At 63.7% G+C, this 57,671-nt stretch carries 47 protein-coding genes (1 of these 47 running past the window's edge); 19 read left to right on the top strand and 28 right to left on the bottom strand.

The annotated features are described in order from the left end of the window. The 5 genes from D0T11_RS07660 to D0T11_RS23340 form a co-directional block, all read left to right on the top strand. A protein-coding gene (locus D0T11_RS07660; protein ID WP_119655195.1) for an FKBP-type peptidyl-prolyl cis-trans isomerase crosses the window boundary here: on the top strand, nt 1-328 show its 3' portion. The gene continues 182 nt to the left of window position 1, outside the view; the window shows 328 of its 510 coding nt (coding positions 183-510); its start codon lies off the left edge, out of view; it ends in the stop codon at nt 326-328. Between the two features lie 21 nt (nt 329-349). Then, nucleotides 350-841 carry an FKBP-type peptidyl-prolyl cis-trans isomerase gene (locus D0T11_RS07655; protein ID WP_119655194.1) on the top strand — a complete coding sequence of 164 codons (492 nt, stop codon included), beginning with the start codon at nt 350-352 and terminating at the stop codon, nt 839-841. Between the two features lie 39 nt (nt 842-880). Further along, entirely contained in the window at nt 881-1,426 is a 546-nt protein-coding gene (locus D0T11_RS07650; protein WP_182888300.1) for an FKBP-type peptidyl-prolyl cis-trans isomerase, read from the top strand. A gap of 8 nt (nt 1,427-1,434) precedes the next feature. Further along, a complete protein-coding gene (locus tag D0T11_RS07645) occupies nt 1,435-1,923 on the top strand; it encodes an FKBP-type peptidyl-prolyl cis-trans isomerase (protein WP_119655192.1) in 489 nt (162 codons plus the stop codon). Between the two features lie 96 nt (nt 1,924-2,019). After that, nucleotides 2,020-2,988, top strand: coding sequence for an FKBP-type peptidyl-prolyl cis-trans isomerase (locus tag D0T11_RS23340; protein WP_119655191.1), 969 nt, complete (start codon nt 2,020-2,022; stop codon nt 2,986-2,988). A 171-nt stretch (nt 2,989-3,159) separates the two neighbouring features. Here D0T11_RS23340 and recO read toward each other — a convergent pair whose 3' ends face one another. From recO to D0T11_RS07620, 4 genes are all read right to left on the bottom strand, one after another. Further along, entirely contained in the window at nt 3,160-3,876 is a 717-nt protein-coding gene (gene recO, locus D0T11_RS07635; RefSeq protein WP_119655190.1) for a DNA repair protein RecO, read from the bottom strand. A gap of 191 nt (nt 3,877-4,067) precedes the next feature. Beyond that, entirely contained in the window at nt 4,068-6,428 is a 2,361-nt protein-coding gene (porZ, locus tag D0T11_RS07630) for a type IX secretion system anionic LPS delivery protein PorZ (protein WP_119655189.1), read from the bottom strand. Nucleotides 6,429-6,612: 184 nt separating this feature from the next. Continuing rightward, nucleotides 6,613-7,215 (bottom strand): thymidine kinase, encoded by a 603-nt coding sequence (locus D0T11_RS07625; protein WP_119655188.1) that lies wholly within the window; start codon nt 7,213-7,215, stop codon nt 6,613-6,615. Nucleotides 7,216-7,458: 243 nt separating this feature from the next. Then, on the bottom strand, nt 7,459-7,782 hold the full coding sequence (locus tag D0T11_RS07620; RefSeq protein ID WP_119655187.1) for a 2Fe-2S iron-sulfur cluster-binding protein: 324 nt from the start codon (nt 7,780-7,782) through the stop codon (nt 7,459-7,461). 34 nt (nt 7,783-7,816) lie between these two features. Here D0T11_RS07620 and D0T11_RS07615 point away from each other — a divergent pair, with 34 nt between their 5' ends. Together D0T11_RS07615 and D0T11_RS07610 are read left to right on the top strand one after the other, a co-directional pair. Further along, entirely contained in the window at nt 7,817-8,971 is a 1,155-nt protein-coding gene (locus D0T11_RS07615) for a hypothetical protein (RefSeq protein ID WP_119655186.1), read from the top strand. A gap of 157 nt (nt 8,972-9,128) precedes the next feature. Then, nucleotides 9,129-10,193: a hypothetical protein gene (locus D0T11_RS07610; protein ID WP_147374565.1), complete on the top strand. Its 1,065-nt coding sequence runs from the start codon at nt 9,129-9,131 to the stop codon at nt 10,191-10,193. On the opposite strand, the gene D0T11_RS07605 is transcribed toward D0T11_RS07610, so the two are convergent. Then, nucleotides 10,177-12,300: a heavy metal translocating P-type ATPase gene (locus D0T11_RS07605; protein WP_119655184.1), complete on the bottom strand. Its 2,124-nt coding sequence runs from the start codon at nt 12,298-12,300 to the stop codon at nt 10,177-10,179. The two genes, D0T11_RS07610 and D0T11_RS07605, sit on opposite strands and share 17 nt — an antisense overlap. Before the next feature lie 433 nt (nt 12,301-12,733). On the opposite strand from D0T11_RS07605, the gene D0T11_RS07600 reads away from it, so the two are divergent. Then, complete coding sequence (locus tag D0T11_RS07600; RefSeq protein ID WP_147374564.1) at nt 12,734-13,396, top strand: helix-turn-helix domain-containing protein; 663 nt, start codon at nt 12,734-12,736, stop codon at nt 13,394-13,396. A gap of 138 nt (nt 13,397-13,534) precedes the next feature. Here D0T11_RS07600 and D0T11_RS07595 read toward each other — a convergent pair whose 3' ends face one another. The 7 genes from D0T11_RS07595 to purH all read right to left on the bottom strand — a co-directional run bounded on the left by D0T11_RS07595 (nt 13,535) and on the right by purH (nt 23,009). Next, nucleotides 13,535-14,899, bottom strand: a complete 1,365-nt coding sequence (locus D0T11_RS07595) for a hypothetical protein (RefSeq protein ID WP_119655182.1) — start codon at nt 14,897-14,899, stop codon at nt 13,535-13,537. A 232-nt stretch (nt 14,900-15,131) separates the two neighbouring features. Then, nucleotides 15,132-16,430 (bottom strand): rod shape-determining protein RodA, encoded by a 1,299-nt coding sequence (rodA, locus tag D0T11_RS07590; RefSeq protein WP_245990667.1) that lies wholly within the window; start codon nt 16,428-16,430, stop codon nt 15,132-15,134. A 161-nt stretch (nt 16,431-16,591) separates the two neighbouring features. Continuing rightward, nucleotides 16,592-18,436, bottom strand: a complete 1,845-nt coding sequence (gene mrdA / locus D0T11_RS07585; RefSeq protein ID WP_119655180.1) for a penicillin-binding protein 2 — start codon at nt 18,434-18,436, stop codon at nt 16,592-16,594. Nucleotides 18,437-18,708: 272 nt separating this feature from the next. After that, nucleotides 18,709-19,245 (bottom strand): hypothetical protein, encoded by a 537-nt coding sequence (locus tag D0T11_RS07580; RefSeq protein ID WP_245990666.1) that lies wholly within the window; start codon nt 19,243-19,245, stop codon nt 18,709-18,711. Then, on the bottom strand, nt 19,242-20,165 hold the full coding sequence (gene mreC, locus D0T11_RS07575) for a rod shape-determining protein MreC (RefSeq protein ID WP_119655179.1): 924 nt from the start codon (nt 20,163-20,165) through the stop codon (nt 19,242-19,244). Before mreC ends, D0T11_RS07580 begins: the two co-directional genes overlap by 4 nt. 116 nt (nt 20,166-20,281) lie before the next feature. Beyond that, complete coding sequence (locus D0T11_RS07570; protein WP_088465445.1) at nt 20,282-21,307, bottom strand: rod shape-determining protein; 1,026 nt, start codon at nt 21,305-21,307, stop codon at nt 20,282-20,284. 160 nt (nt 21,308-21,467) lie between these two features. After that, entirely contained in the window at nt 21,468-23,009 is a 1,542-nt protein-coding gene (purH, locus tag D0T11_RS07565; protein ID WP_119655178.1) for a bifunctional phosphoribosylaminoimidazolecarboxamide formyltransferase/IMP cyclohydrolase, read from the bottom strand. A gap of 190 nt (nt 23,010-23,199) precedes the next feature. On the opposite strand from purH, the gene D0T11_RS07560 reads away from it, so the two are divergent. From D0T11_RS07560 to D0T11_RS07545, 4 genes are all read left to right on the top strand, one after another. Further along, the gene (locus D0T11_RS07560; protein WP_119655177.1) at nt 23,200-24,510 is read left to right on the top strand and encodes a hypothetical protein; all 1,311 of its coding nucleotides are present in this window, start codon (nt 23,200-23,202) and stop codon (nt 24,508-24,510) included. 105 nt (nt 24,511-24,615) lie between these two features. After that, nucleotides 24,616-25,761, top strand: a complete 1,146-nt coding sequence (locus D0T11_RS07555; protein ID WP_119655176.1) for an acyl-CoA dehydrogenase family protein — start codon at nt 24,616-24,618, stop codon at nt 25,759-25,761. Next, complete coding sequence (locus tag D0T11_RS07550) at nt 25,754-26,569, top strand: PIG-L deacetylase family protein (protein ID WP_119655175.1); 816 nt, start codon at nt 25,754-25,756, stop codon at nt 26,567-26,569. The genes D0T11_RS07555 and D0T11_RS07550 overlap by 8 nt, the downstream gene beginning before the upstream one ends. 34 nt (nt 26,570-26,603) lie before the next feature. Beyond that, nucleotides 26,604-27,206, top strand: coding sequence for a class I SAM-dependent DNA methyltransferase (locus tag D0T11_RS07545; protein WP_119655174.1), 603 nt, complete (start codon nt 26,604-26,606; stop codon nt 27,204-27,206). A gap of 21 nt (nt 27,207-27,227) precedes the next feature. Here D0T11_RS07545 and D0T11_RS07540 read toward each other — a convergent pair whose 3' ends face one another. From D0T11_RS07540 to D0T11_RS07530, 3 genes are all read right to left on the bottom strand, one after another. Further along, the gene (locus D0T11_RS07540) at nt 27,228-28,391 is read right to left on the bottom strand and encodes a glycosyltransferase (protein WP_119655173.1); all 1,164 of its coding nucleotides are present in this window, start codon (nt 28,389-28,391) and stop codon (nt 27,228-27,230) included. A 148-nt stretch (nt 28,392-28,539) separates the two neighbouring features. After that, nucleotides 28,540-29,820 (bottom strand): BamA/TamA family outer membrane protein, encoded by a 1,281-nt coding sequence (locus tag D0T11_RS07535; protein ID WP_119655172.1) that lies wholly within the window; start codon nt 29,818-29,820, stop codon nt 28,540-28,542. 137 nt (nt 29,821-29,957) lie between these two features. Continuing rightward, nucleotides 29,958-30,866 (bottom strand): geranylgeranylglycerol-phosphate geranylgeranyltransferase, encoded by a 909-nt coding sequence (locus D0T11_RS07530; protein WP_119655171.1) that lies wholly within the window; start codon nt 30,864-30,866, stop codon nt 29,958-29,960. Between the two features lie 190 nt (nt 30,867-31,056). Between D0T11_RS07530 and D0T11_RS07525 the strand changes: the two genes are divergently transcribed. Continuing rightward, the gene (locus D0T11_RS07525) at nt 31,057-32,115 is read left to right on the top strand and encodes an IS4 family transposase (RefSeq protein WP_182888299.1); all 1,059 of its coding nucleotides are present in this window, start codon (nt 31,057-31,059) and stop codon (nt 32,113-32,115) included. Between the two features lie 91 nt (nt 32,116-32,206). Here D0T11_RS07525 and D0T11_RS07520 read toward each other — a convergent pair whose 3' ends face one another. The 5 genes from D0T11_RS07520 to D0T11_RS07500 form a co-directional block, all read right to left on the bottom strand. Further along, on the bottom strand, nt 32,207-32,401 hold the full coding sequence (locus D0T11_RS07520) for a cold-shock protein (protein ID WP_119655169.1): 195 nt from the start codon (nt 32,399-32,401) through the stop codon (nt 32,207-32,209). 137 nt (nt 32,402-32,538) lie between these two features. Beyond that, nucleotides 32,539-33,042, bottom strand: a complete 504-nt coding sequence (locus D0T11_RS07515) for a KdsC family phosphatase (protein ID WP_119655168.1) — start codon at nt 33,040-33,042, stop codon at nt 32,539-32,541. An 83-nt stretch (nt 33,043-33,125) separates the two neighbouring features. Continuing rightward, the gene (gene iscX, locus D0T11_RS07510; protein ID WP_119655167.1) at nt 33,126-33,362 is read right to left on the bottom strand and encodes a Fe-S cluster assembly protein IscX; all 237 of its coding nucleotides are present in this window, start codon (nt 33,360-33,362) and stop codon (nt 33,126-33,128) included. A 133-nt stretch (nt 33,363-33,495) separates the two neighbouring features. Continuing rightward, complete coding sequence (locus D0T11_RS07505) at nt 33,496-33,825, bottom strand: 2Fe-2S iron-sulfur cluster-binding protein (protein ID WP_119655166.1); 330 nt, start codon at nt 33,823-33,825, stop codon at nt 33,496-33,498. A 72-nt stretch (nt 33,826-33,897) separates the two neighbouring features. Then, nucleotides 33,898-34,746 (bottom strand): Rossmann-like and DUF2520 domain-containing protein, encoded by an 849-nt coding sequence (locus D0T11_RS07500; protein ID WP_119655165.1) that lies wholly within the window; start codon nt 34,744-34,746, stop codon nt 33,898-33,900. Nucleotides 34,747-34,904: 158 nt separating this feature from the next. Between D0T11_RS07500 and D0T11_RS07495 the strand changes: the two genes are divergently transcribed. Then, nucleotides 34,905-37,700 carry a T9SS type A sorting domain-containing protein gene (locus D0T11_RS07495; protein ID WP_119655164.1) on the top strand — a complete coding sequence of 932 codons (2,796 nt, stop codon included), beginning with the start codon at nt 34,905-34,907 and terminating at the stop codon, nt 37,698-37,700. A 364-nt stretch (nt 37,701-38,064) separates the two neighbouring features. Here the strand turns inward: D0T11_RS07495 and ccsA are convergent, their stop codons facing one another. The 8 genes from ccsA to D0T11_RS07455 form a co-directional block, all read right to left on the bottom strand. Continuing rightward, nucleotides 38,065-40,665, bottom strand: coding sequence for a cytochrome c biogenesis protein CcsA (gene ccsA / locus D0T11_RS07490; RefSeq protein ID WP_119655163.1), 2,601 nt, complete (start codon nt 40,663-40,665; stop codon nt 38,065-38,067). Between the two features lie 118 nt (nt 40,666-40,783). Continuing rightward, nucleotides 40,784-41,674, bottom strand: coding sequence for a hypothetical protein (locus D0T11_RS07485; RefSeq protein ID WP_119655162.1), 891 nt, complete (start codon nt 41,672-41,674; stop codon nt 40,784-40,786). Nucleotides 41,675-41,795: 121 nt separating this feature from the next. Beyond that, a complete protein-coding gene (locus tag D0T11_RS07480; protein WP_119655161.1) occupies nt 41,796-42,221 on the bottom strand; it encodes a cytochrome c maturation protein CcmE domain-containing protein in 426 nt (141 codons plus the stop codon). Between the two features lie 198 nt (nt 42,222-42,419). Continuing rightward, complete coding sequence (locus D0T11_RS07475) at nt 42,420-42,674, bottom strand: CcmD family protein (RefSeq protein WP_220473708.1); 255 nt, start codon at nt 42,672-42,674, stop codon at nt 42,420-42,422. Continuing rightward, nucleotides 42,655-43,326, bottom strand: coding sequence for a cytochrome c biogenesis protein (locus D0T11_RS07470; protein ID WP_119655160.1), 672 nt, complete (start codon nt 43,324-43,326; stop codon nt 42,655-42,657). Before D0T11_RS07470 ends, D0T11_RS07475 begins: the two co-directional genes overlap by 20 nt. A 101-nt stretch (nt 43,327-43,427) precedes the next feature. Then, nucleotides 43,428-44,069 (bottom strand): heme exporter protein CcmB, encoded by a 642-nt coding sequence (locus tag D0T11_RS07465; RefSeq protein WP_119655268.1) that lies wholly within the window; start codon nt 44,067-44,069, stop codon nt 43,428-43,430. Nucleotides 44,070-44,256: 187 nt separating this feature from the next. After that, nucleotides 44,257-47,586 carry a TolB-like translocation protein gene (locus D0T11_RS07460; RefSeq protein WP_147374563.1) on the bottom strand — a complete coding sequence of 1,110 codons (3,330 nt, stop codon included), beginning with the start codon at nt 47,584-47,586 and terminating at the stop codon, nt 44,257-44,259. Nucleotides 47,587-47,611: 25 nt separating this feature from the next. Next, nucleotides 47,612-48,721 carry an NAD(P)/FAD-dependent oxidoreductase gene (locus D0T11_RS07455; protein WP_182888298.1) on the bottom strand — a complete coding sequence of 370 codons (1,110 nt, stop codon included), beginning with the start codon at nt 48,719-48,721 and terminating at the stop codon, nt 47,612-47,614. Between the two features lie 272 nt (nt 48,722-48,993). Here D0T11_RS07455 and D0T11_RS07450 point away from each other — a divergent pair, with 272 nt between their 5' ends. The 5 genes from D0T11_RS07450 (at nt 48,994) to D0T11_RS07430 (ending at nt 57,061) form a co-directional block, all read left to right on the top strand. Next, entirely contained in the window at nt 48,994-49,629 is a 636-nt protein-coding gene (locus D0T11_RS07450) for an MBL fold metallo-hydrolase (protein WP_119655157.1), read from the top strand. 62 nt (nt 49,630-49,691) lie between these two features. Next, the gene (locus tag D0T11_RS07445; RefSeq protein WP_119655156.1) at nt 49,692-50,396 is read left to right on the top strand and encodes a CDP-alcohol phosphatidyltransferase family protein; all 705 of its coding nucleotides are present in this window, start codon (nt 49,692-49,694) and stop codon (nt 50,394-50,396) included. Nucleotides 50,397-50,573: 177 nt separating this feature from the next. After that, nucleotides 50,574-54,518 carry a type IX secretion system sortase PorU gene (gene porU / locus D0T11_RS07440; RefSeq protein WP_119655155.1) on the top strand — a complete coding sequence of 1,315 codons (3,945 nt, stop codon included), beginning with the start codon at nt 50,574-50,576 and terminating at the stop codon, nt 54,516-54,518. A 53-nt stretch (nt 54,519-54,571) separates the two neighbouring features. Further along, nucleotides 54,572-55,765, top strand: a complete 1,194-nt coding sequence (porV, locus tag D0T11_RS07435) for a type IX secretion system outer membrane channel protein PorV (protein WP_119655154.1) — start codon at nt 54,572-54,574, stop codon at nt 55,763-55,765. Between the two features lie 18 nt (nt 55,766-55,783). Further along, the gene (locus D0T11_RS07430) at nt 55,784-57,061 is read left to right on the top strand and encodes a M16 family metallopeptidase (protein ID WP_119655153.1); all 1,278 of its coding nucleotides are present in this window, start codon (nt 55,784-55,786) and stop codon (nt 57,059-57,061) included. Nucleotides 57,062-57,671 lie beyond the last annotated feature (610 nt).

Below are 57,671 nucleotides of genomic sequence, written 5' to 3'. Positions count from 1 at the left end.
GCCCTCGGGCCTGTACGTGGCCATCACTCAGGTCGGCACCGGCGACGTAGCCAAAGCCGGCCAGACGGTATCGGCCAAGTACACCGGCCTTACCCTGGACGGCAAGGTGTTCGACTCGACCGCCAACCGCGGCAACGCTCCCCTGGACTTCATCCTGGGCCGGGGGCAGGTTATTACGGGCTGGGACCAGGGGTTTGCCCTGCTCAACAAGGGCAGCAAAGCCATCCTGCTCATTCCCTCCGAGCTGGCTTACGGCGCGAAGGGCGTCGGGCCGATTGCCCCTCACTCGGTGCTCCGCTTCGATGTGGAGGTAACCGACATCAAGTAATACCCCTTTTGCTTTTTTGCGATGAAACACTCTCTGCCCCTGGTTTTTCTTTTTCTGCTGGCCCTGCTGAGCTCCTGCAAGAAGGATGAAGAGAAAGATACTTCCCCCGCCCAGGCCGCCCAGGCCGCCCAGGATGAAGCCACCATTGCGGCCTACATCCGGGATAACAGCCTCACGGGCTTTCAGCGCCGGGAGTCGGGCCTGTACGTAGCCATTACCCGGCCCGGCACCGGCGCGAATGCCCTGGATGGGCAGATCGTGAAAGTTTTGTATACCGGCACTACGCTGGACGGAAAGGTGTTCGACAGTAACCTCACTACCCTGGGCTTTCCCTTCCAGTTGGGCAATGGCAGCGTTATTGCGGGCTGGGATGAGGCGTTCAAGCTGTTCAACAAAGGCAGCAAGGGCACACTGCTCATACCCTCGGGCCTGGCCTATGGCGCGTCCGGCAGGGGCGCCATCCCTCCTAACGCCGTGCTCCGCTTCGAGGTGGAGGTAGTGGATATTAAGTAATTTTACGGGCGTCGCTGCTGGCGGCCTCCTTTCCCGATGATGAAAAGATTCTCCCTGATCCTCTCCCTGCTGGCCCTGGGCCTGGGGGCCACGCCGACCCTGACCAGCTGCAACAAAGAGTCCTCCTTCGTTAAGCAGCAGCGCGAATTTGACGAAGCCCAGAAGCAGCGCGACGAAACCGCCATTCAGGCTTACCTCACCCGCCACGCCATCACGAACGCGCAGCGCCTGGAATCGGGCATTTACCTGGTGCCCGTTACGGATGGCGCGACGACCAACCCGCTCATCGTAGCCGGCCAGACGGTGAAGGTGAACTACGTGGGCAGGTTTATCAGTGAGGCGCTGGATGGGCAGGTATTTGATGCCTCCAGCAACAACCGCACGGCCTGCGGCTGCCTCAGCTTCGTGAACGGGCCAAACTCCGGCCTGATTACCGGCTGGAGCACTGCCACGCTGCAAATGCGCAAAGGCGACCGGAAACTGATCCTCATCCCCTCGTCCCTGGCCTACCAGGGGCAATCATCAGGCGCCATTCCAGCCTACACGCCGCTGTTGTTCGATATGGAAATTCTGGACGTTCAATAGCCCTGGTGATGCGGTACGTGGTAACGGGTGGTCTGTTTTTGGTGCTGAGCAGCCTGCCGCTGGCGGGCTGGGCACAGCGCACGCTCACCACGGCCGTACCACCACCGGCCGACAGCCTGCTGCAACGAGCCACCACCACGCCTTCGGGGTTGCGCTACACGATCCGGCAGGTGGGCACCGGCCCCCGGGCCCAGCCCGGCAGCCGGGTAGTAGTCCACTACACCGGCTTTCTGGCTGCCGACGGCCACCTGTTCGACACCTCAGTGCAGCAGGGTGGCCCGCTGAAAGTGCGGGCTGGTCGCCAGAGCGTGATTGCCGGGTTCGATGAGGCGCTGCTGTTACTGCCCGAGGGCAGCCGGGCCAGGGTCTGGATTCCGGCCGACCTGGCCTACGGGGCCAAGGGCCGCCCCGACCCGGATGACGAGACGGAGAAGAAGTACCTGATTCCGCCCAACGCCGACCTTATTTTCGAGCTGGAGATTCTGAAAGTGAAATAACCACGGCCCACCGGCACCTGTCCGGGCGGGCCGTTTTGCTGGACCGGCCCCAGCCCCGAAAGTGCCGTATCTTGGGCCGCTCACTCACGTTGCCTTATGTCTGTTGTTGCCCGCCTGCGTTTTATAGTCCCGGCCTTGGTCGGCATTATCGGTTTGTGCTCGTTTCAGGGTGAGCCGGTTCCCTTCAACCGCCTGCGCTCCGGGCTGGAGTACCGGATTTACCGCCCCCAGAACGGCCGCTACGTGCTGCAACCGGCGCTGCCCCCCACCGGCGACGCCTCGTATGCCGGGCGCGTGGGCCAGATCCTGACCCTGCACCTGCAATTCCGCACCGCCCAGGATTCGGTGCTCATGCACTCGCGCCGCCAGAACGGCAACCAGCCCGTGCGCGTCCCGCTCGACAGTATCCGGCGGGCGCAGCGGGGGGCGGTGGAGGAAGCGCTGGCCCTGCTCCAGCCCGGCGACTCCGGCGTGTTCCGCCTGAACTTGGACACGGTGTTCCGCAAGTCGTTTCAGCAGCCCGTGCCCGGCTTCATCCGCAAAGCCGGCCCTACCCTCACGGTGCTGGCCAAGGCCGAAAAAGTGCAGACGCCCGACCAGGTGCAGCAGGAACTGGCGCAGCAGGCGGCCCAGGCCCAGGCGGCGGCGGCTCAGAAAGTAGCCGAACTGGCCCGCCAGGACGAGGCCCGCATTCTGGCCTACGCCAAGCAGAACAAGCTCAAAGTGCTCAAAACGCCCCTGGGCGTGTACTACGCCGTAACCAAAACCGGCACCGGAGCCAAGCCACAAGCCGGCCAGACGGTAGCCGTGCGCTACAGCGGTAAGCTGCTTGAAGGCAAGGAGTTCGATTCCTCGGCCCGGCACGGCAACCAGCCCATCGAGTTTCCGCTCGGCCAGCGCCAGGTTATTGCCGGCTGGGATGAGGGCATTGCCCAACTCACGAAAGGCAGCAAGGCTATCCTGCTCATTCCCTCCGCCCTAGCCTACGGCCCCCGCGCCCCCGGCCCCGACATCCCCGCCAACAGCATCCTGCGCTTCGACGTGGAGCTGGTGGAGGTGAAGTGAGTAGGTTATTGGTGGGTGGTGGGTATTTTTTGAAAAAGGAACGTCATCCTGACGAAGGAAGGATCCTTTCAGGTTGAAAAAGCCAGCCCAACGGCTCGTTCAATCGTGAAAGGATCCTTCCTTCGTCAGGATGACGTTCCTTTTCCAACAACCACCCACCAACAACCCATCTTACAGCTCGGCCAGCACTTCCGATAGCACCGCCAGGGAGCGGATGTCGCCGAGGCGCTCCACGTGCAGCTGGTAGTAACGGATGAGGATGCCGAGCAATTCGCGGCGGATGCGGCCGTTGGGCACGATGGCCGTGGCGGGGGTGCGCATCAGGTTGTCGAAGTAATCCTCGAACTCCTGAAACCGCAGGGCGGTAGGTGCGGCGGCGGCCCCGGGCACATCGGTAGCGAAAGCCACCTGGGAGGTAATTTCAGCGCCGGTTTCGGGGCCGAAGCCCAGGTAGTGGCTGAGCTGGAGCAGGAAAATCAGGGCAAAATTCTCGAAGCCCTCCGCCTGTTGGTCGAAGGCCCGCAGGGAATCGTGCAGAAACGAGAACAGCGGCTCGTTCTCCTCCTCTTCCAGCAGCACCCGGCTGAGTATCTCCGACAGAAACAGGCCGATGCTGCTCTTGCGCACGTCGTAGGGCAGGGTGCGGAAGGGCTCGGAGCACCGGAACTCCGAGAGGCGCGTGAGGCCCCCGTTGCGGGAAGTGTAGGCCACCAGATCCAGCAGCGTGAGGGGCTGAAACAGGGCAATACGACCCGGCGGCTTGGCCTTGCGCACCCCGTTCACCAGGTAGCTCTGCAACCCCAGCCGCTCGGTATAAACGCGCGTGATGATGCTGGTTTCACGGTACCGGATGTGGCTGAGCACGATGCCCCGGGTTTTGATGAGCATGGGTTGGCTGGTTAGAAAGTTGAGACGTTTTTACGTTGGAAAGTGAACAGCTGGCCGCTTCGCAGAAAAACCAACGGGCTTTCTCTCGTCGCCTACGGCTTGCACATGATACGTGCTGCTTGACAACCGCCAGCCGGGGTACGGTTGGCAGCAGGTGAGCCAACGTCCCGACCTCCAGACGGCCCAACTCGCTAGTTCCCCAGGACGGCTACTTTGCTCACGCAGCCGTTTTTGCCGTCGGCATCCGACGACAGCACCAGGTACACGCCCGAGCTCACCCGGCGGCCATTGTAATCGGTCAGGTTCCAGGTGACGGTGCCGCCGTTGGACCGGGTCTGGAAGACGAGCTTGCCAGTGACATCCGTGATTTTGACCGGCGCATTGTTGGCCAGGCCCGAAATGCCCACCGGACCGGCAAAATTGGGCCGCACGGGGTTCGGGAATACTTTGGCGCAGCTGGCCTTGCCCTCCGTCACGGACGCGTCGCCCCGGTAGCTGACCACGCCCGCGTCCGTCACCACGAAGACCTCGCCGGTTTTGTCGTTCACCTCCACGTCCACGATGCGGTTGGAGGGCAGCGGGCTGTTGGCGGTGGTGAAGTGCAGCAACTCCTCCGAGGCATCGTCGCTGAAAAGCCACAGGCCCCGGTCGGTGCCGAACCACTTGCGGTTGCCCCCATCCACGGCAATGGCGCTGATTTTTTCGTTGAACAGCGTCGGGAAGCCCGTGCCCACGCCCCGGCGCACGTAGGGCAGCCGGAACGAGAGGCCCTGATTGGAATCGAAGGCGCTGCCCGGGTCACTAAAAAAGGCCGGCCCCTTGATGGTGGCCACCCAGATGTCGCCCAACCGGTCCTTTACTACGTCGTAGATTTCGTTGATGTCGGAAGCGAAGCTTTCGGCCCCGGCCGCCTGCGTGTAATAGCGGGCGACGCGGGTTTCGGGCTGGTAGGCCACCATGCCCAGCCCGCTGCCCCCGGCCCGGGCCCGGGACACCCACACGCCGCCCACCCCATCGAGCACGATCCGGTCGAGGTTTTCGCTGCCCGCGAAGTAATCAATGATGCGCCAGCTGTTGGCGGCGGGGTCGAACACGAACAGGCCCGACTGCCCGGCCACCTGGTGGCGGTTCACCACCCACACGTGGCCCTCGGCGTCGGTGGTTACGTCGGTCACGCGGGTGAAGTCGGGGGCGGCAATGGCGCTGCGCAGCGGGTTGGGCAGGTTGCTGGTGGGGTTGAACAGGCGGAACTCGCCCAGGCCCTTCCACTCCAGCAGGCCGTTGCCGTAGCTGCCCACGTACAGGGTGCCATCGGGCGTGCGGGCACCCCGGGTCAGGTCCTGGGGGTTGGGGTACTGGCTGCGGTTGGGCTGGGTGGCCGGCGTGAAGTTGGTCCACTGCCCTTGCTTGTACTCGAAGAAGCCCCGCAGGAAGCCCCGCTGCACGTAGCGGTCGGTGAAACCGCCCGTGAACACGTTCACCGTATTGGTGCGGGCATCGGCCAGCACGCTGAAGGCCTGGGCCGAGGCGGGCGCGTTGCTCAGAAACTGCTCCGCCGCCTGGCCATTGGCAGTGGTGCGCAGCAAGCCGTTGGTGTAGTCGGCCAGGTAGTAGCGGCCGTCGCGGGCGCGCAGGGCCGCCTGCGGGTTCACCAGCAGGGCCGGGTTCAGCGTCAGTCCGGCAACGCCCGTCGTTACGTTGAACACCGTAGTCTGGCGGTTGTCGGTGATGAGCAGCCCGGCCCGGGAAGGCGTGAGCTGCCGGAACTCCACGCCGGCCGGCGCGTTGCCGGCGAAGGCCCGCCAGCCCGTGCCCGCCACGTAGGCGTACAGCCGGTCGCCGTTGATGCCGGCCACCACGCGCCCGTCCTGCACGGCCAGGGTGCGGTAGGGGTTGCCGGGGCGGGCGGGCAGGTCGGTGGTCCAGTTGCGGTAGTCGAGGGGGTTGCCGTTGAGGGCGGCGCGCATCAGCCCATTGGAGGTAGCCGCGAACAGGATACCGTTGGCCACGGCCGTGGCAAATACCTGCACTACCGTGCCGCCCGGGCCAATGTTGGTGTAGGAATCCCGGATTTCGAGCCGGTCCAGATCGACCACCACAATGCCGAAGCTGGCCGCCAGGTAGGCCCGCCGCCCACTGATCTGGACCTGGTTGATGGTTTTGGCACCGTTGATTTCCTTGCGGGCAATGTCGGCGAGGTTGACGATTTTACCGTCCTGGCGGCGCAGCAGATCCAGGTTGGTGCTCTGGTACACCACCAGCAGCTGCTGGCCCACCGAGTCGTAGGCCAGGCCGCTCACGCCCACGTCGCTCAGGCCGTCGCGGCGGGAAAGCAGGCGGGTGGTGTTGAGCGTTTTGTCGAAGTAGAAGAAAGCGTCCTCGGCCGCCACGTACACCCGGTCATCGGCCTCGGCCAGGGCCTTGGCCTGGTTGGTGGGCAGGTGCAACTGCCAGTCGCCGTAACCGGCCGCAGATTGGGCCTGGGCCCCGATGGTCAGCAGCAGCAAGGCCAGCAAAGCGGCCCCGTAACGCAGGCGGAGGAGTGAAATCATCGAGTGAAACGAACGGCGCGGTAGATAGACTGGCAAGATAACGCCTCCGCCCGGGCTTTGGKGCGGGGGGGGGGGTGAAGGGGTAAACTGTCATGCCGACGAAGGAGGAATCCGGGGAAATTGTTGAACGAAACCGTTCGATGTCATTCCCCCAGATTCCTCCTTCGTCGGAATGACAGTTCAGCTATCCTTTCACCGCCTTGCCTTTCATGCCTTCCTGGAAGCAGACGCGGCAGCGGGCTTCGTAGGCATCGGTTTCGCCGAGCAGGATTTTATCGGCCGAGGCCGTCATGCGGAAGGAGTAGGAGGCCAGCTCGCCGCAGCACACGCAGATGGCGTGCACTTTGGTCACGAATTCGGCCACGGCCATCAGGGCCGGCATGGGGCCGAAGGGCTGGCCCAGGAAGTCCATGTCGAGGCCGGCCACGATGACGCGGGAGCCCCGGTTGGCCAGCTGCACGCACACTTCGACCAGGGATTCGTCGAAGAACTGGGCTTCATCAATACCCACCACGTTGCAGCCGGTGGCCAGCAGCAGGATTTCCTGGGCCACCGGCACGGGCGTGGAGCGGATGCTGTTGCGGTTGTGCGACACCACATCTTCCACGTGGTAGCGGGTATCGAGGGCGGGCTTGAAGATTTCGACCCGCTGTCGGGCAATTTTGGCCCGGTTGAGGCGGCGAATCAACTCCTCGGTTTTGCCCGAAAACATGGAGCCGCACACAACTTCAATCCAGCCCCGGCGCAGCGCACCCGGACCCGTACCAACGCGGGGTTCAATAAACACAATCGGCGAATGAGTGAATGAGTGAATGAGTGGCTCAGGGGAGAGTCAGCCGGTCATCAGCGTAGCCGAAATTACGGTTTTACTCCGGCTTGCCCGAACCAAATTCCGGCTCGTCGCCCTACCACCCACAATGTCAGACGGATATGCGTCGCGCAAAATATGCCGCTCCTGCCCTGGCCGGAACCCGTTTTTACGGCTGGGGCCATTACCAGGGCCTGCTCATTCACTCATTCACCGAGTCACTCATTCCCCGTACTGCACGTGCGGGAGCTGGGTGGCCCGGGGCACGCGGGCGGTTACCTGGCCGGCGGGCAGGCGGGTTTGGCAGGTCAGACGCTCCTCGGGGCGGAGGCGGCCGGCGGCGCGGTAGCGCAACTCGGCTTCGGTGGGCGGCGTTAGCAGGGCCAGCCCGGCGCGCACCCGCACCCGGCACGTCACGCACCGGCCCCGGGCTCCGCAGGCGTGCTGCCAGTCGTGGCCCGCCGCCTGGATGGCGGCCAGCAACGTGGCCCCGGCCGGCACCGCAATGGCCGCGCCGCCCATATTTTCGATAATGAGAGTGGGCATCTTTCCCTAAATTGCCCCTTGAACCAGGCTTTCAATGAAGACCAAATATAGCCACGCCCAGCGTGAACAATACGGCCGCCTGCTGGCGGCACTGCTCTGCGACCAGTATTTCGGGGCCCGCCCCACCACTACCCTCGACGGGCCGGCGGTACTGCGCTTCACCCCCATCCGGCAGGTGAACCTGTTCGTGGTGCAGCAGCTGCTGAGCAAGTGGACCGCCGAAATGGCCCAGCTGCGCAGCACGTACTTCGATTTCGAGGATGCCGACGTCCGGCAAGCCCTCACTCAGTTCATGAACGTGCTGTCGCGGCGCATCAGGCTCAGCCGGCCCGCCTACGAGCCCCTGCTGGCCCAGGCCATTACCGATACGCTGGCCGGCGCCCTCGACCCCGCCGACACGCTGGCCGGCAAGCTGCTGGGCGAGGCCGGCCCCCGCACGCCCGAACAGCTCGGCGAGGCCCTGCGCTACCTCGACACCAACAAAGCGGTGTTCGAGAGCTTCCTGGCCACGCTGCCCGCCGGCCAGGAGCAAACCCGCGACTATCTGGTGAGCCGCTTCCGGATGCACCAGGAAAGCGCCAGGCAGACGCTGGAGCCGGTGGCCCCGCTGGTAGCCCAGTTCAACGAGCTGCTGCCGCTCACGGAGCAGGAGCTGCACGACGGTGCCCCCGCCGAGCCGGAAAAACCCAAAACGGAGCCGATACCCCCGGCTCCGGCTCCTACTGCTCCGGCTCCGGTAGCCGCGCCGGCTCCTCCGGTCCCGGCTCCCGTGCCGGTTGCGGCTCCAGCCCCGAAGCCGGCCCCGATAGCCGCACCGCAGCCGGTAGCCGAATCGGAACCGGCCGGAGCAGTGCCGCTCTACGCCAAGCTGAAGGCCGAACACGCCGCTCCTTCGCTGAGCGAAACCCTGCGCCAGGACCGCGGCGCAACGCTGGCCGAAAAGTCGCCCAAGGTAGAAACGCTGCGGGAAGCTATTTCCATCAACCAGCGGTTCAGCTTCATCAACGAGCTGTTCGGGGGCGAAAACATGCAGTACCACGCCGCCATTCAGCACCTCGACACCCTGCCCGATGCCGAAACGGCCCGGCAGTACGTGAGCGAAAACCTGGCCGCCCAGTACCAGTGGGTGCGCAAGGAGGAGCACATCAACAAGCTGCTCCGCCTGATTGACCGCAAATTCAACGGCTGATTCTCAGCCGGGCGGCAGGGGTACTTAACCGAAGAAGTACAAACAGCACGTCATTCCTCGGCTCCGCTCGGAATGACGTGCTGTTTGCCTGACGTGCTGTTTGCCTGACGTTTTCTCTGCCTGACGTTCTGTTTTCTCAGCATCCCCGCTACCGCCCATGCTCCCTGCTGCCCCTTCTTTGCGCTGGCCCCGGTGGCTGCTGGTGTACCTGCTGGCGCTGGGGCTGGTGGCCGGCCCGGCGTACCCGATGTACCTGCACTATGATTTTACGCACTCCCGCGACACGCTCAGCTACCTGAGTCTGGCCCGGGGCGAGTTTGGGGGCGTGAACGTGACGCGCCGCTACCGGGTGCTGGTGCCGGCCGCCGCCGCCGCCGTGGCCTGGCCCCTGGAGAAAGTGTACGCCCGCATCTGGCCCCAGCGCGCCACCAGCGAGTGGCCGCTCCGGCTGGGATTCTACGTCGTGAACTGCCTGCTGCTGGCCGGCGTGGGCCTGGTGCTGTTCCGCACCTGCCTGCTCTACGGCGCTTCTCCGGCGGCGGCGGCCCTGGCCGTGGCCGCCGTGCTCACCAGCCGCTGGACGGTGTACACGGCCGGCCTGCCCCTCGTCGACAGCCTCTACCTGCTGGTGGTGGCGCTGGCGTTCTACGGGGCGCGCAGCGGCTCGGCGGCGGCCGTGGGGGCGGTGCTGCTGCTGGGGTTTCCGGCCAAAGAGTCGGCGCTGCTGCTGGTACCCTGGCTGCTGTGGTACGGCCGCCACGCGTTGCGCTGGCCCTGGCAGCTGGCCGGGCTGGCAGTGGGCGGCGCGGCCACCCTGGCCCTGCGCCACTGGATTGACGTGCAGGCCGGCGCCACCGCCATTGAGAGCGTCAGCAATGCCCTGGGCCACTTCGAGAACCTAACCTACTCCCTGCGGCGGCTATTTTCAGTGAAAGGAATCGGGGAACTGTTCAGCATTTTCGGCTTCTTCAGCCTGCTGATTTTGGCGGGACTGCGTACCTCCGCCGCCCGCCGCAACTGGCTGCCGGCCCTGGGCGGGGCCGGCGGCTGGCTGGTCGTCATCGTGGGCGCGCACATGCTGCTGTCCGGAGATTTGGGCCGCATGGGCTACCTGGCCGCCCCGGTTTTCGCCGTGGCCTTCTCCCTGATTCTGACCCGGGACCCGCTCTTTGGCTGGCTGCGGCCCGACGCATCGGGCCGCACTGCTATTCCGACAAGCTGAAGTTCATGCGCTGGATGCGCACGGCGTTGATAATGGCCAGCAGGGCCACGCCCACATCGGCGAAAACGGCCTCCCACATGGTGGCCAGGCCGCCCGCACCCAGGGCCAGCACCACGGCTTTCACCAGGAAGGCCAGCCAGATGTTCTGCCAGACAACCGTGTGGGTGGCGCGGGCAATGCGGCGGGCGGTGGCAATCTTGCTCGGGTGGTCGGTCTGGATAACTACGTCGGCGGTTTCGATGGTGGCATCGGAACCCAGGCCGCCCATGGCAATGCCCACGTTGGCCAGGGCCACCACGGGCGCGTCGTTCACGCCGTCGCCCACGAAGGCCAGGATGCGGCCCTCAGCCAGGTACTGCTGCACGTAGCGGGCCTTGTCTTCGGGCAGCAGACCGCCGTGGGCCTCGTCGATGGTCAGCTCCCGGGCCACGCGCTGCACAATCACGTCTTTGTCGCCGGAGAGCATCACCAGCTTGCTGATGCCCTCGGCCCGCAGCGCCCGCACGGCCAGGGCGGCATCGGGCTTGATTTCGTCGGCCACGGTGAGGTAGCCGGCGTAGCGGCCATTCACGGCCACCACCACGATGGTATCGGTCTGCGCGTCCACCACGGCCGGATACTCTACCCCGAAGCGGCGCAGCAGCCTGGCGTTGCCAGCCAGCACCACCTGGCCGCCCACCGTGCCGCGCAGGCCGTGGCCGGCAATTTCCTCCACGTCGGCTACGGCTAAAGCCGATTCCGCCGGACCGGCGTACTCCACCACGGCCCGGGCAATGGGGTGGGTGGATTTGGCTTCCAGGGCGGCGGCCAGGGCCACAAACTTCGCGGCCTCGAAGCCGGCGGCGGGCTGCACCTGCTGCACCGCGAACACGCCCTTGGTGAGCGTGCCGGTTTTGTCCATCACCACGGTATCGAGCTCCCGCATCACGTCCAGAAAGTTGGAACCCTTGAAGAGGATGCCTTCCCGCGAGGCCGCCCCGATGCCGCCGAAATAGCCCAGCGGAATGCTGATAACCAGGGCGCAGGGGCAGGAAATGACCAGGAACACCAGCGCCCGGTACAGCCAGTCGCGCAGCACGTAATCAGCCACGAAGAAGAAGGGCAGCAGGGTGAGCAGCACCGCCAGCGCCACCACGATGGGCGTGTAGATGCGGGCAAATTTGGTGATGAACTGCTGGGTTTTGGCCTTGCGGCCCACCGCGTCCTGCACCATCGCCAGAATCTTGCTCAGCTTGGTATCCCGGTAGCCGGCCGTCACGGTAATCTGGCTCAGCGTGTCCTGGTTGATCATGCCGGCCAGCACCAGCTCGCCCCGCTGCTTGGTCTGGGGCACCGATTCGCCGGTGAGGGCGGCCGTGTTGAAGCTGGCCCGCTCCGATTGCAGGGTGCCGTCGAGGGCCACTTTCTCGCCCGGGCGCACTTCAATCACGTCGCCTACCGCTACCTGTTTGGGGTCGAGCACGAGGCGCTGCCCATCGCGGAGCACGGCTACTTCGGTGGCCTGAATTTCGAGCAAAGCCCGGATGCTGCGCTTGGCCCGGTTCACGGCCGCGTCCTGGAACAGCTCGCCCACCGTGTAAAACAGGATAACGGCCACGCCCTCGGCATACTCGCCAATGGCAAACGCCCCGATGGTGGCCAGGCTCATGAGCAGAAACTCGTTGAAAATGTTGCCGCCCGGAATGCTGAGCACGGCCGAGCGAATCACCTTCCAGCCCACCAGCAGGTAGGCCACCGCGTACCAGATCAGCCGCACGGAGCCCGTGAAAAAGCCCGCCCCGAAGTAATCCAGCGCGATACCACCCAGCAGCAGCGCCAGACTGATGCCTGGCACCAGGTAGGGCCGGTCGCCGGCCGGACCGTGGTTGTGCCCGTCGTGGTCGTGGCCGCTGTGGTCAATCTGCCGGGGCGGGCCGTGGTCGTGGCCCACGTGCAGGCCGGCCTGGTCAGTGGGGGCGTGGTCGTGGCCGGGCACATCGTGGCCCTGGGGGGATGCGGCGGCGGCGGGCGTAAGCTGCTCGCGGGTGAGAGCCCCCACATTTTCGGGGTTTACCTGCTTGGCCGTATGGAGTTGTTCGTTGAGCTTATCGGAGGATGGGTCGGGCATAGCAACAGCGCGTTCGGGGGAAGGATAGACGACGGATAACCGGAAGAACGTAAAACGGGCGGCCAATAGTTATGCCTGCCTTATTGCCGCGCTCCTGCTCCCGGCTGGTTTTCCCGGCGTTGTCGGCCCCCGCTTCGCGGCGCAGCCTGCACTGGGGACCACGCTACCGGCCGTTTCGGGGGGCGTTAGCCCGGGGCTCCGTTGCGCCCCTTGCCCGGCCGCAGTGCGGCCCGCCGCCCCCGCAGCACTGCCGCCGGATTGTTGCGCTGCTCCACCAGCAGCAGCCCGGAGTAGTTGCGGCGGCTTGCCGGGTGCCAGGAGCCAGTTCTCTGGCGTGTGGAGAATTATCAGGTTTTCAGAAAATACTCCACAAATTTTTCGCAGATTGTGTGGAGTATTTTCTGAAAACCTGATAATTCTCCACATTCCGGCTATGGCGCGTCGTTCAGCTGTTTCCAATTCCTTGCTGGCCCGGGTGCGGGCCTGGTACGGCCTGCGCCTGCACGAGCTGGCCCAGTACCTGGGCGTGAGCCAGAGCCTGGTGCAGGCCATCGAAACGAACCAGCGGCCGCTCACGCTGGCCGTGCGCGTGGCCTTGTTGCCGCTGCTGCTCCAGTTGCCCCCGCCGGATGTGCCCAGCAGCCCGGCCCCCMACGCCGCGCTGCCGCCCGGCACGCCCCCCCCCGACGCGGCCGACCTCGACTTTCGCCGCCGCGAGTGCCTGCACCGCGCCGCCCGGCTACTGGCCGAGGCCGATGCGCTGGTGGCCCGCGCCCACGTAGCGGCCCGCTGGGCCGCCGCCCGGCCGGCCCTGCTCCCGCCCGACCCCGACGCCCCGGATACCAACCCGGCCAACCCGGCTAACCCAGTGGCCGCCCAGGCCCTGACTTATGCGCTGGCCCAGGCCGCCGACCCCTTCGACCCGGCCCGGGCCATCGACCACGCCCGCTGGCTCCGGGGCTGGCTTACGCGCCGCGCCGCGCCCCTGCCCCCCGCCGACGCCACGCGCTGCCACCGCCTCCGGGCCCAGGCCGCCGGCCTGCTGGCCGAAGCCGCCGCCCTGGCCGCCGTGCTGCCCCCCCCAACGCCAAGTTGAGGATCAGGCACGTTGATGGGGCATTGTTCGAGCGCGTGGTAGGGGGCCGGATGGGCGGTGGCGGCCACAAGCTCCCGATTTATCCCATCTGCGGGCGGCGAAGATGAACGCCGGCTTATTGCCGGTTTACGCCCTGCCTCAAGCAGCTGCCCGACGGGCGGCCAGGCCCGCGCCGGCGGCGGCCAGCAGCAGGGGCAGCACCGGCACCACGAAGCGGGCCGCCCCCAGCGGGCCGGTCAGCAGGGCCAGGTAGGCGACCAGGCCCAGCAGCACCAGGCGCCCCGGCCACGGGTAGGCGGGGCTCCGGGCGAAGCGCACCACCAGTGCCAGCCGGACCAGATTGGCCAGCAGCCCCAGGCCCATCACCGCCAGCAGAAGCAGGGGCAGCTGCCCCAGATAACTCAGCACGGCGACGGGGCTGCGCTGGTTGAACAGGTGCAGCAAGCCCGGCCCGTTGGTCTGGCCCCGGCCTAGGAAGTGGACCAGATCGAACCGGCCGGGGTCGAGCAGGAAGGTGGCCATGCCCCGCAGGTGCTGGGCGGCGTAGGCGAAGGGGTGGCGCAGCAGGGCCTGCCCGCCGGCCTGCTGCACGTAGCGCTGCTGGGCCCGGAAGGTGGGCAGCGAGTCGGCGGTGGCCAGGGTGCGGCGCACGAACTGCTCGGCGGCTTCCGGGCCTTCGGCGGCCTGCAACACCCCGCGGGCGTTGTAGCGCAGCAGGTTGATTTCGGCAATGCTGGAGAAGTGAAAGTAGCCGGTGCGGGCTTCGTTGCGCTGCATCCAGAGGCCCACTACCACCAGCGGCACGGCCCCCAGCACGGCCAGCGACACCCGCCGCTGCCGCCACGCCAGCCAGAGGCCCAGCCCCAGCAGCACGGCCGCGAACGGGAAGAACACCGGCTTGTTGAGCAGTGCCCCAGTGGTAGCCAACGCGGCTACCAGCAGCGGCCCCAGCGGCCGGCGGCCGGGCGTGAACAGCGCCTCCAGACTCAGCCAAAGCGCCACCACGGCCGTTTGCAGCAGCATTTCGCTCATCAGCACGTTGGCGTAGATGAACTGCCCCGGCCCGGCCGCCGCCAGGGCCAGCACCGCCGCCCACTGCCGGGCACTCAGCCCCCGGGCACGGCGGGCCAGCCAGCGCAAGGCCAGCCCCAGGTTCAGCAGGCTCAGCAGGTTTTGCAGCAGCAGCGTGGCCCCCGGGAAGCCCGGGCCGGCCCCGCCCGTGAGCAGCAGAAACACCGGGTAGAGCGGGGGCCGGATGGTGTACTCCTGCGCAAGCAGGGGCTTTTCGGTGAGGGGCAGGGCGTAGAGCACGCCGGCCTCACGCAGGTTGCGGGCCGCCTGCACGTAGCGCTCAGAATCCGGAAACCGGGGCTGGCGGTGGTAAAGCTGCCAGCCCAGGGCCAGCAGGTGCAGCAGCACCAGCCCCGCCCACACCCAGCCCGGCACCCGCGCGGGAGCCGGAGCGGGTAGCGGCAGAACGGAGGACGGGCTTTTCGCAATCATTCCGCAAAGGTAAGCGGAGGGAAGAAGGCGGTGAGGTGGTGAGGTGGTGAGGTGGTGAGGTGGTGAGGTGGTGAGGTGGTGAGGTGGTGAGGTGGTGAGAAAAAGAACGTCATTCTGAGCGCAGCGAAGGATCTTATCACGTTAGGCCGGTAATCGTATCAACGACTCGTTTCAACGTGATAAGATCCTTCGCTCTGCTCAGGATGACGTTCTTTTTCTCACCACCTCCCCGCTAATGCCGCTCCAAATCCTGCTTGCGGGCAGCGTCGATGGCGAGCAGGATGAAGAGCAGGGTGGTGAACGACCAGAGCGAGGAGCCGCCGTAGCTGAAGAAGGGCAGCGGGATACCCACCACCGGGGCCAGCCCGATGGTCATGCCGATGTTGACGCAGAAGTGGAAGAAGATGATGCTGGCCACGCAGTAGCCATAGGTGCGCCCGAACACCGATTTCTGGCGCTCCGCCACGTACACGACCCGCATGAGCAGGGCCATGAACAGGATGATGGTCACCATCGTGCCGGCCCAGCCCCACTCCTCCCCCACGGTGCAGAAGATGAAGTCGGTGCTCTGGGCGGGCACGAAATCGAACTTGGTTTGGGTGCCTTGCAGGAAGCCCTTGCCGGCCAGGCCGCCCGAGCCGATGGCAATTTTCGACTGCGTGACGTTCCAGCCCACGCCCAAAGGGTCGGCGGAGGGGTTGAGGAGAATTTCGATGCGCTTGCGCTGGTGGTCCTGCAACACGCTGTTGAAGAAGAAATCCACCCCGAACACCATCCCAATCACCACCGCCCACACGCCCACCGACACGGGCAGGTGGTGGCGCAACGCCCGGCGGTTGGCGACCAGCACGATGACCAGGATAATGGTGAAGGCCAGCACCAGCCAGAGCTTGGGCACCAGCAAAGCCAGCAGCAGAATAACGCCGCCGGCGGCCAGAATCAGCAGAATCAGGGGCGACATGCCCTCGCGGAAGTAGGCCAGCAGAAACGCGCCGAACACCAGCGCCTGCCCCGTTTCGTTGGCCGCGATGATGAGCAGCGGGGGCAGCAGCGTGAGGCCGGCCAGCACCAGCTGGTCGCGGAAATTCTGCTGGCGCATATTGATGGTGGCCAGGTAGCGCGAAACGGCCAGGGCCGTAATAAACTTGGCAAATTCGGCCGGTTGCAGGCGCACCGGCCCCAGCTCCAGCCAGGAGCGTGAGCCCCCAATGGGCCGGGCAATAAAGGGCGTCACGATGAGCAGCACAATCATCACCCCGTAGAGTCCGAAGGCAAACGTGTCGTAGGCCTTGGGGTCGATGACGAGCAGCACCAGCACCAGCAGCAAAGCCGTTCCGATCCAGATAATCTGCTTGAACCAGTCGTAGCCCATCAGCTGGGCAAAGCCCAGGCTGCCGAGCGGGTTCTCGGGCGCGTCGGGCGAGTAGCTGGCCGCGTACACGTTGAGCCAGCCCACGCCCACCATCAGCAGGTAGAGCAGGACCGTTACCCAGTCGATGCTGCGGTTGTAGCGGGCGGGAGAAGAGTTCACTTCGTGAAGTATGAAGTATGAAGTATGAAGTATGAATTGGGCCGTGCCGCCAGCATCAGCCCAGTCATAGTTCATACCTCATAGTTGACAAGAGTAAAGGGTTTTTAGAACGAATTCATACTTCATACTTCATACTTCATACTTCATACTTCATACTTCATTTAATGTCTTCGGCGGACGATAAAGCGGTCGGCGGAGCCGGGGAGCCACTCTTCCCAGCGGTGGCGCCAGGGGGCCACCTGGCCGCGCAGGTACTTTTCCATGACCAGGGCGGCCAGCGGGGCCGCCGAGTTGCCCCCAAAACCGCCGTTTTCGATAAACACGACGATGGCAATTTTGGGGTCCTGGGCCGGGGCGAAGGCGGCGAACGTGGCGTGGTCCTCGCCGTGGGGGTTTTGCACGGTGCCGGTTTTGCCGGCTACCGAAATGCCCATGTCGAGCAGGCTGGCGTTGGAGCCGGTGCCCCCGTTGCCGTCCACCACGCTCTGCATCCCCGGAATAATCTGCTCGAAATGAATGGGGTCGACGCCCACCGTGTGCCTGACGTTGTACTCCGGCAGCGGCCCGCTCTGGCCCACGCTGCGCACGAAATGGGGCGTGTAGTACCAGCCCCGGTTGGCGATGGTGGCCATTACGTTGGCCATTTGCAGGCCCGTAATCCCGATTTCACCCTGGCCGATGCTGAGCGAGTACACCGTGCGGAAGGTCCAGCGGTGGTGGCCGTTGCGCTTGTCGTAGAACTCGGGCGACGGAATCAGGCCTTTCTTTTCCTGGCCCATATCTACGCCCAACTTTTCGCCCAGCCCGAACTGCATCACCTTGCGCCGCCACTCACCCAGGCCCAGGCGGGCATCCTCGAAGCGGTTGCTGGAGCGCCCCCGCAGCACGGTGGCGCGCATCACCTGGTAGAAATAGGGGTTGCAGCTCTGCTTGATGGCAATGCCCACGTTGGTCGGGGTCTCGTGGCGGTGGGTGCAGCGCACCAGCTTCCAGTTGCAGGCAAACCCGGTCTGGGGCGTCACTACGCCCGCTTGCAGGGCCACCAGCTCGTTTACCAGCTTAAAGGTGGAGCCGGGGGGGTAGGTAGCCATGAGGGGGCGGTTGAACAGGGGCTGCTCGGGGTTGTTGAGCAGCTCCATGTAGCGGTTGCCCATGCCCTTGCCCGAGAGCATCTCGGGGTCGAACATGGGGGCCGACACGAAGACCAGGATTTCGCCCGTTTTGGGGTCCAGGGCCACCACCGAGCCCCGCTTGCCGGCCATCAGCTTTTCGGTGTAGGCCTGCAAGTCGGAGTCGAGGCTCAGGTGCAGGTCCTGGCCGGCTACCGAGAGCGTATCGAATTCGCCGCCCCGGAACGCGCCCTTCTCGATGCCGCGCACGTTCACCATGCGGTACTGCACCCCACGCCGGCCCATGAGCTGCTTTTCGTAGTAGGATTCGAGGCCCGTAATGCCCAGAAACTCGCCGGGCTGGTACTTGCTGTACTGGGGCCGCTCCAGCAGCTTGGGCGTGATGGAGCCCACGTAGCCCAGGGCGTGGGCCATGCTGTGGGTATTGTAGGAGCGGGCCATGCGGGCCTTCACGCTGAAGCCGGGAAAGTCGATCAGGTTGTCCTGGATGGCGGCCAGCTCGGGCGTACTCAGGTTCTGGACCAGCGGCGAGGCTTTCACGCGGCTAAACTTGCGGGCCGCCTGGAGGCTGGCGCGCACTTCGTCCAGGGGCAGCTGGAGCAGCTCGCTGAAGCGCAGCGTATCGAGCTGCTTCACTTCCCGGGGCACCACCATCAGGTCGTACACGGGCGTGTTCTGCACCAGAATCTGGCCCTTGCGGTCGTAAATCAGGCCCCGGTAGGGGGGCTGCACCAGGCGCTGGAGCGTGTTGCGGTCGGCGGCCAGCTTGTAGCTGCCATCGAGCACCTGGATGTAGAAGAGGCGCGTCGCAAAAACCAACGCGACGGCCAGGAAAACTGCCTGGACTACGTACTTGCGGCCTTCGAGGTATTGCAAAGCAAAAGTTCTGAAAAGAAATGACTTCCGCCCCGGCGGGCGGGCGAAAGACAAAGATAACCCCGACCATGGCGAAAAGGTGCGGGAGAGGTGAGATGGTGAATGAGTGAGGTGGTGAGGTGGTGAAGTGGGGCCGCTGTCATCCTGAGCGGAGCGAAGGACCTTATCACGTCTGAACAGCCGTACGAACGACTCGTTCAGACGTGATAAGGTCCTTCGCTCCGCTCAGGATGACAGCGGCTCCCATTTCACCACTTCACCACCTCACTCCTCTACCTTTTCCGCCGCTTGGTGGGGAAGAACACCAGCTGAATGATGAGCAGGGTGAGGCCGGTATAGAGGGTGCTGAGCAGGATTTTGGCCAGCATCAGGCCCGGGGCGCGGAACGAGCCCAGCTCCAGCACGAAAAAGGCCAGGTGGTGAATGGCCGTGAGCAGCGTCAGATATACCATCATCCACTGCCAGCCCATCTGGTGGATGTTCACCGAGTCCTGGGCGTCGTAGCCGTCGCGGGGCGTGAGCAGGCGCAGCACCCAGGGCCGCAGGTACATCACGAGCACGGCGGCGGCCGCGTGCACCCCGCCGGTATCAAACACCATATCCAGGGAAATGCCCACCCCGAAGCCCAGCAGCAGCTGCACCACGATGGGCGTGCCAATGGGCAGAAACAGCAGAAAGCCCAGGTACACGAAGCACCAGGCCAGATCGAAGAGCACGAAATCGGAGCCGCTGATCAGCAGCACATACAGGGCCAGGTAGAACAGGCCCCGCAGCCCCTGCCACAGGATTTCAAAAATGCCGCCCCTCATGGCCGTTTGGTTTCGGTTTTGATGCCCGCCCGCACTTGCAGCGTGTCGCGCTCGGCCTGGGGCCGGCTCGTGACGAGGTACACGTAGGTGAGGCGCGAGAAATTCACGGCCAGCCGCACGCGCACCGTCCAGAAGTTCTTGTCCGGCTCCTTCACAAACGAATCGACGGTGCCCACCAGCACGCCCTCCGGGAAAACGGCGTTGTAGCCCGACGTGACCACCGTATCGCCCTTCACCAGCCGGTTCTGGCGCGGAATATTGTCGAGCAGCACGTGGCGGGGGTCGTCGCCGAGCCAGCGCACCGTGCCGATGGTGCCGTCGCGCTGGAGGCGGGCCGAGGTGCGCGCCTGCGAATGCAGCACGGAGGTGATGGTGGCGTAGTGCTCGGAAAACACCTTCACCCGGCCCACAATGCCCTCGGCCGACACGACGCCCATCCCGTCGCGCACGCCCTCGGCCCGGCCCACGTTCAGGGTCAGGTAGTTGTCCACGGGGCGGTTGGTGCTGCTCACCACCCGGGCCGGAATCAGGGGGTAGTCGGGGTCGTGGGCGGCCAGCGTGCGCAGGCCCAGCAACAGCGAGTCGGGCCGGCCCAGCACCGCCAGCCGGGCCTGGGTCACACTATCCTGGCGCACGGGCAGCGAGTCGGCGGTCCGGTCGCTCAGGTCGGGTTTGTAGAACTGCTGGCGGAGGCGGGCATTTTCCTGCATCAGCTCCTGGTTGATGTCGACGAGCCGGAAATAATCCTGCACCTGGTTGCGCCAGCCCAGCACCTGGCCCACGTAGGTGTTGGCCGAGTTGAAGAAAGCGGCCCGCTGGTAGGTACTGTTGCGCACCAGCAGGTACAGGCTCAGCACTTCCAGCACCGCAAATACCAGGATACCCCGGAAGCGAAACAGAAAGGCGAACAGGTTATTCATTTGTCAATTAAAAATTAAAAGTTAAAAGTTAAAAATTGCAACTGGCGTAAAGCCACAACTCCAGGGAGTTGCCTAGCCGAACAGCCAATTTTTAACTTTTAACTTTTAATTTTTAATTACGTCAGCAATACGCCGCGGAAGCCCTGAATATTTTTGATGGCCTTGCCGGTGCCCCGCACGACGGCGCGGAGTGGGTCTTCGGCAATGTGGATGGGCAGCTTGGTTTTGGCGGCTAGGCGCTTGTCGAGGCCGCGCAGCAGGGCGCCGCCGCCGGTCAGGTGGATGCCGTTTTCGTAGATGTCGGCCGAGAGCTCGGGGGGGCTGATTTCCAGCGCCTTGAGCACGGCTTCCTCAATTTTGGCCACCGATTTATCGAGGGCAATGGCAATTTCCGACGACGTGACCTTAATCACCTTCGGGATGCCGGTCATCAGGTCGCGGCCGCGCACTTCGAAATCGGGGGGCGTTACTTCCAGCTCCGTCAGGGCGGCGCCCACTTCAATCTTGATGCGCTCGGCACTCCGCTCGCCAATCAGCAGGTTGTGCTGGCGGCGCATGTAGTCGAGAATGTCCTGGTTGAACACGTCGCCGGCCGTTTTGATGCTCTGGTCGCAGACGATGCCCGAGAGGGCAATCACGGCAATTTCGGTGGTGCCGCCCCCGATGTCGATAATCATCGAGCCGATGGGCTGCTCTACGTCGATGCCGATGCCGATGGCGGCGGCCATGGGCTCCTGAATCATCCAGACTTCCTTGGCCCCGGCGTGCTCGGCGGAGTCGCGCACGGCCCGTTTTTCCACCTCCGTGATGCCCGACGGAATGCAGATGACCATGCGGTGGGAAGGCTGAAACAGGCGGTTGCGGGTGTCAATCATCTTGATCAGCCCCTTAATCATTTCCTCGGCGGCGTGGAAGTCGGCAATTACGCCGTCCTTCAGGGGCCGGATGGTTTTAATGTTGTCGTGGGTCTTTTCGTGCATTTGCTGCGCCTGCCGACCCACGGCAATTACTTTATTCGTGGTGCGGTCTTTCGCAATGATGCTCGGCTCATCCACCACGATAACATCGTTGTGGATGATGAGCGTGTTGGCCGTGCCCAGGTCAATGGCAATGTCGCTGGTGAAGAAATTAAAGAAACCCATCGAGTAACGGCAAGTAAATGAGAACGGGCGGCTTGCGTCCGTCAAAAGAGGGGACAAAAGTACGCAAGCTGAAACTAATGTGGAGACATTATAAAAATGCGGGGGGAAGCCACAACCCCGTACGGCTCCGGCTTCCCCCCGCATTGGCTTCCCATTGGCCCTAGTGCTTGAAATGGCGCACGCCGGTCAGCACCATCGCCAGGCCGAGGCGGTTGCAGGCGTCGATGCTGTCCTGGTCCTTGATGGAGCCGCCGGGCTGCACCACTGCCCGGATGCCCGCTGCGCCGGCAATTTCCACGCAGTCGGGGAAGGGGAAGAAGGCGTCGGAGGCCAGCACGGCCCCGTTCAGGTCGAAGCCGAAGGAGGCGGCCTTCTCAATGGCCTGGCGCAGGGCATCTACCCGGGAGGTCTGGCCCACGCCCGAGGCCAGCAGCTGGCCCGCGCGGGCCAGCACAATGGTGTTGCTTTTGGTGTGCTTGCAGATTTTGAGGGCAAACTCCAGGGCCGCCACCTCATCGGCCGTCGGCCCCGATTCGGTCACGGTTCGGAACTCCGCCGCGCCTTCCATGGCGCGGTCGAAATCCTGCTCGATGGTGCCGTTGAGCAGCGTTTTCACTTGCCTGGCGGGGAAGGCCACGGGTTTCTGGCGGAGCAGAATGCGGTTTTTCCTGGCTTGCAGGATGGACAGCGCGTCCGCCTCGAATCCGGGCGCAATCAGCACCTCGAAAAACAGCTGGCTCAGCTCCTGAGCCGTAGCCGCGTCCACGGGCCGGTTCACGATAATTACGCCCCCGAAGGCCGAAACCGGGTCGCAGCTCAGGGCGCTGAGGTAGGCCTGGTGCAGGGTATCGGCCTGGGCCACGCCGCAGGCGTTGGTATGCTTGAGAATAGCGCAGGCGGCCGGCCCGGCGGCGTCGAACTCCTGCATAAGCAGCACGGCCGCGTCCACGTCGACGAGGTTGTTGTAGCTGAGCTGCTTGCCGTGGAGCTGGTCGAAGAGGGCCGTCAGGTCGCCGTGGAAGGTACCGGTCTGGTGGGGGTTTTCGCCGTAGCGCAGGGGGGTTTGGCTGGTGCTTGCTGGTTGTTGGTTGTTGGCCTGGTCTTCATCTGAATTTTCAACTCCGAAATAGCCCGCTATGGCCGTGTCGTAGTGCGCGGTGGCCGCGAAGGCGGCGGCGGCGTAGTGGCGGCGGTCTGCCAGGTCGGTGGCGCAGTTCTTTTGGGTGAGCAGCTCGGTTACGGCCGCGTACTGGTCGCGGCTGCTGACCACGAGCACGTCGCGGAAGTTCTTGGCGGCGGCCCGCAGCAGGGAAATTCCGCCGATGTCGATTTTCTCAATCACGTCGGCTTCGGCCGCGCCGGCGGCTACCGTTTCCTCGAACGGGTACAGGTCTACCACCACCAGGTCGATGGGCGGAATCCCGTGCTGGGCGGCTTCGGCCAGGTCGCCGGCCTCGTGGCGGCGGTGCAGGATGCCGCCGAATACCGTTGGGTGCAGCGTTTTCACGCGCCCCCCGAACACAGCCGGAAAGCCCGTCAGCGTTTCCACGGCCGTTACGGCCGCGCCCTGCTCCTCAATGAACTGCTGGGTGCCGCCGGTGGAATACAGCGTAACGCCGTGCTGCTGGAGCAAGGCCACCAGGGGCGCGAGCCGGTCCTTGTGATACACGGAAACGAGGGCGGAGCGAATGGGCTGCGACATAGCGGAAGGGGTTGGAGGAGGTTGTGAACTGCTGCGCGAAGGTAGGCACCACCCCGCGGGCGGGGGTTACGGAATTGTTAACAGCGGCCGAAAAGTCCGGCCGGCTCAGTTGCGGGGGGGGGGCGGGMGGCGCTACATTTGGCACGCTCCTTTTCTGCTATACCCCCCTCGGCTTGCTATACTTTTCATTATGCACCAACTATTCCGTCCTCGTAACCGCGCTGCGCTGCTGGCCGGGTCCATTCTGCTACTTGTTTTCCTGCTGACCCTTTCCGCGGCCCAGGCCCAGACTACCCGGCTGCCCGGAGGCCGCGGCTACGTGCTTCTGACCAGTGGCGACACGTTGCGTGGTCAGCTGGTATTGCCGGCCCTTGGCGGTCCTCAGGCGGTCGTCGTGACGGCGGACAACGGTGCGGCCCGGACGTACCCGGTCCGGGATATCCGGGCGGCCGGACTGGCCGACGGAAGTACCTACGTACTGCGGCGGGTGGTTATACCCACCGCCGCGCAAGCCCCGGAAGCGGCCGGCGCCCCAAAAATGATGCTGGTCCAGCACCTGGCCAGCGGGGCCGCCAACCTGTACGCATTGCGTGACCAGCCCGCTGCCACCGGCCCCCAACCCGCTGCCTCCGCTACGCAGTTTTTCCTGGAATTTGGGGAGCAGGCAACCCTTCTGCCGCTCCAGGAGGGCAATTTCCGGGCAGTGTTGCAGTCCGTTTTCGCCGACTGCTCTGCCGGCCCGGCCATTCGCACCGCCCGGTACACGGCCCCGGACCTGGCCCGGACCATCACCCGGATCAATGGCTGCTACCTGGCCATACCGGCCCGCAATCTTGTGCCGGCCAAGCTGCCGGCCCTCGCCCTTTCGTTCAGCCTGACGGGAGGCGTATCGCACGGCAAGGTCTACTACCCGGAGCAATCGTCCCTGTTTCGCAACGAGTTGCAGGCGGTGGTCGTCCCGACAGGGCGCTTGCTGCTGCATTTACAGCCCCGAACCTCCCGCTCGGTACTGGAAGTGGGCGCGCAGTACGTACGCCGCGAGGCCCGGGGCAGCCTGGCATACACGGTTCCCTCGTCCTACACCAACAGCGGCCAGCCATTCACCCTCAACCGGCAGCCCGATGCGACCATGGTGCAGCTGGTACTCGGGTACCGGTACAGTAGCCGCAGTCGGCTGGCCCCCTACCTCAGTGCCCGGGCCTTGCCAGGCAAAGTATTCCAGACCACCATCCGCTACGATGCCGTGCAGCCGGAGGCCGATCCGGCGGACCCGTTCCGCCAGCGGATAGTCGTCACGTCGCTGGCCAATCCGCCGGCGGCCAGCTCCAATACCTTCGTTATGGCAGGAGCCGTGGCAGTGGGCGTGGAGCCCCGCTTCTCAACGGGCCGCTTACGGGCCGTGCTGGAAGTAAGCTACGAGTCCGGTCGCAGCCAGGAGTTCAACCGCTTTGGCTACCTGGCTTACCAGGGCGTGGTGGTGCTGGGCGGCCTGCGGTTTTAGCAGCGCTGGTCTTTTCCGGAGCAAACCAACGGTTTTTTAGTCGCCCCGGCAACGGCCACACCCTGGTGGCGCACGTATAGGAGGGCCGTCGTTTGCTGCTCCCGTATGTCTGCTGATCTGCTACTCACCTTTCCCGTTGCTACCGGAGCCGCTGCTACGGCGGCGGCCCTGGCCCCCCGCCTGCTGGCCCAGGCCCCGCACTCCGACCACGAGGGGGCATTTCCCGAAACCGAGTTCCGCTGGCTGCGCGAAGCCGGCCTGCTGACCGCCCCGCTGGCCCCGGACCAGGGTGGCAGCGGCCTCACCGAGCCGGCCCACACCAACGAGCTGCTGAGCACCCTGCGCCACATCGGGCGCGGCAACCTGGCCGTGGGCCGGGTGTACGAGGGCCACGTGAATGCCTGGCAGCTGCTGCGCCGGTTTGGCCGGCCGGCGCAGGTGGCTGGCTGGGCCGCCGATGCCCGGGCGGGTCACCTGTTCGGCGTCTGGAACACGGAAGGCCCCGACGGCGTGAAGCTGGAACCGCTGCCTGGGGGCCGCTACCGCCTGCGCGGCAGCAAAACGTTTGGCTCGGGCGCGGGTCACCTCACCCGGCCGCTGCTCACGGCCGCCCTGCCCGACGGGGGCTGGCAAATGCTGGTACTGCCCGCCGACACCCGGGTTCCGCAGTACGACAGCTCCTTCTGGCGGCCGTTGGGGATGCGGGCTTCGGCCAGCTTCCGGGTCGATTTGGAAGGGCTGGAAATCGGGCCGGACGACCTGGTGGGCCAGCCCGGCGACTACTACCGCCAGCCCTGGTTCAGCGGGGGTGCCATCCGGTTCGCGGCCGTGCAGCTGGGCGGGGCCGAGGCCGTGTTCGACGAAACCCGCCGGTTTTTGCGCGACCTGCACCGCACCGACGACCCCTACCAGCGCCAGCGCCTGGGCCAGATGAGCGTGCTGGTAGCCAGCGGCCAACACTGGCTCCGGGCCGCCGCCGACGTGGCGGCCCACCCGGCCACGACGGCCGAAACTGCCGTGGCCCACGCCAACCTGATGCGCTCGGCCATTGAGGACTTGTGCCTGCGCCTGCTGCCGCTGGCCGAGCGGTGCGTGGGTGCCCGGGGCCTGCTGCGGCCCGAGCCCTTCGAGCGCCTCCACCGCGACCTGACTCACTACCTGCGCCAGCCCGCCCCCGATGCCGCCCTGGCCGAGGCCGGCCGTTTCGCCCTCGACCACCCCCAACCCGCCCACCAGCTCTGGCATGACTGATTACGAGCCCTTCAATTTTGTAACTCTCCCCTCGCAACCCGCCAGCTACGCCGCTTCGTTGGGTGTTACGGTAGTTGTAGCGCCCCACCCCGACGATGAAAGCCTGGGCTGCGGGGGGCTGCTGGCGCTGCTGGCCCGGGCCGGGGTGCCGGGGTGGTGCGTACTGGTGAGCGACGGCACGATGTCGCACCCAGACTCGGTGAAGTTTCCGGCCCGGGCGCGGCAACTGCTGCGGGAGCAGGAGTTGCAGTTGGCGTTGGCGGAACTGGGCCTGCCCCCCGGCAACCTCACGCCCCTCGGCCTGCCCGACGGCCGCGTACCAGGACCCGGCACGCCCGAAGGTGCGGCGGCAGTTGAGGACCTCGTGGAAATCTTCCAGCGTCAGCAACCAGCCACCATCCTCTGTCCCTGGCGCCGCGACCCCCMCCCCGACCACCGGGCCACCAGCCAGCTGGTGCGGGCGGCACTGGCAACGCTGACTTCGCCGCCGCGCCTGCTGGAGTACATAGTCTGGGCCTGGGAGCGGGCCGCCCCCGCCGACCTGCCCCAACCCGGCGAGGTAACCGGCTGGCAGCTTGCCATCGGGCCGGTACTGGAGCAGAAGCAGCGGGCCATTGCGGCCCACCGTTCCCAGCTCCCCGGCTCCCCGATCAATGACGACCCCGGCGGCTTCACGCTGGCCCCGGCCATGCTGGCGCATTTTGCGCGCCCCTTCGAAGTATATCTGGAAGCCAGCCGGCCGGTCGGGGCAGCCTCGCATCAGGAGGCTACAACAGGCCAGCCCTGGCCGGCCCCCGGCCCCGCCTAACCGAAGCCCGCCCATCTCAGCTACCTGCCCCCACATGGAACCCAACCCCCGTCAACCCCACACGCTGCCGCCGGCCTACTTCGAGCAGGTATACGAGGCCAACCAGGACCCCTGGAACTTTGAAACCAGCCCCTACGAGCGGGATAAATACGCGGCTACCCTGGCCGCACTGCCCCGCAGCCAGTATGCGCGGGCCTTGGAAATTGGCTGCTCCCTGGGAGTTCTGACGGAGCAGCTGGCCCCGCGCTGCGGCCATTTACTGGCCGTGGATGTAGCCACGGCCCCGCTGGAGCGCGCCCGGCAACGCTGCGCCGGCCTGCCGCAGGTAACGTTCGAACAGCGCCGCATTCCGGAGGAATTTCCCGCCGGGCAGTTCGACCTGGTAGTACTATCGGAAGTAGGTTACTATTGGAGCCCGGCCGACCTGGCCCGGGCCACCGAACAAGTTCTGGCGGCGCTGGCACCGGGCGGCCACCTGCTGCTGGTGCACTGGACGCCCCCGGTCCATGACTACCCCCTGACCGGCGATGCGGTGCACGCGTTCTTGCTCAACCGCGCCGGCCCCGACGGCCCCCTGCGCCACTGCCACGGCCAGCGCCAGCCTACTTACCGCCTCGATCTGCTGGAACGCCGGTAACGGGCCAGCGGATACCGCCGGTTACCGGAAGGCCGCCGCTCCGCTATGCCGGGCCAGTTCGCGGCGGAGGGCGGCAATGGCCTGGCGGAGCGGCACGGCCGCGAAACCGCCAGCGGGCAGCACCTGCGGCCGGGCCCACTCCCAGAAGGCCCCGAAGGACGAGAAACCGGCCATAGCCGCCACCAAAAGTTCTGTTTGGGGCCGTTTGCTACTGAACCGGGCAGCAGTTCCGAGCCAGTGTTCCCGCAACTCCCGGCGCAGGCGCAGCTCAGCTATCAGCTCCACCGGGTTGGGGACCAGCGCTTCCTGGGCTCCCAGGCTGGCCCACTCCCGCAGCTGCCACGAAAGGCCCACCGCCACCCGCCCCTGCTGCCGGCCGGAAGTGTATACCCGCACGGCCGGGCTATGGCGCACCGGCAAATCGTGGCGCAGCAGGGCCTGGTAGAGGGCTTCATCTTCCAGGTAGGGCACCACGGGCAGGCCCCCCACCTGCCGGTAGGCGGTCACGGTGAGGGCAAAGCTGGCCCCGAAATGCTGGTGATGACGCGGCCAGGGGTCGTGGGGCTGGGGGTCGAGCTGGGCTTCGAGCTGGGTTCGTAGCAGGTGGTAAGCGGCATCCCGGAGCTGGTAGCGGCGCACGGGGCAAGCCGGGTCGGCATCGGCCATCAGGATGCGGCCGCATACGGCAGCGGCACCCGCAGCGAGTTCCCGGAAAGTGGCCGCGAGCCAGTCGGGGGCCACGCGCGTGTCGGCGTCGGTGCTAATGAGGCAGGCGGCGGGGTGGCCGGCCAGCTCCAGGCGGCGGGCGGCCTCGTCCAGCAGCAAGCGCCGCGCCCGGCCCACGTGGGCCTCGGCGGGGGGCAGGGTCACTTCCGCCACGTACACCGCCACCGACGGATGCCGGGCGGCAAATTCGCGAACGACCCGGGCCGTATCATCGCGGCAGTTGTTGGCCAGCACCAGCACCTCGAACGTGGAGGGCAGCAGCGGGTAGCCCGCCTCGTCCGTCTGGGCCGCCAGGGCCGCTAGCGTGGCAGGCAGGTCGGCCGCTTCGTCCTTGGCCGGGACAACAACGATGGCCCGCAGGCCGGGGGGCGGGGTGGGTAAGTGTTCCCAGGCAGATGCGGGCAGCGCCGCGTTGTTGGGATGAGCCGAATGAAAGTGCAGCGGGGTGGCGTGTTCCATGAGCAGACTTCTACGGCTAATGGACCCGGCGGGTGAGGCAGTTGCGGAGAAAAAACCTTACGGATGAGCTTGAAACGCCTAAAAGCAGAATGCCCCGGCTGTCCGCAGCCGGGGCATTCTGCTTTGTTAACTACTTGATTCGGGCAGGCTAAAAGGCTTCGCCCACGGCGAAGATGATGCCCGAGTTGCCACCCGAGCCCACTCCGTAATCGAGGCGGATGTTGAGCCGGTCACGGCGGTTGAAGCGGAAGCGCACGCCCGCGCCCCCGGCGTACTTGAGCCCGTCGAAGGTGTAGTCGTCGAGGTTGGGGGCAACCTCACCCACGGCTCCAAACAAAACCCCATCAAAGCGCCAGAACAGTTTCTGGCGGATTTCGGCCTGGGCCGTAGTGAACTGCCGGTCGCGGAAACGGGCCTCGTAGATGCCGCGCATCAGGTAGGCATTGTTGTAGAGTGAGCCGCCCAGGGTAGCGCCCATGCCCCCCCACTCGCGGAACGGCACGTTGCCGGTGTGGTACTGCCCCAGAAACTGCATGGCCAGAATGGTATTGTTGGAGCCCAGCAGCGGCGTAAAGTGGCGGGCATCCACCAGGTAGCGCGTGAAGCTATAGTCGCTGCCGAGGCCCTTGCCGTTGAAAAGCATGTGGGCATCCACGAAGTTGCCACGGTAGGTAGCCAGCACGTTGTCGCGGCTGTCGTAGAGGATGGCCGGCCCCACGCCGGAGGTGGTGTAGCCGGCGCGCTGCTCGGCCAGGATGGAGTTGTAGGGAGCCGGGTTGCCGGCATCGGCATCGTCGAGCTTCACCTTGCCCAGATCCGTGAGCCGGTAGCGCACGCCCACAAACAGGTTGGGCACCACCTTCACCAGGGCCTTCTGATCGAACACCCACAGCGGATACTGGATGTTGGACTTGACGTCCTCATCGGTATCGTTGCCCCGGCCGTAGTACTTGAACGCCAGGTCGTAGTAGCTCAGCTCGCCCGAGAAGAAGTATTTCTCTTCCTTGGTGAAGATGGTGTGCGTAAGCTGCACGGTGGTCTGCTTCTGCTGCGAAATCCAGGCAATCAGGCGGGCATTGGACTTGCGCACCGCCGTATCCTGGCCGAAGCGCCAGACGGGCAGAATGGCTACGCCCCCGGCAAAGCCGGTTTCCTGCTGGTAAAAGGCAATGGGCACCGGAATAAAGCTGGGCTTGTCCGGGTCGTCGGGCGTGAGCTTGAACTTGGCGGCCGGGGCCGGGGCCAGGGCCCGGTTCAGGCCCAGGGGGGCGCCGTTTTCGGGGGGGGCAGTCGGGACGACAGTGGCCGCCGTTTCGGAAGCGGGAGCCGCCGAGGCCAGCAAGGAAGTCGTAGGCTCGGGGGTGAGCTGCGCCTGGGCAGCCGGAGCGGCCAGCGCACTTAGCGCCAGCAGCGGGTAGAAAAAGCGCATACGTAGATGGCCGGATCAGGAAATGAGTGGAAAGCCCGTCGTCGACCCGTCCGCCGGCGGCGGACGCGGGCCGCCGGGACCGTGCAGCTACTAACGCAGCGGGAGGCGTCGCGGTTGTCCGGTTCAGCTTGGCCCCTTCAACCCAGCCACAGCATCGAGAGCACGCCCGCCAGCATAATCCATTTGCAGCCGGCACTCAGGCGGGCAAAGTGCTGGCGGCGGTCGGCGCGGCGCAGCTGCACGGCCAGTGCCGCCAGCGGCCCCAGCACCAGGGCCAGCAGCCACAACCCCAACCCAGGCTGATGATGCGCCAGGGCATTGTACGCCGCCCCGGCCACCAGCAGGGCCAGGCACGCCAGGAAAAAGCCCGCAACCCATTTGGTGCGCCCCACGCCCCACACAATGGGCAGCGTGCGGCAGTCGTGCTGGGCGTCGCCGCGCATGTCTTCCACGTCCTTCACGATTTCGCGCACCACCGTCAGCAGAAACGCGGCCAGCGCGTAGCCCCAGACGGCCTCGGAGCCGGTCTGCATCTGCAACTCGGGCAGCAGCACCAGGGCCGCCGTGAGGGTGGCAATGCTCACGTTGCCCACCAGGGCCACCCGTTTAAACCGCACCGAATATCCCCACAGCAGCAAAGCGGAGCCCAGATTTACGAGGCCCAGCAGCGGGGAGAGCAGTCCGCTTACCCCCACGCCTGCCCCCGACAGCAGCAGGTGGGCCAGCATGGCATGGCGGCGGTGCACGGCCCGGCCCACCACCAGCTGCCCCGGCCGGTTGATGGCGTCAATCTTGACGTCGTAGTAATCGTTGATGATGTAGCCCGCCGCCCCGATGCAGAGCGCCGCCAGCACCAGCAGCCCGAAGCCGGGGGCCAGCACCCGCGCCCAGGGCGCGTCCGGCAGCAGCAGGCAGGCCCGCACCAGCAGCAGGCACAGGGCCATTATCAGCAGGTTGGGCAGCCGGATCAGGCGGGCCAGCGTGCGCCCGCCCCCCCGCCCGCCCACGGGGGCAACAAACTCAGCGGGGAAAGAGGAAGGCGACATGAGCAGCGGGAGCCAAACGAGCGGGAAATACGACTGCAAAGATGCACTACGCTACTCTACCCTACTAAATATTGCGGCATAAAAACGGGGAGGCCCGACCTTTGGAGTTCCTACACTTCTCAGCCCGTTCCTCCCCGTGAAGCACCGCCTCAAAGCCAAACTTACGACCCTTTTGCAACAGGTGCCCATTGTGCGCCATCTGTCTCGGCAAAAGTTTATTGCTCAGTTTATTATCGGACTCATCAAGAGCCGCAACGTGCAATTTGGCGAAGTTGCTCACCATCTCAACGACGAAGTCAAAGTGGCCTCCAACGAGACCCGCATCCAGGATTTCTTCCGCGAAGTATCGCTCGATTATGGTCTGCTAGCGCACCTGCTGTTGCGCCTGTTGCCCGCCACGGGCAAGTTGCGTCTATGCGTAGACCGCACCGAATGGGATTTCGGCCAGTGCCAGGTAAACATCTTGCTCGTTACCGTCGGGCAGGGTGCCTTTCAGCTGCCCTTGTACTGGGAATTGCTCGACAATCGCAGCGGCAATTCCAGTGCGGCTGACCGCATTGCCCTGCTACAAACCTGCGTACGCGTGCTGGGCAAGCACCGCATTGGCCTGGTGCTGGGCGACCGCGAGTTTGTGGGCCACGTGTGGTTAAAATGGCTTAAGGACAACGGGTTGAATTTCGTTATGCGCCTGCCCAAGCACCATCAACTCACCTTCGCTAACGGGCGGCGGGTGGCCGTACCCGACCTGGGGCTGGCGGCTGGCCAGGTGCGCCGCTTCGCCCAGGTGCAACTCGACGGCGTGTGGGGACAGGTCTGGGTCAAGGCCTTGGCCGAGGGCGATTTTCTGTTCTTGTTTGGCAACGTGGGCTTGCCTTACATGGACCAGCTCTACGCCAAACGCTGGACGATTGAGCAATGCTTCCAAAACCTGAAAGGACGCGGTTTTAACCTGGAGGCCAGCCATTTGCGTTGTCGCCAGAAGCTGCGCAAGCTCGTCGCCCTGGTCAGTTTAGCCTACGCCTTGTGCCTGAGTGTGGGCACGGTGGCCCACGCCAAGCGTGCCCCGATTAAGCGCAAGAACCATGGCTACCGGGCCACCAGCCTAAGCCGCCACGGCCTCAATATCTTACGCCAACTCACCCGCCCCGTCACGAGCCCGCATGAACCGATGGCCCGGATGGTGGACGCCTTGCTGCGCTGGATTAGCTGGAAAGTCGCTCGTTATCAGGTAACTAAAATAGTAGGGTAGAGTAGCACTACGCCAAACCGATAAAGCCAGAAAGCCCCTTCCGAGGGCGGAAGGGGCTTTCTGCCAAGCCGCAGCCGGCCAGCTGGTGCCGCTACACCCGCTTCACGTTCACGGCATTAACGCCTTTTTTGCCTTCCTGGGTGTCAAATTCCACGCGGTCATTCTGCTGAATCTGCCCCCCGTTGAGGCCGGTAACATGGACAAAGAAATCTTCCTTCGTGCCGTCTTCCGTAATGAAGCCATAGCCTTTGTCTTCATTATAGAACTTTACGGTGCCTGTTTTCATGAAAAAGAGGAAATGAGTGGATGATGGTCGGGTAAATATAGAGGGATTTCGCAAATGCGCACCCCCCGTAAAGGCCCGTTCACCACTGTCTAACCCCATAATCCTCAGCCCCGACCACTCCCGCAGGCGCGGCCGTGCTACCAGGTGTTCTGGGCTTTCATCACGGCCTCAATCAGCTCGCGCACCGCCCCGTGCCCACCGGGCAGCCGGGCTACATACTGGCTGATGGCGCGCACATCGGTGGCCGCGTCGGCGGGGCACGCGGCCACGGCGCAGCGGCGCATCACCTCCAGATCGGGCATGTCGTCGCCCATGTAGGCAATGTGCTCGGGGCTGAGGTGGTAGGTATTGAGGTAGTTGTTGAAGATTTTCATCTTGTCATCCACCCCCAGGTACATGTCGCGCACGTCCAGCGACTCCAGCCGCTTGCGCACGCCCTCCTCCTCGCGGCCCGAAATAACGGCCACCCGGTAGCCTTTGCGCAGGGCGTGGCGCACGGCGTAGCCGTCGTGGATGTGAAAGGCCCGGGCCTGCTCCCCCGTATTCAGGGCCAGCAGGGTACCATCAGTCAGCACCCCGTCCACGTCGAAGATAAACACTTTGATGGCCGTTAAATCGGCCGCGCCGGCTGTCGTACTCATAGGCATGAAAAAAGACCGCAGCCCTGCCGCCGGTCGGTCCGACTGGCTCAGCACTCTGCGGCGCTCCGTAAGTAGGCTTTATTTTATTGATTATCCCGCCACTCGTACACCCACTTGGCCTGAATCTGCTCCAGGTGGCCCTCATTGGACTGTTCGCGGGTTCCCTCAAAGTTGGGTAGCGTCATGATCCAGTCCAGCAGTTCGGTAAACCGGATGCGGTAGATTTTGGCTTCGGTGAAATCGTCGCCGAACTTCTCGTAGAGGGCCATGGCAACGTCTTCATGGTCGCTCCACTGCATTGGGGGCTCGAAATGGTTCATAGGGGAAGGAATACGTTGGAAAGTTGAGAAGTTTTAGCGTTAGAAAGTGGCTGAAAGATGAAGGTCGAACCCGGGCACAAGGCCCTGCCCGACTACTTTCTAACTTCCCAACTTGCTAACTCATTAACTACGGTTAGTGGCCCAGGAAATGCTGGGGTGGAATGAGCACGACCACGTCGGCGTTGCCCTGCACCACGCACTGACAGCCCAGGCGGGAGTTGATGCGCGGGTTTTCGGCCCGGTCGATGAAGTCTTCTTCCGCATCCGAAATTTCGGGCAGGTCCTGCTCGCCCGCTACGATGTAGACGTGGCAGGTGCTGCACCCGCACACTCCCCCGCAGTTGTGCTGGAGCTGAATGTCGTTGTTGAGGGCTACGTCCAGCACCGACTCGCCTTCGGCGGCCACGTGGGTCTGGGCGGGCTGGCCGTCCTGAAACTTAAAGGTGATATTGACGGCTTTCACGGCGGAATGCTAGGGTAAACGAGGCAAAAATCAGAAGGGGCAAAGGTACGGACGCCTCCCCCCGAATCAAAGCTACCCCGGCGGCGGATTGTTTGCCCCGCCCCCGGCCACGTCCTGAATGCTGGCCGTAAGGCCTCCATATAAGGCCAGCCAACGCGGGTGAGCCGCCAGGGCCCCGGCATGGCGCGCCAGCGTGGCGGCATCGTGGCGGACGGCGGGGCCGGTCTGGGCCTCGAAGGGCGGTTGGGTCAGGGCCTTGTCCACGGTTTCGCGGATCAGGGGGTGCAGCAGCTGCCAGGGCAGGCCGGCCTGCTCCAGCAGTTCGCGCGCGATACCCAGCAAGTGGTTGGGAAAATTGCTGGCCCACACGGCCGCCACGTGCAGTTGCAGCCGCCGGGCCGAATCCACTTCCCGCACGTCTTGGCTCAGCGACTCGGCCAGCGCGTGCAAAGTAGCCAAGCCCGCCGCATCGGCCGCTTCCAGGCACAGCGGCACCGTCGGCCAGTCGATGGTGCGGCCCGGCCCGAAGGTCTGGAGTGGGTAGAACACGCCCCCGCGCAGCTCCGGCCGCGCCGCGAATACGGCCAGTGGCAGGGCTCCGGCCGTGTGGGCCACCATACTGCCCGCCGGCACCCGGGCCGCGGCCAGCACTTGCGGCACCACCGCATCGGGCAGGGCCAGCAGGTACACGTCGGCGGCGGGTAAGTCGGCCAGACTGGTCAGCTCCCGGGCCTGGGGCAGGTGCCGGGCCAGCGCGGCGGCCGCCACCGCCGTCCGGCTCCAGACGCCCACTACCGCGTGGCCGGCGGCGGCCAGTGCCGGCCCCAGGTGGTGGGCCACCCGGCCGGCTCCCAGCAGCACCACCCGCACGGGAGCAAACACCCGGGGCGGGCAGGTAGCAGAAGCATCAGCAATCATCATTGAATTTACTTTTTTGGGGGTTTTTATGAAAAATCATTCAGCTTTTCGCGCAAAATTCGACAACTTGTGCGTTCAAATTGCCCTGGTCGGCGAACAAGCCGCAACAGGACAGCTGAGCCGTTTTTGTATTTTCTCCATTTTCTTCCTGTCACTTTCCTATGACAAAAATCTACCAAACAGGCACTAGCGTTGGCACTTGGCGCAAGCTAGCCTTTATGAGCGTGCTGGGGCTGGCTACTTCGGTATCCTATGGCCAGGAGCAAGGCCGGCCGATAGTCGGCAAGAATATGCAACTATCCCGGAGCATGAAGCCGGGTACGGCCAAGCGCACCAACGCCTTACCCTACCCGGCCAGCCGCGGGCAAAACGTAGCGGGTACGTACACCGACCTGGGCACTACGGGTACGGCCATTGCCACGGCCAACCTGGATGATGCCAACTCCGGCGTACAGGATATTGGGTTCAAATTTTCCTACAACGGTGTCGATTTCACGAAGTTCGTCCTGAATACGAACGGCTTCATCAAGCTCGGAGAAGTAGCGCCTGTTGATCCGGAGGATACCGACATCCTTGTGAACAGCACGGATCAGAACGTCATTGCGCCGGCTTCGGGCATTGACCTGGCGGGGGCCGTTAACCAGACGACCTCTCCGACTGAATACCGGGTGTTCACCTCGAATGATCCGGTGGGTAGCCGCGTGTGTACTATCCAGTTCAAGAACCTGAGCGACCAGTTGCCTGGCAATACGACCGCCCAGTTTGCTACCATGCAGTTCCAGATTAAACTGTATGAGAGCAGCAACATGGTTGAATTCGTGTATGGCGCCTGGACCAGCAGCGGCAATACCGCCCTTGGCAAAGGCTTCCTGGTGGGTCTGAAGGGCAGCAGCGAAGCTCCGACCGACCTCAGCCTGGCCTATAAAGCCAGCAGCTCCACGGCCTGGACTACCACGGTTTTCCAAACCGTAGTGGGCACCAACTACGCCCCCCACTTCGTTCGCAACACCTTCCTGCCGGATCCGGGTCGCACCTACCGGTTCCGCACCCAGGCGGCTACCGATGCGGGGGTCACCACCATCTACACGATGGGCAAGCTGGCCGTACCCAACTCCTTGCCACACGTGGTTTCGGCAGTTGTAACCAACAACGGCAGCGCACCTCTTACTAGTCTGCCCGTAACGCTCACGGTGGGCGGGGCCAACACCTTCGTCAACGTCAAAACGGTGGCCTCCCTCGCAGTTGGGGCCAGCCAGACGGTAACGTTTGATGCCTACCCTACTCCGTTGGTACTGGGCACCAACACGGTAACGGTAAGTGTGCCCGCTGACGGCGACAACACGAACAACTCCCTGCCTTACACGCAGGAGATTACGGCTGACCAGGTAGCTTATATCAATGCCTCCCAGGCACTCGTAGCCGGGGGCATTACCCTGACGGACGCTCAGAGCGCTCCTCTCCCGGGCGGCTCTCTGGCGGTAAAATACAAGAACAGCCAGCCAGTGGCTATCACTCAGGTAAAAGCGGGTTTCCCTGCTGGAACGGCTGCTACCTTCCAGGTACTGGTCCTGAATTCTGATGGGGCGAATGGTACGCCGGGTACTATTCTTTACAGTTCCCCGGTGCAAAACCGTCCTGCTACGGCGGGCACAGTAACGGTACTCGTACCTAGCATCGTTGTGCAGGGAGATTTCCACGTAGCCGTGAAACAGGTTACGGGCGGCATCGCACTGGGCTATCAGAACGAGCTTCCACTGCGGGCCAACACCTTTTTCGTGCAGTTTGAACCAGGCCCGACCTGGTCGTCGCTGAGCACTTTCGCCGGTGCTCCCTACCGTCTGGCGCTGGATGCCGTGCTGTCTCCCGTCCCAACCTGCATCACGCCGACGAGCCTGGCCATCAGCAAAGTGGGTATCACCACGGCTACGGTGTCTTTCAACGGGCCGGCTAACGCCACGGGCTATACCGTTATTTATGGCGCCAAAGGCTTTGATCCGGCAACGGGCGGCACTTCGGTTACCACTACCGCTTCTCCTTATGCTCTCACGGGCCTCGCGGCCAGCACTGAATACGACGTATACGTACGGGCCAACTGCGGCGCAACCGATAAGAGCTTCCTGGCTGGCCCGGTGCAGTTCAAAACGGATTGCCAGCCCCCGGTTATTTCTACTTTCCCCTACGCCGAGAACTTCGACAGCGTACTGCCCGGGGCTATTCCCTGTGGCCTCATCGTTTCCGATGACAATGCGGACGGTAAAACCTGGATGGTAGTCGGCAACGACGGTGCCGGCCGTTTCCCGGCTTCCGCTCCTAACCAGATGCGCTACGCCTTCAGCTCCACCGTTGCGGCCAACGACTGGTTCTACACCAACCCGCTGGCCCTGAAGGCCGGTACGTCTTACCTGGTGTCGTTCAAGTACCGGGGCGCTCAGCCCAGCAGCACCGAGAAGCTGGAAGTGAAGTACGGCACGGCCACTACCGCCGCCGCCCAGACCAACCTGCTGTGGAAGAACGAGGCCATTACCAACGCCGACTACGTTACCGCTACCGGCGGCACGGCAGTGGGCCAGGTAACGCCTATCACGCCCACGGCCGACGGCAACTACTACGTAGGCTTCCACGTGTTCAGCGCCGCTAACCAGTTCAACCTCTACATTGATGATGTAACGGTAACAACTGCGGTAGTCAACAGCTCTTCGTCGGCATTGGCACGGGCCATCAACCTCTACCCCAACCCCACGGCGGGCAACCTCACCGTGGAAGTGCGCGGGGCCAACGCCAAAGGCGGCCTCCAGGTAGAAGTAACCAACATGCTGGGCCAGCGCGTGCACACCGCCACGGTGCGCGGCAACGGCACCAGCCAGGTTGACCTCTCGACCCTCGCCAACGGCATGTACACCGTGAAGGTGCGCAACGGCAGCGAGTACATGGTAAGCCGCATTGCCATCCAGAAGTAATTTCTAACTGGTAGTGCTTGTATAAAAAGGGCCGCCCGGTGGGCGGCCCTTTTTTGTGGTCTTTCTGGCCCATAGTTCCGTGCCAAACCTCAGCTGCTCTACCTATCAGAACGCCCGTAGCATTGAAAACACAATAGCTCGCCAATGCTACAGTCGGCTTGTAGCATTGAAAACATAATAGCTCCCCAATGCTACAAACGTTCTGTAGCATTAAAAACACAATAGCTTCCCAATGCTACAGGCATTGCGCGCTTCGCCGCAGGCAGGCTGCGCTGCTTGATTCGGCCAGGTCTATTCCCCGGTAGTTTCTCCCCAACTCCGCGAGTTGGGGGCGCTTCTGGTGATATACTACGTTGCGGGCTGGCTAGGCTACCTGCCGGGGCTTGGGCTGCACCGGCCGCGGGCGGACGCCGGTAGCCGGAGCGGCTACGGCCGGGGCCTCGGTTTCGCGGCGGCGCTTGTAAAGGGCCATGCCGAAGCCAAGCGCCATGAGCAGCGTGCCGCTCCAGAGCAGGTTGATGAAGGGCTTCTCAACGGCTTTCAGAATGATGTAGTCCTTCTGGGTGGTGCTCACGCCGAAAGTAAACTTGCTTTGCTGGGTGTCCACGTTCAGGAAGGAGAGGCGCAGGCCCAGGTCCTCCACTTCGTCGGGCACGCGGCCGATGAGGCGGTTGCGGACCACGAACATCGGATGCACGTGGTACTGCTTCTTCTCGCCGTACACCAGGAAGTCGCCCTGAATGGCCAGGTCGTCCTTGTTGAGGCCCAGGCCGGCGGTCTGGTGGGCGGGCTCCACGCCCCGGAACACGGCAATGTAGTCGTTGAGTACAATGGTGTCGCCCACGCTCAGCACGTACTCCTGCACTTCGCTCCAATCCTTCTCCTTATCAATGGGCGGCACGGCGCTGATGTGGGAGTAGATGTCGTGGTCGGCGAACTTCTTGATGTCGGGCGAGGCCAGCAGGCCGCCCATCTGCTCGTTTACCTGGGCGCGGGGATAAAGCACGAACTTTTCCTTCGTCTTGCGGTCCTGGTACTCCACGCGGTAGTAGGTGTTTTCGGGCAGGATTTCGAGCGTGTCGCCGGCTTTGTAGTACAGCTCGTCGCCGCGCTTAATGTCGGCGCGGGCCAGGGCCTTGTACTCGTCGGCGGTGCGGAACAGGAGCTGCTTGTCCACGTAGCCGGGCACGCCGGGCACATCGAAGAACTGGCCGGTGTAACGCACGTCGTACTTGCCCATGGGGGCGGCGTCGTTGCGCCAGAGCAGCACGTTGTCCTGGTTGGTGGTCTGGTCGAACTCGCGGGAGTAGAGCAGGCCCGACACGTTCTGGCTGATGATGTTGGAGTAGCCGGCCGAGGCCAGCACGCCCAGCAGCATGAGGGCAATGCCGATGTGGGCCACGCCGCCTCCCGAAAGGCTCACCTTGCGCCGAATCAGGGTCAGCACCATGCTCAGGTTGGCCAGCACGGCAAACAGGGCGGTAGTCAGCAGCACAATGTAGGCCAGCTCCATTTTGTGGCCGTAGTACTGCACCAGCAAAATCACGAGGGCCGCACCGAGCAGCGCCAGAATAGCCGGCACGGTGAGCGTATTGGTCAGGCTCGACTTATCGTTCTTCTGCCACCACATCACCTGGGCCAGGCCCGAGCAGAAGGCCACCCCCACGCCCATCCAGAGCTGGAACTTGGTGTAGTGGGCAATCTGGTCGGCGGGCAGGGCCAGGTTGGACTTGATGCCAATGAAGCCCAGGAAGGCGTTGTAGACTGGAATGCTGGTGGTAAACAGCACCTGAAACGCGCCCAGGCACAGCACCGTGGCTCCCACAAACACCCACAACTCGGCATTATAAGTAGTCAGCTCTTTCTCGGAAATCGGAATTTTTTTCCAACGCGAAATCAGCAGCGCAATGCTGAGCACGGCGAAGAAGGCCAGGTAAATGATGAGCTGGCCCGAGAGGCCCAGGTCGGTGAAGGAGTGGACCGAGGCATTGCCCAGCACGCCCGAGCGGGTGAGGAAGGTGGCGTAGAGAATGAGCAGGAAGGTGGCAATGACCAGCACGAAGGATGTGCGCAGGGCCGTGCGGCTGCGCTGCCAGAGCACCAGCCCGTGCAGGGAAGCCACCAGCACCAGCCACGGAATGTACACCGCGTTTTCCACGGGGTCCCAGTTCCAGTAGCCCCCGAAGTTGAGGGTTTCGTAGGCCCAGTAAGCGCCCATCACGACGCCCACGCCCAGAATCATGCCGCCCCAGAGCGTCCAGCGCATGGCCGGGCGCACCCATTTGGTGTACTCACCCTTCCAGAGGCCGGCAATGGCGTAGGCAAAGGGTACCAGTGTGAGAGCAAAGCCCAGGAACAGCGTGGGCGGGTGAATCACCATCCAGTAGTTCTGGAGCAGCGCGTTCAGGCCGGTGCCGTCGGCAGGCACGAAATTGGGGTTGGTTTTCCAGACCGGCAGATCGGGCATGAAGTCGCGCAGCAGGATGAAGGGCGAGGAGCCGATTTTGAGCTCGCCCAGCACCACGCCCAGAATCATGGACGTCAGGAAAAGCTGCACGCCCGCGAAAATGGCCATCACCGGGGCTTCCCAGCGTTTGGAAGCGCGCATCAGGATGAGGCCCAGGCAGACGTGCCAGAAAATCCAGAGCAGGAAGCTGCCCTCCTGCCCTTCCCAGAAGCAGGAAATCATGTAGTACACCGGCAGGTGGTTGCTGCTGTGGCTCCAGGCGTAGTAGTACTCGTAGCGGTGGCCGTGGATGATGCCGAACAGGCACACAATCACGGAAATCACGGCCACGGCGTGGACCAGAAACGCGCCGCGCCCCAGGCGCAGCCAGGCCGCGTCGGTGTCGCCGAGGGCGCGGCCCCGGGCGGCCATGTAGTAGGAGTACGCGGCCACCGTGGCGGCGACGAAGGCTACAATGACACTCAGGTGCCCGGCGTTGCCAATGAAGGTGTTCAACATGGATACGGCGTTGGAAAAGCGAAAGTCAGTCTGCCAGTATATCTACCAGCCTGACCGTAAGTTGTTTTTTAATGGCACCGTCCGTTGCCGGTGACGGTGGTGGAGGTAGGCGGCCGGATCAGCGGGCCGGATGACGGCGGCGCATCCGCGTAGCCCGCTTCTCCCACTGTTTCCGCTCCCAGACTTGCTGGCGGACCCGCCGCTCGTTGGTGGGCGGCGGGGCGTTGGTAGGGAGCGGGCTGAAATTGTACCACTGCTGCTGCACGACTACGGGTGGCCCAACCGTAGCCCCGGCTACCACCTGGTAGAGGTAGCGGCCGGGCGCGGCCAGCGTGTCGGTGAAGGCATAGTCGGGGGCGGCCCCGCCGTAGGTGGTGCGGGCTACCGGCACGGCCGCCCGGCGGGCGGCGCGGGTTTCGGCCGCCTCCCGCCGCCACACCTGAAATTCCGGCACCGTGCCCACCGAATCGGCCAGCGTCCAGCGCAGCGTTACGAGGCGGCTGGCCTGCGGGGCGGCCGGCGGCGGGGGTGGGTCGAGGGCCGGCAGGCCCTGGTGGTGCTTGCTCACGGTGAGAGTAAACTGGCAGAAGTCGCGCAGATAGCCATCCACGTTCAGCAGGTAGGGCTGGCCGGCCCGCAACGAATCCAGCATCACAAACACATCGTTCTGGGAGCCAAGTGAGGTGCACGAGCGCACCCGGTAGGTGGCGGGCTGGCAGGGCGTCCCGGTCAGCACCACCAGCTGCACCCCGCGCACGTCGCGGCACTGCTGCCCGCCGATGTTCACGAAGTAGCGGCCGGCCACGGGGGGCGTAAACTCGAACCACTGGTCGTTGTGGTACTGAATGCATTTGCCGGTCAGGCTTTCCTCCACGCAGTTCCACTGCACGGTGCAGTTGCTGGTATTGGAGCGGGCCGGCTCCTCGGCCCGCAGCACCCGTCGCCGGGCAATGTCGTCGTTGGCAACCTGGGCCTGGAGGGGAATTAAGAGGGTAAAGCTGAAAAGCAAAAACGCGGAGAATAGCGGAAGCAAACGCGGGAGCGAGCAACACGTTGCTTTTGCCAGCCCCGCTGTTTGTGCTTCCCTTCCACCCATTTTTACCTGTCAACTTTTAATTCTTCCCTCTTGCTTACCGCGAAGCCGTAGCGCCTTCAATATCCTTTTCCACATACTTGGAAGGACACTTGAGCAGGATTTTGTCGGCCACGAAGATGTTGTTGCGCATGGCTCCCGTGATAACAACCTGCTCCGACTTGTCGAAATCCTGGGGCTGGGGGTTGAAATAGACCACGCGCTGGGCAATGCGGTTGGTATCGACGAGCGTGAAGGCGAAGTAGTTGGGGTCGAGGGTGGGGTTGTACTCCAGGCCCATGATGTTCTTGCGACCATCGCGGGGCAGGCGGCCCACCACGTGCACCTTGGTCAGGTTGCCCTCGGCGGCCCGCTCCCGGGCTTCCTTGAACGTCACGTACACGCTGGCGTCGCCGGCCGTGCTGGTGATAATGGCAATGGCCACGGCAATAATGGCCATGACGAAAATGTGCGCTTTTTTCATGTCAATGAAGCAATAGGCGGCTCCAATCGGAGTCAGAAGTCAGGACAGAACAGCAAAGTCGGCCGCAAAGGTCCGTAAAAAGTGGTAAATGCGTGAACTGTCATTCCGACGCAGGAGGAATCTGGGGTAAGTCGTTGCAACGACTCCGTTCGACGACTTACCCCAGATTCCTCCTGCGTCGGAATGACAGACGCGTGCCTACTCTTCCAGTTCCTTTTCCAGGCGGGTAAGCTTGCGGTCGAGGGAAATGAGGAAGAACAGCAGGCCGGCCAGCACCACCGTAATCACGGCCACCACCACGTAAATCTTACCGCTTCCCCGGAGCGCATCGGCCATTTCGGGCTGGTTGGGGGTTTGGGCAGCAGCCCGCAGCATCGGCAGCAGCAGGGCCAGCAGCAGCAGCACGGCGCGGCTGAGCCAGCCCGAAACCTGGTTACGCAATCTGTTTTTCATACACTTTGAGTTTGAGCAGGGAAACGCGGCTGGCCAGCTGGGCCAGCCAGAAAGCCAGCAGCGTCCAGCCGATAACGGCCGGGTAGAACACGAGGCGCATGTTGCTGTCGAGGTCGTACTTGGCGAAGGCCGGGTTGCCGCCCGCGCCGGGGTGGAGCGAGTCGGTGAGGCGGGGCAGGATGTAGAACAGGGGCATGGCCGTGGCGAAGGCGAAGATGTTGTAAATGGCCGACACCCGGGCCCGCTGCTGCTCATCGGTAAAGGAAGAGCGCAGCACCAGATACGCCCCGTAGATGAGCATGGCAATGGCCGCGCCGTTGAGCTTGGGGTCGTTGGTCCACCACTCGCCCCAGGTATATTTGGCCCAGATGCTGCCCGTGGCCAGCCCCACGAAGCCCATCAGAATGCCGGTGCGGGCCGCCTCGTGAGCCCGGATATCGAGGGCGGGCGTGGGCGTGCGCAGGTAGCGCACCGAGTAGTAGACCGAAGCAACCAGAATGAACGTCATCCCGAACCACATGGGCACGTGGAAGTAGAGGTTGCGAATGGTTTCATTGAGAATGGCCAGGCGCGGCACGGGCATGAGCAGGCCCGCCACCGCCACGTACAGCAGCAGCACCACACTCAGGGCTTTCCACCAGTTTTTTTTCATGAGCTATTAGCTATTAGCTGTTGGCTGTTAGCTTTTTAACGTTGTACATCTACAATAGGAAAGGGCCTCAAAAAGTCAGCTGACAGCTAAAAGCTTCTTTTTCAGCTTCTCCACAAAAATGGGAACAGCAGGTAGGATACGGCCCCGACAATCAGGTTCAGGGCCACCAGGGTGAGCAGGGCGCTGCGGCTGGCTTCGAATTCGAGGCCGTCGAGGGCGTTTTTGGAGACTTTGATGAGTAGCAACAGCATGGGCACCATCAGCGGGAAGCCGAGCACGGCCATAAGCGTGCTGCTGTTGGTGGCCTTGGCAGCAATGCCCGATACCAGGGTGAGGGTACTGGCAAAGCCCACGGCCCCCAGCAGCACGTTGCCCACAAACAGCGGCCCGTTCTGGACCGGATTGCCGAGCACCACCGAGTACAGCAGCAGGGCCACCAGCGCCAAACCCAGCAGCAGCAGGGCGTTGTAGGCTATTTTGGCCAGAATCACGGCCTGGGGCCGCACCACAGTATAGTAGTAGAGCATCCGGCCCCGGCTTTCCTGCAAAAACCCCTTGGCCACGGCATTCACGGCCGAAAACAGCAGCACAATCCAGAACAGCGCGTTCCAGGCCGGGGCGGGCAGCTGGCCGCCCCGGGAGGAGAAACTCAGGTAGCAGACGAATACCGTGCTGCTCACGTAGAGCAGCATGCCGTTCAGGGCCGCGCGCTGCCGCCATTCCAGGCGGAAGTCCTTCTGCATCAACACCCAAATTTCGCTCAGAAGCGTCACGGCAACACGGCTGGTAAACGGAGGGCAAAGATACAACCCAACCCCCGGATTAGCCGCCCCCCGCCCAGGATTACTGCAATTGCCCCGTCCGGAATGCCAACCGGCCGGTTTTCCTGGGTGGAAAACCGGCCGGTCCTGTTCTTTTGCCTGGCTCGGATTAGAAGTCGTAGCCGAGCGTAACGTAAATTTTCGGGCCCTTGGTAATGTACTGTTCCCGGCCCCAGGCCACGTCGCCTTTCACGTAGAAACCCAGCATGGTGGTGCGCATTCCGGCCCCGTAGCCGTAGAGCAGGGGGTTGGTGAAGTTGACGACCGTAGCCGTAAAGCTGCCGCCCGGCACGACGCGCGTATTGTTGGAGTTGTTGACGCTGAACGGGTTAGCCCCGGAATAGGTCGTACCCACGTCGCCGAAGGCCGTTAGCTGGAGGTTGCGAAAAAAGCCCGATTCGATGGGCCGCCGCGAGAAGTACTGCACGATGGGCAGGCGCAGCTCGGAGTTGAAGAGCACGTACTTCTGCCCCACCCGCTTGCTGTAGTCGAACCCGCGCAGGTTGGTCACGAACTGCTGGTAGAACATCTGGGTCGGGTCCAGCTGGGTTGGCTCGGTCACGGGTTTGTCGTCCGCCGTAATCAGCTGGGCATCGGCGTAATCGTAATTCAGCCAGTTGTCCATGCCGCCGAGGCGGAAGTAGGACTGGGACGCACCGCCCCCGACGTACTGGCCGAAGCTGGCCCGGTTGGCCCAGATCAGCTGGCGGTGCAGCTTCTGGTAGTGGCGCAGGTCGATGAAGATTTTGGTGAAGTCGGTGTTGCGGCCATCCAGGTCGTAGAGCTTCGTGATGCCGGCCTTCATGCGGGTGCCTTGCAGCATGTTCACGCCCGTCACCACCGAGTTGTCGAACACCAGTTCCCCCTCCCCGCCCAGGTAGTCGCGGTTCACGTCGTTGGCATTGGCCAGGTCGGAGTACGTACGGCGGCTCACGTTCACGAAGCGCGGCCCCAGGCGTACGCTCAGGTTGTGAGTGAGCGGATAGGCAACCGTGGGCGCAATTTCGTGGCGGCCGTAGCGCACCCGGCCCACGTTCTCAAAATCGAAGAAATAGGCCTGCTTCTGGTAGCGGATACTCCAATCGGCGCGGTGCTTGAGGTTGGTATACTCGGCAAAAATATTGCTGGTCCGTAAGTCGGTCAGCGCAAAAATACCTGCCTGAATGCGGTGGTTCTCCATCAGGTCCGACATGTTCACCTGCCCCATCAGGCCCAGGCCTAGCAGCGGATCCGTGGTCAGCGTCGATACCACGTTGTCGATGCTGAACTGGGTATCGTAGCGGAACGGCCCCGTTGGGTCGGAGGTGCCGGCAGGAGCGGCCTTGGGCAGGGCAACTACCGTGGCCGCCCGGCGTTTCACGGTCGCCGGATCGGCCCGGGAGGCCGGAATATCCTCGTCGAACTCGTAGTTGTTGGGATTCACGCGGCTGGCCGGGGCACCGGCAGCCGGCGCGGGKGGGCGGGCGGCGCTGCCGGCCGGGGCCGCACTCTGGCCGCCCTTCTGCTGGGTGGCGCTGGCCACCGTGGGGCCGGGGCGGGTAGCCGCCGGCACGGCCGCCTTGGCGGGCCGGGAGCGGTCTTCCAGAATTTCCTGACGGGCCGTTTTAGCCAGCGTCAGACCTTCGGGCAGGGCGTAATTCGGGTACAGGTACACGTTGTCGCGGCCGTCGGCCGTCGAAACGAAGCCCAGCGTGTTGGTGGTAGCGTTGTAGTCGAAGTCCTTGATGTTGGCCAGGAAGCTCGTTGCGGGCTGATACTGGTGGGTGGCCAGGGCCAGCCGGTAGAGGCTGCGCACCCCGCTTTCTTCCCCCACAAACAGCACTTCCGCATCGGAAATAGCCCGGGGCCGGCCTTCGTTGGAAATCGTATTTACCAACATCTCCACCGGCTGGGGGCGGCCATCGAGGTGGTAGAGGTAGAGGTCGTAGTTGTTGACTACGGCCCCGAAGCTGCCCTCGGCCGTACCGGCCGAATCGAGCCAGCGGTTGGAGCTGAACACGATACCGCCGCCGCCGGGCAGGAAAACGGGCTGCACGTCGTCGAACACGTCGTTGGTGAGCTTTTCGGGAGCCCGGCTACCGGCCCGCAGCAGGTAAAGGTCGTTCTGCCCGTTATGCACGCCGCTGAACACCACCGACTTGCCGTCGGCCGAGTAGCTCAGGTCGGTTACCTGGGAGAACGTGGCGAACAGGGAAGTGCGGCGGCCGAAACGGGGCAGCAGCCCTTTCAGCCGGGCCACGGTATTCCCGACCCCGCCACTGGCCTCGCGCAGCTGGAGCTGGAGCAGCCCTTTTTCTTCCTCCACCACGGCCACCTGGCTGTTGTTGCGCCAGGCCAGCACCGGCAGCCGCATTTCCACTTCCTGATCGGGAGTTTTGTAGCCGCCGCGGTGGATTACGTTGCGGCCCCGGCCATTTTTGTTCACCACCAGCACCCGGTACCGGCCCAGGTCGTTCTGCACGTAGGCCAGCTGCTGGCCGTTGGGGCTGAGCACGGGCTGGCTATAAATGGTGCCCCGGCGGTTGCGGCCGGCCAGCCTGTTCTTGTCTTCGGCTTCCTGGTAGGGGGTCTGGGGCTGGGCATTCAGCTGGCGGTAGTAGCCCAGCCAATCCTTGAGAAACACCTTGTAGGGCACGTTCAGCGAGGAGCTGATGCCCACTTCCACGTCGCGGGTGATGCGCGTCAGGTTCAGAATGTTCTGAATACTGGTGTAGCCGTAGCGTTCGGCAATGTAGTTCCACACGCTCTGGCCGGCCAGCTCGGGGTTGCGCAAGAAGAAGGGCGCGGTGCGGTTGCCCTCGTGCTCCCGGGTCATGGTGCGCAGGTAGTCGTCCATTTCCACGCTCCAGCCCTGAGCCGCGTAGGCCGAGGCCCCGCTGATGAACCAGTCGGGCAGCTGCAACAGGTAGCTGCTCTGAATCACTTCCTTGAGCGAGCCGCCGTACATCATGTCGTTGAGCAATACCTGGGTGATGCGGTTGCTCAGGTCCTGCTTGAAGCGGGTCTGCTCGCCCTGGAAGGCAATCTGGACCTTGGTCGTGCGCAGCAGCGAGGTTTCGCCGCCGGTCTGGTACTTGTCGGTGCTCAGGCCCACGTTGCTCTGGCGCAGGTCGCCGACGGAGTTGAAGAGCATGATGGTGGTTTTGGAGTACGGGTAGTACCCAATCAGGCCCGTGATGCGCTGAAGCTCTTTTTCGGCGTATTCGGCCGCGTGGCGGGCATTATCTTCGCCACCGGCATAATAATAGATCGTGAAGTTCTGGGTGCTGAGCTGCATCCAGTCGAAATCCTTGTACTGGAGGCGCACCCGCCCGAAAGGCTCCTGGGCCGTCTGGGCCCGGGCCGGGCCACCATCAACCAGCAGCAGGCCCAGCACCAGGGCTGCCAGGCCGGCCGGCCGCCGCAAACCCGGCCGGGAAAGTAAGGATAAGTGCTTCATATCAGGACGGGAAAACGAAGGAGAGCTAGGAACGAAGGGCGCGGCTTGCCGGCGGGCCGGCATTGGCGGGAGAGTATAACGTAAGGTAGCGCCGGATATTGACTTCGGGCCAGGGCGCCACGTCATTTTCCAGCCAGTCGGCCATTACCTGGGCCAGGCGCGGGGCCATCATCACGCCCTTGGAGCCCAGCCCGTTGAACACGTGCACACCCGGCGTTTCCGGGTGCGTACCGAGCAGCGGTTTCCGGTCGCGCACGGCCGGCCGGACGCCCGCCCGCTGGCCGACTACGGCGAACGGCCGCGCCGTGATGGCGCGCAGCCGGTCCGTGAGTTCGGCCAGGGCTTCGGGCGTGGTACCCGCCGCGAAAGGGGGCCAGCGGTAGGTGGCTCCCACCCGCAGCAACCCCTCCCCGAGCGGCACCACATAGGCTCCTTTGTTGAGGACGGTATCGGTGGGCAAACCGGGGCATTTTACCGTGAGTACCTCGCCCTGGTTGGCCGTCAGGGGCAGCCAGCCAAAGTACGGGTTCTGGCTGGTGGCCGCGCCCTCGCAGCTGATGATGTGCCGGGCCTGCACCCGGCCCGCGTAGGTGAAGCCCCCGGCCGGATCGGCAACAAGCTGGCCCCAGTCAAAAGTTTCGTGCTGGAGCCAACCGGCGGCCAGCGCTTCGGCGGTCAGGGCCGTGAGCAGTTCTTCCACCCGCACGTACCCGCCGCGCCGGATGCGCAGCCCCCCCAGCTCCTGGTGCACCCCGGGCAGCGTGGGCAGCTCCCCGGTGGCTTGGGTCACGAAATCGAGCCAGGGCTGGTCGGCACTGCGGGCGACGACCGTGTTCTGCTCCTGCACCGACGAGAACAGCTTTATGATGGGCAGCTCGTACAGAAACGGCTGGCCCAGCCGCTGCTCCTGGGCGCGGTAGAACGCCACGGCAGCCGTCAGCAGCTCATCGGCCCGCCAGGCCAGGGCAAAGCGCTTACCGGCTACCGGGTTCATCAGGCCCGCCGCCACCCGCGAGGCCGAATCGGACCGGGCCACATCCAGCACCAATACGCTACGGCCCCGCCCGCGCAACTCAGCTGCCAGCGTGGCCCCGGCAATACCATAGCCCACAATCAAATACTCAACGCCCATCATAGGCGGACAAGGTAAGACGTTTTTGAGCGTTCGGGGAGGAGTGGGCGGTCGGTCGGGCGGGCGCGCCGTTTCGCCAGCTCCGGAAGGGGGCTGGCGGTTTTTTCCGGGCGCGGGCAACGCGTTGGCCGGCTCATGGCGGGGTCCGGAGCTTGCGGCCGCAGTTCGGGCGGCGGGAACGGTTCCTTGCTGCCTGGATTCCCGCATTCTTCCAGACCCCCAAAAACGTCTTACCTTGCTTGTTCCAAACTCTCGTTGTTTCTCCTTTTCGTGCTATGACCGTTTCCGGCTTTACGTTCAATCCGTTTTCCGAAAATACCTACCTGCTCCACGACGCCACCGGGGCCTGCGTGGTAGTAGACCCCGGCTGCTACGAGCGGGCCGAGCAGGATGCCCTGAAGCAGTTCATCGAGGCCCGGGGGCTGCGGGTAGAGCTGCTGGTCAACACCCACTGCCACATCGACCACGTACTGGGTAACCGTTTCATTCTCGACACCTATCAGGTGCCGTTTCTGGTGCACGAGGCCGATTTGCCCACGCTGCGCGCCGTGCCTACCTACGCGCCCAGCTACGGCTTCCCGCTCTACCACCCCGCCGAGCCCACTGGTTTGCTGACGGCCGGCGAGCCCCTGCGCTTCGGCGAAACGGCGCTGGAAGTGCGCTTCGCCCCGGGTCACGCCCCGGGCCACGTGGTGTTCTACCACGCGCCCACCAGCACCCTCATCGGGGGCGACGTGCTGTTTCAGGGCAGCATCGGGCGCACCGACCTGCCCGGCGGCGACTACGAGACGCTCATCACCAGCATCCGGGGCCAGCTTCTGACCCTGCCCGACGAGACGGTAGTGTACTCCGGCCACGGCCCGGCCACCACCATCGGGCAGGAGCGCCGCGCCAACCCGTTTCTGCAATAAGGCCCGTGGGCTCGCCGCATCCGCAGCCCGCCCTCCTCTACCCCACTCAATCTGTTTACCCCTTGAAAAAGCATATTCCTAACGCGGTTACCTGTCTGAACCTGTTCTCCGGATGCCTGGCCCTCTGTTCTATTTTTGCCGGTGATTTGGTGACCGGTGCCTACTTCGTGGCGTTGTCGGCCCTGTTCGATTTTTTCGATGGCCTGCTGGCCCGGGCACTGCACGTTTCGTCGCCCATTGGCAAAGACCTGGACTCGCTGGCCGACGTGGTATCGTTCGGGGTAGTGCCTGGCGCGTTCCTGTTTGATTTGCTGCGCCAGAGCGGGGCCGGTATGCCCAGCTGGCTGCCCTACGCGGGCTTTATCGTGACGGTGTTTTCGGCCCTGCGGCTGGCCAAGTTCAACAACGACACCCGGCAGTCGGATTCCTTTATTGGCCTGCCTACCCCGGCCTGCACGCTGGTGGTCGCCGCCCTGCCCCTGATTCTCGACCACGACCGGTTTTCCCTGAGCCCATTCATTCTCAATCCCTGGACGCTGCTGGCCCTTACCCTGGTGCTCTCGGGCCTGCTGGTGGCCGAGCTGCCCTTGTTCGCGCTCAAGTTCAAGTCCCTGCGCTGGCAGGAGAACAAGGTGCGGCTGCTCTTTCTGGGGTTGAGTCTGGCCCTGCTGCTAGTGCTGGGAGCCGCCGCCATTCCCCCGATTATCCTGCTCTACGTGGTGCTTTCCGTCCTGATGCCGGCCAAGCCGGAAGTTCTCCAGGGCTGAGCGGCCGGCAATCCACGGCCCGTGCTGCTTCGTTTAGCTAAGAGCCGGTATTTTTTTTGGGCGGGTGGGCAATATTTTCCGGCAAAGGCAGTTAAACCAAGCAGGCTGAACTGAGTTGCCCACCTGCCTGTTGCCACTCGTACGTTCTTCTTCCTCCTGATTTTTGAGCTTCTGCGTATGCGACATTCTACGTTCTGGGTCCTGCTGACGCTGCTGCTACTGCTGAGCGGGCTCGGGCCGGTCGCCCAGGCACAGTCGGGCGAACAGATCGTGCGCAGTCGCGTTGCCTGGACGGGTACCGAGCCGGTGGCCATCAAGGGCCAGCAGCGCCGGGTGCCCTCGTTCCGGGGGGCCTCGTTCGGGCGCAACGAGCAAGTGGGCACCTTGCAGCTGCGCCTGGCCGGCACCGTAGAGCAGGGCCAGCTGCGCGAAACCCTCTACGAGGCCGTGCCCGCCGCCGAAGCCCGCCAGCTCGATCTGTCCGCCCTGCCCACCAGCCCAACCCTGCGCCTGACGTTTGGCACCGAAGCCCGCCAGGCAGTGACGCTGCTGGCCGTGCAGCCCCTGCGCCGCAACCCCCAGACCGGCCAGGCCGAAAAGCTGGTTTCCTTCGCTTACGCTTACACCACCACGGCCCGCCGCCCCCAGGCTACCCGCACCTACGCCCGCACTTCGGTGCTCAGCCAGGGCGACTGGTTTAAGATCGGGGTGCCCACCAACGGCATCTACAAGCTCGACAAAGCCACGCTGAGCAAACTGGGCCTGAATGTACAGGGCCTCGACCCCGGCCGCCTGCGCCTGTTTGGCAACGCTATGGGCACCCTTCCCCAGGCCAACAACGCCTACCGCCCCGACGACCTGGCCGAAAACAACCTGCACTTTGTGGGCGACGCCGGCGCAACCTTCGACGACAACGAGTACTTCCTCTTCTACGCCGTAGGGCCGCACACCTGGACGCGCGACGGCAACAATGCCCGGTTTCGCCACCAGCTCAACCCTTACACCGATACGGCCTACTATTTCCTGACCGTAGGACCGGCCGCCGGGCGCCGGGTGCCGGCTGCTCCCGCCGTGAGCGGAACTACCAGCACCCGCATCACCACCTTCCTCGACCGGCAGTTCTACGAGCGCGACCTGCTCAATATCGCCAAGTCGGGCCGGGTCTGGGTGGGGGAAGAATTCTCCGCCAACACCCAGCTAAGCCGCACTTTCACCCTGCCCGTAACCGATCTGGTGCCGGGCTCCGTTGCCCAGATTACTTCGTCGGTAGTGGCCGCCTCGTTGTCGCCCACCGTGTTTCAGAGCATTGTGAACGGCCAGAACGTGGCCTCGCAGGTGGTACCCGGCTATAACTGCTCCGGCGGCTTCGGCTGCTACCCCGAGGTGGCCAACACCAACCTCAGCACCCTGCAATACGCGGTGCCGGCCACCTCACCCACCGAGTTCAAAATCAGCCTGGCCTACAATGGCAGCGGCGACCCGGCCGCCAAGGGCTACCTCGATTACCTGGAGCTGAACGCGCGACGGCAGTTGCGCTTCAGCGGCAATCAACTCGCCTTCCGCTCCCTCGACAACATCAGCCCGGTAGCCATCAGCCAGTTTGAGCTCGGCAACGCCACCGGCGCTACCATCTGGGACGTGACCAACCCCCGCCGCCCCGTGGCGGTAGCCGCCAGCAACGGCACCTTCCTGGCCCGCACCGATACGCTCCGGGAGTTCGTGGCCTTCAGCGGCGCCGATTTCCCGGCGCCCCGCACCTTCGGGAAGGTAGGCAACCAGAACCTGCACGCCCTCAACCTCGATGGCAAGCTGGAGCTGGTTATCGTGGCCCACCCGGCTTTTCTGGAAGCGGCCACCGCGCTGGCCGCCCACCGCACCACCCACGACGGGCTTAATGCCCAGGTGGTATCCACGGCCCAGATTTACAATGAATTCGGTTCCGGCGGCCAGGACGTTTCGGCCATCCGCGACCTGATGAAGATGGTCTACGACCGCAACACCGCCAACCGCCGGCAGTATCTATTGCTGTTCGGCGACGCCTCCTACGACTACAAGGCCGACCCCACCAACGACGTGGCCCAGCTGCCCGACTGGTGGAAGGACCGCCAACCCAGCAACAGCCATAAGATCAACCAGAACTTCGTGCCGGTGTACGAGTCGGTGGAGGGCTTCGACCTGGTGATGGGTGCCCGGCCCAACGCCCAGGGCCTCACGTATTCGTCCGACGACTATTATGGCCTGCTCGATGATACGGAAGGTGAGTGGCGCCCCAACACCAGCAACGAGCTGCTCGACATTGCCGTGGGCCGCCTGCCGGTGCGGACCGTCGAACAGTCTAAACTGGTGCTCAAGAAGCTGGTTGACTACGACGCGCCGGCCGCCTACGGCAAGTGGCGCAACCGGCTCTCGTTCGTGTCGGATGATGGGGATGGCAACCTGTTCAGCTACTACAGTGAGCAGCTGGCCGCGCCGCTCGATACGCTGACGAATGCGCGCAGCTACAACGTGTATAAGCTTTACCTCGACCTGTTTCCGCAGGTTACTGTGGCGGCTGGCCAACGCTCCCCGGCAGTGGAGAAGGCCATTGACGAGGCATTTGAGCAGGGTTCCTTGCTGATCAACTACATCGGCCACGGTGGCCCCAAAGGCTGGGCCGATGAGCAGATTGTGACCAACAGCTCCATTCTGCGCCTGCAAAACACCACCCGCCCTACCTTCCTGTTCACTGGCACCTGCGACTTCAGCACCTACGACAACCCGGAATTTACCTCCGCCGGCGAGCAGTCGCTGACCGATATCAGCGGCGGGGCCATTGGCCTGCTTACTACCACCCGGGTGGTGTACGCCGATAAGAACCAGTCGCTGGCCATCGAATTCTTCAACGACCTGTTCAAGCGGCGGCCCGACGGCCGGATGCCCCGCATTGGCGACATCTGCCAGACGGCCAAAAACATTGCCGTGGCCGGCGATAACAACCGCAACTACGCCCTGCTCGGCGACCCTTCCATGCGCCTGGCCTACCCGGAGCAGGAGGCCGTCGTGACCACCATCAACGGCAAACCGGCCACCACCCTCACCGACACGCTCAAGGCCTTGCAGCGAGTGGAAATTGCGGGCGAAATCCGGCAGGGAGGCCAGTTGAACGCGGCCTTCACGGGCACGGCCAACGTGCAGGTCTTCGAGAAGAAAACTACCCTCACAACCCTTGGCAACGAGCCCACCGACACGCCCGTACCGATTCCGGTGCGCGAAAACGTGTTTTACGATGGCCCGGCCAGCATCCGGGGAGGTAAGTTCAAGGTTCAGTTCGTGGTTCCCAAAGACATCAACTACAGCGTGGGCCTGGGCAAAATCAGCCTGTATGCCGCCGACCCCAGCGCCCGCATCGACGCCCACGGCCAGCGCCTGACGCCCGTCGGCGACGCCGCCGCGCTGTCAACGCGGGATACCATCCCGCCCCGCATCCGCCTGTTCATGGACAACGAGCAGTTTGCATTCGGCGGACTCACGGGCCTGACCACTACCCTGCTGGGCACCTTACGCGACGAAAGCGGCATCAATACGGCCGGCACCGGTATCGGCCACGACCTGACGGCAACCCTGGACGGCGACGCCAGCAAAGTAACCGTGCTCAACTCCTTCTACACGGCCAAAACCGACAGCTTCCAGGTGGGCCGGGTCGAGTACAAGTTCAAGGACCTCACGCCCGGTCCCCACGAGTTGCGCGTGAAAGCCTGGGACACCTGGAACAACTCGGCCGAGCGGGCCGTGGAATTCATTGCGGCTCCTACCGAGAAGCTGGCCCTGCAACACGTGCTCAACTACCCCAACCCGTTTGCTGGTACCACCACGTTCCACTTCGACCACAACCGCAACGGCCAGGATCTGGAGATTCAGGTGCAGATTTTTACGGTATCCGGTAAATTGGTGCGCACGTTGCAGGGCTCTGCCTTCGGCAGCGGCTCCCATGTGGCCGCCGTTAGCTGGGACGGCCGCGACGAGTACCAGGACCAGCTGGCCCGGGGCGTGTACGTGTACCGCGTGAGCGTCCGGACCCGCTCGGCCGATACCTCCGATACCTCAACAGCCTCGAAATACGAGAAGCTGGTTTTGCTTAACTAATCTGCCATTCCGGCTTTTCGTCTACTTTTCGCCTCCACTTTCTCTTCTCCCTTATGACACTGCCGAAACTGTCCCTGCGGGCCGTGCTGCTCCCCGGTTTACTGGGTCTGGCCGCCACCACGGGTGCCTATGCCCAGCGCGTGAATGCCATTACCACCGCGGTTCCCATTCTCACCATCAGCCCCGATTCCCGCTCGTCGGCCCTGGGTGAGGCGGGCGTGGCCATCAGTCCCGATGCCAACGCGGGGTACTACAATCCCGGCAAGCTCGGTTTCGTGCGCTACCAGCACACGGCCTCCCTCTCCTACACCCCCTGGCTGGCCAGCATCGCCAACGACATGGGCCTGGCTTACCTGAGCGGGACCACAAAAATCGGCGACCGGTCCACGCTTTCGGCTAACCTGATGTATTTCAACTTGGGCGAAATCCAGTACCGCGACAACAGCGGCAACCCCACCAGCAATTTCAACCCCAAGGAATACGCGCTGGCAATTGGGTACGGACAGAAGCTGAGCGACAACTTCGGGGTAGGTCTGAACGCGCGCTACATCCGCTCCAACCTCACGGGCGGAACCATCGCCGACACCAATCCGGGCAATGCGGTAGCCGTAGACTTGGGCGCTTACTACACCACCGACCTCACCATTGGCCCCGGCGAGTATAACCTGGCTTTCGGGGCAGCGGTATCCAATATCGGCAACAAAATCACCTACACGAGTGCGAGCCGGCCCGATTTTCTGCCAACCAACCTCAAGCTCGGCACGGCCATCACCAAGGAGCTGGACGCCTACAACAAACTTACCTTCACCTTCGATGCCAACAAGTTGCTGGTGCCAACGCCCTATTACGAAGAAGGCAAGGCCAGCAGTGATCCGGCAGTGGAAGCCGAAAACGAGAAACGGGCCAGCTACGGTATCGTGCGCGGTATTACCAGTTCGTTCAGCGACGCCCCCGGCGGCTTCAGCGAGGAGTTGAAGGAAATCAACCTGTCAACCGGCCTCGAATACTCGTATAACGACCTGCTGATGGTGCGGGCCGGTTACTTCTACGAGAACAAGATGAAGGGTGACCGGCAGTACCTCAGCTTCGGAGCCGGCATCCGGTACCAGGTTTTTGGGGTGGATGGCACCTATCTGGTGCCAAACTCCAAGGCCAACCCACTCTCCCAAACGCTGCGGGTTTCCCTGCACTTCAACTTCAATGAGCTCAGCGAGGCTTTCGGCAGCTCCGATAGCTCCGGCAACTAACTCTTCTTTCTTCTCTTGATGCTCGACCGTACCGTCGCTCCTCCCGTTCAGCCGCTGGCCCGCGTAACGCTGCCGGCGGCTGACGTGTTTTCGCTCCCCAACGGAGCCCGTCTTCACGTACTACGCAACGATGCCCAACCCGTCGTTCGCCTCCAGGTAGTCTTCAGAGCTGGCAAGTGGTACGATCCTACCGCCGGCGTTTCCCTGCTGGCGGCCCGGATGCTGCTGGAAGGCACCCGTACCCGCACCGCCCGCCAGATTGCCGATGAGGTAGCCTTTTACGGCGCTTCGCTGGAGTGTGAGCAGGGCTTCGACCGCTCCACCCTGACCCTCTACTGCCTTACCCGCCACCTGGCGCCTCTGCTCCCATTGGTACAGGACGTGCTGACGGAGCCCATCTTCCCGGAGGTAGAGCTGGCCCAGGTAAAAACCCGCACTATCCAGAACGTGCGGGTAGAGCGCCAGAAAAGCAGTTACCTGGCCTCCGAGCAGTTTTCCCGCAACCTCTTCGGCCCCACGTATCCGTATGGCATCACGTTCAATGAAGCCGTTTTTCAGAACGTCACTTCCGCAGAAGTCCGGCACTTCTATCAACAGCACTACAACTTCGGCCAGGCCGAAATATTTCTTTGTGGTGATGTGCATGAGGAACACAACGCCTTGCTGACCGACCTTCTGGGCAGCATAGCTCCCGTGGCTGTTGCCCTGACCACACAGGCTCTGGCCCCCGCCAACGTTATGCCCCAGGAGTATGTAACGCTGGAAGGCAGCCTGCAATCCTCGCTACGTATCGGCCGGTTGTGGCCGGCCCTCACGCACCCGCAAACCCACGAGTTGCAGGTGCTGGTGAAGGTACTCGGCGGGTACTTTGGTTCTCGCCTGATGAAAAACATCCGGGAAGACAAAGGCTTTACCTACGGCATCTACGCCAGCGTAGGCCCCCGGGAGCACGCGACCAGCTTTGTCATCGGCTCCGACGTAAACGCGGCCAATGCCAAGGCAGCCGTTCAGGAAGTCCACCACGAGTTGCGCACCTTACAGGAAGAGCTCATCCCCGAGTCGGAGCTGCAAACCGTGAAGAACTACATGAGCGGCAAGTTTGCCAATGAGCTCAGCACCGTTTTTGAGCAGTGCGACAAGTACAAAAACCTGATCTTCTTCCACCTGCCCGCTGATTACTACACTACCTTCGTAGCGAAAATTCAGGCAGTAGATTCCCGGACTTTGCAACAACTTGCCCAGCACTACCTGTCGCCGGATTCTATGATTGAAATTGTAGCCGGACCAGCCAGATAATCATATACTTCCCGGCAACTAAAAAGCCCGCATTCGCTAACCGAATGCGGGCTTTTCATGTCCTGTAATGCCGTGATCCCACCCAATGGAAGGCAAGCCAGGCAGCAACCGATCAGAAGTTGCAGGCTAGCACTGTACCAATACAATCTGTCGGACTTTGCCCATGGAATGCCCGGGTGCCTATCACGCAGATGGTTGCCTCGTCTCTTATGGTTGCAACGAAGAAGCAAATCTGCTGGCGACTATTCACATCTTAAGAAACCTCCGATTCAGCGTTGGTCGTGTCAGGACTAATTACCTGAGTCCTTCAGAGGCCAAAGTGGCTTATCTCAAAGCAGCTGGACTCGTTTTTTCAAGGCTGGAATATGTATATCAGGAGAGTAGACAACAGATAAATACTGCCCTACTAAGCACTGATCATTCTGCCTCCTCAGCAGTCTGCTGTCATCATACAAGCCCACGCTACTCCCAGAGGCCCTTGAGTTGCCTCCTGGGCCGGAATCAGGTTAATGCCGGGCCGGGCTGGGGCGGGTTCTATAAACGCAAGAAGCCCCGCGCATCCATCCCGGGTGAAGGGGACTGGACGCCGCGGGGCGACTTGTAGATAAGG

The organism is Hymenobacter rubripertinctus (genome assembly GCF_003583925.1).
GTDB lineage: Bacteria > Bacteroidota > Bacteroidia > Cytophagales > Hymenobacteraceae > Hymenobacter > Hymenobacter rubripertinctus.
This window is presented reverse-complemented; position numbering and strand designations above follow the sequence as displayed.

Coding starts and splice junctions, on each gene's coding strand:
- D0T11_RS07470 (WP_119655160.1), bottom strand. CDS start 43,326: ATGAAAAAAAACTGGTGGAAAGCCCTGAGTGTGGTGCTGCTGCTGTAC.
- porV (WP_119655154.1), top strand. CDS start 54,572: ATGACACTGCCGAAACTGTCCCTGCGGGCCGTGCTGCTCCCCGGTTTA.
- D0T11_RS07480 (WP_119655161.1), bottom strand. CDS start 42,221: ATGAAAAAAGCGCACATTTTCGTCATGGCCATTATTGCCGTGGCCATT.
- D0T11_RS23340 (WP_119655191.1), top strand. CDS start 2,020: ATGTCTGTTGTTGCCCGCCTGCGTTTTATAGTCCCGGCCTTGGTCGGC.
- D0T11_RS07455 (WP_182888298.1), bottom strand. CDS start 48,721: ATGATGGGCGTTGAGTATTTGATTGTGGGCTATGGTATTGCCGGGGCC.
- D0T11_RS07570 (WP_088465445.1), bottom strand. CDS start 21,307: ATGGGTTTCTTTAATTTCTTCACCAGCGACATTGCCATTGACCTGGGC.
- D0T11_RS07520 (WP_119655169.1), bottom strand. CDS start 32,401: ATGAAAACAGGCACCGTAAAGTTCTATAATGAAGACAAAGGCTATGGC.
- D0T11_RS07495 (WP_119655164.1), top strand. CDS start 34,905: ATGACAAAAATCTACCAAACAGGCACTAGCGTTGGCACTTGGCGCAAG.
- D0T11_RS07530 (WP_119655171.1), bottom strand. CDS start 30,866: ATGTCGCCTTCCTCTTTCCCCGCTGAGTTTGTTGCCCCCGTGGGCGGG.
- D0T11_RS07515 (WP_119655168.1), bottom strand. CDS start 33,042: ATGAGTACGACAGCCGGCGCGGCCGATTTAACGGCCATCAAAGTGTTT.
- D0T11_RS07595 (WP_119655182.1), bottom strand. CDS start 14,899: ATGATTGCGAAAAGCCCGTCCTCCGTTCTGCCGCTACCCGCTCCGGCT.
- D0T11_RS07580 (WP_245990666.1), bottom strand. CDS start 19,245: ATGAGGGGCGGCATTTTTGAAATCCTGTGGCAGGGGCTGCGGGGCCTG.
- D0T11_RS07645 (WP_119655192.1), top strand. CDS start 1,435: ATGCGGTACGTGGTAACGGGTGGTCTGTTTTTGGTGCTGAGCAGCCTG.
- D0T11_RS07615 (WP_119655186.1), top strand. CDS start 7,817: ATGAAGACCAAATATAGCCACGCCCAGCGTGAACAATACGGCCGCCTG.
- D0T11_RS07560 (WP_119655177.1), top strand. CDS start 23,200: ATGCACCAACTATTCCGTCCTCGTAACCGCGCTGCGCTGCTGGCCGGG.
- porU (WP_119655155.1), top strand. CDS start 50,574: ATGCGACATTCTACGTTCTGGGTCCTGCTGACGCTGCTGCTACTGCTG.
- D0T11_RS07430 (WP_119655153.1), top strand. CDS start 55,784: ATGCTCGACCGTACCGTCGCTCCTCCCGTTCAGCCGCTGGCCCGCGTA.
- D0T11_RS07545 (WP_119655174.1), top strand. CDS start 26,604: ATGGAACCCAACCCCCGTCAACCCCACACGCTGCCGCCGGCCTACTTC.
- D0T11_RS07465 (WP_119655268.1), bottom strand. CDS start 44,069: ATGCAGAAGGACTTCCGCCTGGAATGGCGGCAGCGCGCGGCCCTGAAC.
- D0T11_RS07620 (WP_119655187.1), bottom strand. CDS start 7,782: ATGCCCACTCTCATTATCGAAAATATGGGCGGCGCGGCCATTGCGGTG.
- purH (WP_119655178.1), bottom strand. CDS start 23,009: ATGTCGCAGCCCATTCGCTCCGCCCTCGTTTCCGTGTATCACAAGGAC.
- porZ (WP_119655189.1), bottom strand. CDS start 6,428: ATGATTTCACTCCTCCGCCTGCGTTACGGGGCCGCTTTGCTGGCCTTG.
- mreC (WP_119655179.1), bottom strand. CDS start 20,165: ATGAATAACCTGTTCGCCTTTCTGTTTCGCTTCCGGGGTATCCTGGTA.
- D0T11_RS07450 (WP_119655157.1), top strand. CDS start 48,994: ATGACCGTTTCCGGCTTTACGTTCAATCCGTTTTCCGAAAATACCTAC.
- D0T11_RS07555 (WP_119655176.1), top strand. CDS start 24,616: ATGTCTGCTGATCTGCTACTCACCTTTCCCGTTGCTACCGGAGCCGCT.
- D0T11_RS07475 (WP_220473708.1), bottom strand. CDS start 42,674: ATGAAAAACAGATTGCGTAACCAGGTTTCGGGCTGGCTCAGCCGCGCC.
- D0T11_RS07500 (WP_119655165.1), bottom strand. CDS start 34,746: ATGATGATTGCTGATGCTTCTGCTACCTGCCCGCCCCGGGTGTTTGCT.
- D0T11_RS07540 (WP_119655173.1), bottom strand. CDS start 28,391: ATGGAACACGCCACCCCGCTGCACTTTCATTCGGCTCATCCCAACAAC.
- D0T11_RS07655 (WP_119655194.1), top strand. CDS start 350: ATGAAACACTCTCTGCCCCTGGTTTTTCTTTTTCTGCTGGCCCTGCTG.
- D0T11_RS07650 (WP_182888300.1), top strand. CDS start 881: ATGAAAAGATTCTCCCTGATCCTCTCCCTGCTGGCCCTGGGCCTGGGG.
- D0T11_RS07605 (WP_119655184.1), bottom strand. CDS start 12,300: ATGCCCGACCCATCCTCCGATAAGCTCAACGAACAACTCCATACGGCC.
- iscX (WP_119655167.1), bottom strand. CDS start 33,362: ATGAACCATTTCGAGCCCCCAATGCAGTGGAGCGACCATGAAGACGTT.
- D0T11_RS07535 (WP_119655172.1), bottom strand. CDS start 29,820: ATGCGCTTTTTCTACCCGCTGCTGGCGCTAAGTGCGCTGGCCGCTCCG.
- recO (WP_119655190.1), bottom strand. CDS start 3,876: ATGCTCATCAAAACCCGGGGCATCGTGCTCAGCCACATCCGGTACCGT.
- ccsA (WP_119655163.1), bottom strand. CDS start 40,665: ATGTTGAACACCTTCATTGGCAACGCCGGGCACCTGAGTGTCATTGTA.
- D0T11_RS07610 (WP_147374565.1), top strand. CDS start 9,129: ATGCTCCCTGCTGCCCCTTCTTTGCGCTGGCCCCGGTGGCTGCTGGTG.